This window comes from Roseovarius sp. MMSF_3298 (assembly GCF_030733705.1).
GTDB lineage: Bacteria > Pseudomonadota > Alphaproteobacteria > Rhodobacterales > Rhodobacteraceae > Roseovarius > Roseovarius confluentis.
This window is the reverse complement of record NZ_JASHIN010000006.1, coordinates 1-56,044: the sequence shown is the minus strand read 5'-3', so window position 1 is coordinate 56,044 and position 56,044 is coordinate 1. Positions and strand designations below refer to the sequence as shown.

At 64.1% G+C, this 56,044-nt stretch carries 54 protein-coding genes and 1 tRNA gene (1 of these 55 cut by a window edge); 29 read left to right on the top strand and 26 right to left on the bottom strand.

What is annotated here, in order from left to right; all coding sequences use genetic code 11:
- The 3 genes from RBB18_RS07405 to msrB form a co-directional block, all read right to left on the bottom strand.
- Positions 1-723, bottom strand: partial view of a C4-dicarboxylate TRAP transporter substrate-binding protein gene (locus RBB18_RS07405; RefSeq protein WP_274592905.1) — the 5' portion only. 294 nt of this gene lie to the left of the window's left edge; the window shows 723 of its 1,017 coding nt (coding positions 1-723); the start codon lies at positions 721-723; its stop codon lies beyond the left edge, outside the window.
- A gap of 149 nt (positions 724-872) precedes the next feature.
- Positions 873-1,382, bottom strand: coding sequence for a peptide-methionine (S)-S-oxide reductase MsrA (gene msrA / locus RBB18_RS07400; protein WP_306111792.1), 510 nt, complete (start codon positions 1,380-1,382; stop codon positions 873-875).
- On the bottom strand, positions 1,382-1,825 hold the full coding sequence (msrB, locus tag RBB18_RS07395) for a peptide-methionine (R)-S-oxide reductase MsrB (RefSeq protein WP_103762821.1): 444 nt from the start codon (positions 1,823-1,825) through the stop codon (positions 1,382-1,384). The genes msrA and msrB overlap by 1 nt, the downstream gene beginning before the upstream one ends.
- Before the next feature lie 365 nt (positions 1,826-2,190).
- On the opposite strand from msrB, the gene RBB18_RS07390 reads away from it, so the two are divergent.
- Positions 2,191-2,613, top strand: coding sequence for a response regulator (locus tag RBB18_RS07390; protein WP_170067170.1), 423 nt, complete (start codon positions 2,191-2,193; stop codon positions 2,611-2,613).
- Here RBB18_RS07390 and RBB18_RS07385 read toward each other — a convergent pair.
- The 5 genes from RBB18_RS07385 to RBB18_RS07365 all read right to left on the bottom strand — a co-directional run bounded on the left by RBB18_RS07385 (position 2,593) and on the right by RBB18_RS07365 (position 9,115).
- Positions 2,593-2,937 (bottom strand): hypothetical protein, encoded by a 345-nt coding sequence (locus RBB18_RS07385; protein ID WP_274592903.1) that lies wholly within the window; start codon positions 2,935-2,937, stop codon positions 2,593-2,595. The genes RBB18_RS07390 and RBB18_RS07385 overlap by 21 nt on opposite strands.
- A gap of 22 nt (positions 2,938-2,959) precedes the next feature.
- Positions 2,960-7,321 carry a chemotaxis protein CheB gene (locus tag RBB18_RS07380; protein ID WP_103762818.1) on the bottom strand — a complete coding sequence of 1,454 codons (4,362 nt, stop codon included), beginning with the start codon at positions 7,319-7,321 and terminating at the stop codon, positions 2,960-2,962.
- 98 nt (positions 7,322-7,419) lie between these two features.
- A complete protein-coding gene (locus RBB18_RS07375; protein WP_274592901.1) occupies positions 7,420-7,806 on the bottom strand; it encodes a DUF4112 domain-containing protein in 387 nt (128 codons plus the stop codon).
- A gap of 814 nt (positions 7,807-8,620) precedes the next feature.
- A tRNA-Ala gene (locus RBB18_RS07370) sits at positions 8,621-8,696 on the bottom strand.
- Positions 8,697-8,791: 95 nt separating this feature from the next.
- Positions 8,792-9,115, bottom strand: a complete 324-nt coding sequence (locus RBB18_RS07365) for a TIGR02300 family protein (RefSeq protein ID WP_103762815.1) — start codon at positions 9,113-9,115, stop codon at positions 8,792-8,794.
- Between the two features lie 114 nt (positions 9,116-9,229).
- Here RBB18_RS07365 and RBB18_RS07360 point away from each other — a divergent pair, with 114 nt between their 5' ends.
- From RBB18_RS07360 to RBB18_RS07345, 4 genes are read left to right on the top strand one after another with little or no spacing between them, the layout of a single operon-like run.
- Entirely contained in the window at positions 9,230-9,919 is a 690-nt protein-coding gene (locus tag RBB18_RS07360) for a M48 family metallopeptidase (protein ID WP_103762814.1), read from the top strand.
- 45 nt (positions 9,920-9,964) lie between these two features.
- Positions 9,965-10,642 (top strand): GntR family transcriptional regulator, encoded by a 678-nt coding sequence (locus RBB18_RS07355; RefSeq protein ID WP_103762813.1) that lies wholly within the window; start codon positions 9,965-9,967, stop codon positions 10,640-10,642.
- Positions 10,643-10,685: 43 nt separating this feature from the next.
- Positions 10,686-11,405, top strand: a complete 720-nt coding sequence (ubiG, locus tag RBB18_RS07350; protein ID WP_306111793.1) for a bifunctional 2-polyprenyl-6-hydroxyphenol methylase/3-demethylubiquinol 3-O-methyltransferase UbiG — start codon at positions 10,686-10,688, stop codon at positions 11,403-11,405.
- A complete protein-coding gene (locus RBB18_RS07345) occupies positions 11,402-11,800 on the top strand; it encodes a DUF4149 domain-containing protein (RefSeq protein WP_306111794.1) in 399 nt (132 codons plus the stop codon). Before ubiG ends, RBB18_RS07345 begins: the two co-directional genes overlap by 4 nt.
- On the opposite strand, the gene RBB18_RS07340 is transcribed toward RBB18_RS07345, so the two are convergent.
- Positions 11,797-12,759 (bottom strand): acetyl-CoA carboxylase carboxyltransferase subunit alpha, encoded by a 963-nt coding sequence (locus tag RBB18_RS07340; protein ID WP_306111795.1) that lies wholly within the window; start codon positions 12,757-12,759, stop codon positions 11,797-11,799. The genes RBB18_RS07345 and RBB18_RS07340 overlap by 4 nt on opposite strands.
- Before the next feature lie 111 nt (positions 12,760-12,870).
- Here RBB18_RS07340 and RBB18_RS07335 point away from each other — a divergent pair, with 111 nt between their 5' ends.
- Both RBB18_RS07335 and RBB18_RS07330 read left to right on the top strand, forming a co-directional pair.
- Positions 12,871-13,428, top strand: coding sequence for a helix-turn-helix domain-containing protein (locus tag RBB18_RS07335; protein ID WP_306111796.1), 558 nt, complete (start codon positions 12,871-12,873; stop codon positions 13,426-13,428).
- Positions 13,425-13,952 (top strand): N-acetyltransferase, encoded by a 528-nt coding sequence (locus RBB18_RS07330; RefSeq protein WP_103762809.1) that lies wholly within the window; start codon positions 13,425-13,427, stop codon positions 13,950-13,952. Before RBB18_RS07335 ends, RBB18_RS07330 begins: the two co-directional genes overlap by 4 nt.
- Here the strand turns inward: RBB18_RS07330 and RBB18_RS07325 are convergent.
- Both RBB18_RS07325 and RBB18_RS07320 read right to left on the bottom strand, forming a co-directional pair.
- The gene (locus RBB18_RS07325; RefSeq protein WP_103763001.1) at positions 13,949-14,572 is read right to left on the bottom strand and encodes a hypothetical protein; all 624 of its coding nucleotides are present in this window, start codon (positions 14,570-14,572) and stop codon (positions 13,949-13,951) included. The genes RBB18_RS07330 and RBB18_RS07325 overlap by 4 nt on opposite strands.
- Positions 14,573-14,616: 44 nt before the next feature.
- Positions 14,617-15,222, bottom strand: coding sequence for a LysE family translocator (locus RBB18_RS07320; RefSeq protein WP_306111797.1), 606 nt, complete (start codon positions 15,220-15,222; stop codon positions 14,617-14,619).
- A gap of 81 nt (positions 15,223-15,303) precedes the next feature.
- Between RBB18_RS07320 and RBB18_RS07315 the strand changes: the two genes are divergently transcribed.
- Positions 15,304-15,747: an Lrp/AsnC family transcriptional regulator gene (locus RBB18_RS07315; protein WP_103762807.1), complete on the top strand. Its 444-nt coding sequence runs from the start codon at positions 15,304-15,306 to the stop codon at positions 15,745-15,747.
- On the opposite strand, the gene RBB18_RS07310 is transcribed toward RBB18_RS07315, so the two are convergent.
- The 4 genes from RBB18_RS07310 to RBB18_RS07295 all read right to left on the bottom strand — a co-directional run bounded on the left by RBB18_RS07310 (position 15,744) and on the right by RBB18_RS07295 (position 20,205).
- The gene (locus RBB18_RS07310; protein ID WP_274592895.1) at positions 15,744-16,904 is read right to left on the bottom strand and encodes a cation:proton antiporter; all 1,161 of its coding nucleotides are present in this window, start codon (positions 16,902-16,904) and stop codon (positions 15,744-15,746) included. The two genes, RBB18_RS07315 and RBB18_RS07310, sit on opposite strands and share 4 nt — an antisense overlap.
- Positions 16,905-17,012: 108 nt before the next feature.
- A complete protein-coding gene (locus RBB18_RS07305) occupies positions 17,013-18,323 on the bottom strand; it encodes an ABC transporter permease (RefSeq protein ID WP_306111798.1) in 1,311 nt (436 codons plus the stop codon).
- Complete coding sequence (locus RBB18_RS07300; protein WP_103762804.1) at positions 18,320-19,126, bottom strand: taurine ABC transporter ATP-binding protein; 807 nt, start codon at positions 19,124-19,126, stop codon at positions 18,320-18,322. Before RBB18_RS07300 ends, RBB18_RS07305 begins: the two co-directional genes overlap by 4 nt.
- 86 nt (positions 19,127-19,212) lie before the next feature.
- The gene (locus RBB18_RS07295; RefSeq protein WP_306111799.1) at positions 19,213-20,205 is read right to left on the bottom strand and encodes an ABC transporter substrate-binding protein; all 993 of its coding nucleotides are present in this window, start codon (positions 20,203-20,205) and stop codon (positions 19,213-19,215) included.
- 398 nt (positions 20,206-20,603) lie between these two features.
- Here RBB18_RS07295 and RBB18_RS07290 point away from each other — a divergent pair, with 398 nt between their 5' ends.
- Complete coding sequence (locus RBB18_RS07290; RefSeq protein ID WP_306111800.1) at positions 20,604-21,989, top strand: aspartate aminotransferase family protein; 1,386 nt, start codon at positions 20,604-20,606, stop codon at positions 21,987-21,989.
- Between the two features lie 92 nt (positions 21,990-22,081).
- Here RBB18_RS07290 and RBB18_RS07285 read toward each other — a convergent pair whose 3' ends face one another.
- Both RBB18_RS07285 and RBB18_RS07280 read right to left on the bottom strand, forming a co-directional pair.
- Positions 22,082-22,753: an OmpA family protein gene (locus RBB18_RS07285; protein ID WP_306111801.1), complete on the bottom strand. Its 672-nt coding sequence runs from the start codon at positions 22,751-22,753 to the stop codon at positions 22,082-22,084.
- A 186-nt stretch (positions 22,754-22,939) separates the two neighbouring features.
- Positions 22,940-23,803: a bifunctional helix-turn-helix domain-containing protein/methylated-DNA--[protein]-cysteine S-methyltransferase gene (locus RBB18_RS07280; protein WP_306111802.1), complete on the bottom strand. Its 864-nt coding sequence runs from the start codon at positions 23,801-23,803 to the stop codon at positions 22,940-22,942.
- Positions 23,804-23,900: 97 nt separating this feature from the next.
- On the opposite strand from RBB18_RS07280, the gene nth reads away from it, so the two are divergent.
- Together nth and RBB18_RS07270 are read left to right on the top strand one after the other, a co-directional pair.
- A complete protein-coding gene (gene nth, locus RBB18_RS07275) occupies positions 23,901-24,545 on the top strand; it encodes an endonuclease III (protein WP_306111803.1) in 645 nt (214 codons plus the stop codon).
- The gene (locus tag RBB18_RS07270; RefSeq protein ID WP_103762799.1) at positions 24,542-25,528 is read left to right on the top strand and encodes an adenosine kinase; all 987 of its coding nucleotides are present in this window, start codon (positions 24,542-24,544) and stop codon (positions 25,526-25,528) included. The genes nth and RBB18_RS07270 overlap by 4 nt, the downstream gene beginning before the upstream one ends.
- A gap of 424 nt (positions 25,529-25,952) precedes the next feature.
- Here the strand turns inward: RBB18_RS07270 and RBB18_RS07265 are convergent, their stop codons facing one another.
- Positions 25,953-26,771, bottom strand: coding sequence for a sulfotransferase family protein (locus RBB18_RS07265; protein ID WP_103762798.1), 819 nt, complete (start codon positions 26,769-26,771; stop codon positions 25,953-25,955).
- Between the two features lie 150 nt (positions 26,772-26,921).
- Here RBB18_RS07265 and RBB18_RS07260 point away from each other — a divergent pair, with 150 nt between their 5' ends.
- The 3 genes from RBB18_RS07260 to RBB18_RS07250 are packed head-to-tail and all read left to right on the top strand — an operon-like array spanning position 26,922 to position 29,777.
- Positions 26,922-28,499, top strand: a complete 1,578-nt coding sequence (locus RBB18_RS07260; RefSeq protein WP_103762797.1) for a DUF5928 domain-containing protein — start codon at positions 26,922-26,924, stop codon at positions 28,497-28,499.
- 11 nt (positions 28,500-28,510) lie between these two features.
- Positions 28,511-28,897, top strand: coding sequence for an HIT domain-containing protein (locus tag RBB18_RS07255; protein WP_103762796.1), 387 nt, complete (start codon positions 28,511-28,513; stop codon positions 28,895-28,897).
- Positions 28,898-28,946: 49 nt separating this feature from the next.
- Complete coding sequence (locus RBB18_RS07250; RefSeq protein WP_103762795.1) at positions 28,947-29,777, top strand: ion transporter; 831 nt, start codon at positions 28,947-28,949, stop codon at positions 29,775-29,777.
- A gap of 6 nt (positions 29,778-29,783) precedes the next feature.
- Here RBB18_RS07250 and RBB18_RS07245 read toward each other — a convergent pair whose 3' ends face one another.
- Entirely contained in the window at positions 29,784-30,713 is a 930-nt protein-coding gene (locus RBB18_RS07245; RefSeq protein WP_103762794.1) for an ABC transporter ATP-binding protein, read from the bottom strand.
- 74 nt (positions 30,714-30,787) lie between these two features.
- Between RBB18_RS07245 and RBB18_RS07240 the strand changes: the two genes are divergently transcribed.
- The 3 genes from RBB18_RS07240 (at position 30,788) to RBB18_RS07230 (ending at position 34,444) form a co-directional block, all read left to right on the top strand.
- On the top strand, positions 30,788-30,967 hold the full coding sequence (locus RBB18_RS07240; RefSeq protein WP_306111804.1) for a zinc-finger domain-containing protein: 180 nt from the start codon (positions 30,788-30,790) through the stop codon (positions 30,965-30,967).
- A gap of 251 nt (positions 30,968-31,218) precedes the next feature.
- Positions 31,219-34,017: a DNA polymerase I gene (gene polA / locus RBB18_RS07235; RefSeq protein WP_306111805.1), complete on the top strand. Its 2,799-nt coding sequence runs from the start codon at positions 31,219-31,221 to the stop codon at positions 34,015-34,017.
- Positions 34,018-34,318: 301 nt separating this feature from the next.
- A complete protein-coding gene (locus RBB18_RS07230; RefSeq protein ID WP_268873914.1) occupies positions 34,319-34,444 on the top strand; it encodes a hypothetical protein in 126 nt (41 codons plus the stop codon).
- A 145-nt stretch (positions 34,445-34,589) separates the two neighbouring features.
- Here RBB18_RS07230 and RBB18_RS07225 read toward each other — a convergent pair whose 3' ends face one another.
- Positions 34,590-35,171, bottom strand: a complete 582-nt coding sequence (locus tag RBB18_RS07225) for a DUF1285 domain-containing protein (protein WP_306111806.1) — start codon at positions 35,169-35,171, stop codon at positions 34,590-34,592.
- 69 nt (positions 35,172-35,240) lie between these two features.
- Here RBB18_RS07225 and RBB18_RS07220 point away from each other — a divergent pair, with 69 nt between their 5' ends.
- Genes RBB18_RS07220 through RBB18_RS07205 form a run of 4 tightly spaced genes read left to right on the top strand, consistent with a single transcriptional unit; the run spans position 35,241 to position 41,939 of the window.
- Positions 35,241-36,248: a MoxR family ATPase gene (locus RBB18_RS07220; protein WP_274592889.1), complete on the top strand. Its 1,008-nt coding sequence runs from the start codon at positions 35,241-35,243 to the stop codon at positions 36,246-36,248.
- Positions 36,245-37,123 carry a DUF58 domain-containing protein gene (locus RBB18_RS07215; RefSeq protein ID WP_306111807.1) on the top strand — a complete coding sequence of 293 codons (879 nt, stop codon included), beginning with the start codon at positions 36,245-36,247 and terminating at the stop codon, positions 37,121-37,123. Before RBB18_RS07220 ends, RBB18_RS07215 begins: the two co-directional genes overlap by 4 nt.
- Positions 37,120-39,894, top strand: a complete 2,775-nt coding sequence (locus tag RBB18_RS07210; protein ID WP_306111808.1) for a DUF4159 domain-containing protein — start codon at positions 37,120-37,122, stop codon at positions 39,892-39,894. Before RBB18_RS07215 ends, RBB18_RS07210 begins: the two co-directional genes overlap by 4 nt.
- The gene (locus RBB18_RS07205) at positions 39,891-41,939 is read left to right on the top strand and encodes a hypothetical protein (RefSeq protein ID WP_306111809.1); all 2,049 of its coding nucleotides are present in this window, start codon (positions 39,891-39,893) and stop codon (positions 41,937-41,939) included. Before RBB18_RS07210 ends, RBB18_RS07205 begins: the two co-directional genes overlap by 4 nt.
- A 158-nt stretch (positions 41,940-42,097) precedes the next feature.
- Here RBB18_RS07205 and RBB18_RS07200 read toward each other — a convergent pair whose 3' ends face one another.
- The gene (locus RBB18_RS07200; RefSeq protein ID WP_103762786.1) at positions 42,098-42,457 is read right to left on the bottom strand and encodes a hypothetical protein; all 360 of its coding nucleotides are present in this window, start codon (positions 42,455-42,457) and stop codon (positions 42,098-42,100) included.
- Between the two features lie 143 nt (positions 42,458-42,600).
- Between RBB18_RS07200 and RBB18_RS07195 the strand changes: the two genes are divergently transcribed.
- From RBB18_RS07195 to RBB18_RS07165, 7 genes are all read left to right on the top strand, one after another.
- Positions 42,601-44,040 (top strand): FAD-linked oxidase C-terminal domain-containing protein, encoded by a 1,440-nt coding sequence (locus RBB18_RS07195; protein WP_274592885.1) that lies wholly within the window; start codon positions 42,601-42,603, stop codon positions 44,038-44,040.
- Positions 44,041-44,084: 44 nt separating this feature from the next.
- Complete coding sequence (gene glcE / locus RBB18_RS07190; RefSeq protein ID WP_103762784.1) at positions 44,085-45,221, top strand: glycolate oxidase subunit GlcE; 1,137 nt, start codon at positions 44,085-44,087, stop codon at positions 45,219-45,221.
- Complete coding sequence (locus tag RBB18_RS07185; protein WP_146049994.1) at positions 45,218-45,403, top strand: hypothetical protein; 186 nt, start codon at positions 45,218-45,220, stop codon at positions 45,401-45,403. Before glcE ends, RBB18_RS07185 begins: the two co-directional genes overlap by 4 nt.
- The gene (gene glcF, locus RBB18_RS07180; protein WP_306111810.1) at positions 45,400-46,686 is read left to right on the top strand and encodes a glycolate oxidase subunit GlcF; all 1,287 of its coding nucleotides are present in this window, start codon (positions 45,400-45,402) and stop codon (positions 46,684-46,686) included. Before RBB18_RS07185 ends, glcF begins: the two co-directional genes overlap by 4 nt.
- Positions 46,687-46,766: 80 nt before the next feature.
- Positions 46,767-47,579: a serine protease gene (locus RBB18_RS07175; RefSeq protein ID WP_103762782.1), complete on the top strand. Its 813-nt coding sequence runs from the start codon at positions 46,767-46,769 to the stop codon at positions 47,577-47,579.
- Positions 47,580-47,583: 4 nt separating this feature from the next.
- Positions 47,584-48,435 (top strand): serine protease, encoded by an 852-nt coding sequence (locus RBB18_RS07170; protein ID WP_103762999.1) that lies wholly within the window; start codon positions 47,584-47,586, stop codon positions 48,433-48,435.
- A 144-nt stretch (positions 48,436-48,579) separates the two neighbouring features.
- Positions 48,580-49,047 carry an Hsp20 family protein gene (locus tag RBB18_RS07165; RefSeq protein ID WP_103762781.1) on the top strand — a complete coding sequence of 156 codons (468 nt, stop codon included), beginning with the start codon at positions 48,580-48,582 and terminating at the stop codon, positions 49,045-49,047.
- A 258-nt stretch (positions 49,048-49,305) separates the two neighbouring features.
- Here the strand turns inward: RBB18_RS07165 and RBB18_RS07160 are convergent, their stop codons facing one another.
- The 4 genes from RBB18_RS07160 to RBB18_RS07145 all read right to left on the bottom strand — a co-directional run bounded on the left by RBB18_RS07160 (position 49,306) and on the right by RBB18_RS07145 (position 54,364).
- Positions 49,306-51,324 carry a VWA domain-containing protein gene (locus tag RBB18_RS07160; protein ID WP_306111811.1) on the bottom strand — a complete coding sequence of 673 codons (2,019 nt, stop codon included), beginning with the start codon at positions 51,322-51,324 and terminating at the stop codon, positions 49,306-49,308.
- Positions 51,321-51,857: an RNA polymerase sigma factor gene (locus tag RBB18_RS07155; protein WP_306111812.1), complete on the bottom strand. Its 537-nt coding sequence runs from the start codon at positions 51,855-51,857 to the stop codon at positions 51,321-51,323. The genes RBB18_RS07160 and RBB18_RS07155 overlap by 4 nt, the downstream gene beginning before the upstream one ends.
- A 135-nt stretch (positions 51,858-51,992) precedes the next feature.
- Complete coding sequence (locus tag RBB18_RS07150) at positions 51,993-52,877, bottom strand: dihydrodipicolinate synthase family protein (RefSeq protein WP_306111813.1); 885 nt, start codon at positions 52,875-52,877, stop codon at positions 51,993-51,995.
- 8 nt (positions 52,878-52,885) lie between these two features.
- Entirely contained in the window at positions 52,886-54,364 is a 1,479-nt protein-coding gene (locus RBB18_RS07145; protein ID WP_306111814.1) for an NAD-dependent succinate-semialdehyde dehydrogenase, read from the bottom strand.
- A 53-nt stretch (positions 54,365-54,417) separates the two neighbouring features.
- On the opposite strand from RBB18_RS07145, the gene RBB18_RS07140 reads away from it, so the two are divergent.
- On the top strand, positions 54,418-55,236 hold the full coding sequence (locus RBB18_RS07140; protein WP_371931604.1) for an alpha/beta hydrolase: 819 nt from the start codon (positions 54,418-54,420) through the stop codon (positions 55,234-55,236).
- A gap of 107 nt (positions 55,237-55,343) precedes the next feature.
- Here RBB18_RS07140 and RBB18_RS07135 read toward each other — a convergent pair.
- Positions 55,344-56,044: P1 family peptidase (locus tag RBB18_RS07135; protein ID WP_306121240.1), on the bottom strand; the 701-nt coding region annotated here is incomplete at its 5' end.

The window sequence follows — 56,044 nt, the reverse complement described above, 5'->3', positions numbered from 1 at the left end:
GGCGTCGATATTCACCACCACCGGGCAGTTCACCGTGCCGGGGTTCAGGTTGGCCGTCCACCAGTCCGCCTGGTTGATCGTGCCAAAGCTCAGATGCGCGTGCTGGGCGAACGACACGGTGTCGACGACGCCCGATTCCATCGCCTGATAGGCTTCGGTCGCGGTCACCGAGGTGGGCACCGCCCCCACCGCCTTGAACGCCTCGCCAAGACCGCCGGTGGCGCGCACCCGCATCCCTTCGAAGTCGGCCAGTTCGTTGCGCGGTTCGCCCGTTCCGACAAGGTTGTATTGCGGCATCGGCGAGGTCATCAGCAGCTTGGCGTTCCACTGCGCCATCTCCTCGGCGGCGGCCGGGTGATTATAAACGGCGGTGGACACGGCGACCTCCTCATCGAGGTTGCTGACACCCAGGAACGGCAACTCCAGAACGGTCACGACGCGGTTCTTGTCCGGGTGATAGCCCGCGCAGAACTGCGCCATCTCGAACGCGCCGATCGAGATACCATCAAGGTTCTCGCGGTTCTTCGAAAGGCCGCCATAGCTGACGTTCATGGTGAACTCGCCGTTGGTCTTTTCGGCGACCAGCTCGGCCAGTTTCTCGACGTGCTCGGTAAAGGCGCGGCGCTTGCCCCAGACGGACACATTCCATTCGACGGCCAAGGCTTCTCCGGCAAAAGCGAAGGACAGCGCGGCGGTAACGCCGGCTCCGATCATCTTGTTCATTGGTTCTCTCTCCCTGTTTGTGCGGGGAATACTAAGTGTCTCGACCCACGAAGCAACAGGGTAATTTTGGGTAGATCTTTAGGAAACGAACAGGGCCGCCCGCGGTGGGACGGCCCTGAGAGTCAGATCGAAGCGCGAATTTCTGCGGGTTATTCCGCCGCGTCGCGCCTCGGCAGCACCCAGTCGGGCCGGGGAAAATGGCAGGTATAGCCGGCTGGGAACCGCACCAGGTAATCTTGGTGTTCGGCCTCAGCCTCCCAGAAATCGCCCACCGGCTCCACCTCGGTCACGACCTTGCCAGGCCACAGGCCCGAGGCGTTCACGTCGGCAATCGTGTCTTCGGCCACGGCTTTCTGCTCGTCGTTCACATAGTAGATCGCCGAACGATAGCTCATCCCGACGTCATTGCCCTGCCGGTTAGGCGTGGTCGGATCGTGGATCTGGAAAAAGAACTCCAGGATCTGCCGATAGCTGATCTTGTCGGGATCAAAGCAAATCTCGATCCCCTCGGCATGGGTGCCGTGATTGCGATAGGTGGCGTTGGGCACGTCACCGCCAGTGTAACCCACCCGGGTCTTGCCCACACCCGGCATCTTGCGGATCAGCTCCTGCATGCCCCAGAAACATCCGCCTGCCAGCACTGCGCGTTCTTCAGCCATTACACGTCCTCCACTTGATCCAGGTAGTCACCATAGCCTTCGGCCTCCATCTCGTCACGCGGGATGAACCGCAGCGAAGCAGAGTTGATGCAGTATCGCAGCCCGCCCCTGTCCTGCGGCCCGTCGGGAAAGACGTGGCCCAGATGGCTGTCGCCATGGGCGCTGCGTACTTCTGTGCGAACCATGCCAAGCGAGGCGTCTCGCAACTCGGTCACATGCGCCGGCTCGATCGGCTTGGTGAAGCTGGGCCAGCCACAGCCGCTCTCGAACTTGTCAGACGAGGCGAACAGCGGCTCGCCGGAAACGATGTCCACGTAGATACCAGCTTCCTTGGTGTCGTTGTATTCGCCGGTAAACGGCCGCTCGGTGCCGTTCTCTTGCGTGACGCGGTATTGCTCTGGCGTCAGTCGTGCCACCGCGTCTTCAGTCTTTTGGTAGGTCATGGATACCCCCGTTTGATGCGTTCCTCTGAAAAATGGCCTGTCCCCGGCGCTTTACAAGCCCCGAGCGCAGGACCGTGATTGAACCAAAACACATCTGCGCAAGACCCATGATCACGCAACAATCAGGATAACGATCATGAAATCTCGCAGCAGTCCCGCACGCGCCGCACCGGGCCCCAAACCCGGCGTGAAAATCCACAATCAGTTTCTGCCTGCAGACCGCGCCACGCAGATCCTGCTGCAACAGTTTCTGTGATTCTGCCCAAGGCGGCGCCCCGCTCAACTCGGCTCAACCACATTGCGATTCTTCGGCGACAACGCTACACTAAGGCGCGAACAGAATATCTGAGGATAGTGTCATTTCCTTGCCTTCGGTCCTTGTCGTCGAAGACGATCCGTTCATTTGTGTCGGCCTCGAAGTCGCGCTCAGTGACGCCGGATATCAGTCTTTGAAAAGCGCATGCTCCTACCGGGATGCGCTTGCCGCGATCGATTCCGGCGGTTTCGACTACTGCATCCTCGACCTCGATCTGGGCAATTCCTTTTCAGACGCATTCCTGAACGAGCCCGAGGGCAAACGCCTTCTGGCCGTACTGCAGTCTCGGGGCGTGTCCACCGTGATCTACAGCGGTATCCTTGGCGAACAACGCCGCATCACTGATCTCGACCCATCCGTGATCACCATCGACAAAACCGAACCAGCGGAAATCGTGATCGAAGCTTTGTCGCGCATGGGCCGCAGCACACCGTCCAAGCCGGTAACCCCGTCAGTGACGAGCACCCCCTAGAAACCACTCCAGTTGCGCCTCGGTATACGGCTTTTCTATCACCAGCACCTCTTCAAGATCGGCCGGCAAGTATTGACGTCCATGCGCCGTCAGAAAAGCGAAGTGCACCCCATCCTTGTGAAGGCGCCGCGCAAAGACTGAACTATTGCGGTCCTTGCCAAGATTGAAATCCACGAAAGCCGCATCGGGCAGGGCCGCGTCGCAGGACTGCATGGCGGGCGCCTCTGCGCTGAACGGCCCGACCACTTCGTGCCCCATCATCTCGAGCATTTCCGCCAAGTCGACCTGCAAAAGAGGATCGTCTTCCAGTACCAGTACCTTCATCGCGGTTGCTCCCGACGCGGCATCACGTCAAATCCGACAGTGCAATCCTTACATGAATACCCGTATCGCGATAGTCTATTGTCACGTCAGCGCCTTGGGCCGCAAGGATGCGCGTCAACAGCGTTGTGCCAAACCCTGCCGACGTCGGGGCCTCAACGCCCGAAAGACCGGATTCGATCCAGTTTATTTCCAAGCCGTCCTCATTTTGCCAACTGACATCCAGCCGCCCTTCCTCGGTCGACAGCGCGCCGTACTTGCTGGAATTGGTCGTAAGTTCGTGAAAGCCCAGCGCCAGCGTCTGCACAAGGCCAGGTGGCAATTCCACGTAAGGCCCGTCAAGATGGATCGCATCCACCCGGCTCGCGCGATAAGGGTCGATCTCGGTCTCGATCAGGCTCCTCAACGACATGCCCTGCCACTTGGCATCCGCCAGTTGCCGGTGCGCCGCCGCCATCGCCCTGATCCGCGCCTGAAGCGCGTCGCGATAGCCCTCCAACGTGTTCGACGACCGCCCTGTCATCCGGGTGATGGTCGACACCGTCGCCAGGATATTCTTCACCCGATGATCCAGTTCGGCCGAGATGACCGCCAACCGTGCCGCCTCCGCCTTGCGTTCGGTGATGTCCAGATTCAGCCCAACCCAAGAGGTGATGCGGCCAGTGGCATCGCGGATAGGCCGCCCCAGCGCCAGTGTGTGATAGATCTTGCCGTCCTTGCCGATGATATCCAGCTCTCGCTCCCACGGCGTTCCGGTGCGCAGCGTTTCGGTCCACAGTTCCTTGATCTCGTCGCGCATCTCGGGCGCGACGCAGTCGCTCAGGCCTGCGGTCTGTGCCTCTTCCAGCGTCTTGCCGACCAGTTCCAGGAAAGCGGGGCTGACATAGGTCAGATTGCCCTCCGCATCGTTGATCCACACCCCGAACGGAATCGATTCACCCAGCGTGCGATACTGGTCGAAGCGCTCTGCAAGGTCGCGCTCCAACCGCTTGCGCTCGCTCACGTCCAGCGCGGCGGAATAAAACCCCGTCACCGCACCCGCCGCATTCCGTCTCGGCGCATAACTGACCAATACATCGCGTTGCGCGCCGTTCGTGTCCGACCCGATCGACACCTCGAATGTCTGCTCTTCGCCGCGAAGAGCGCCGGCGACATAAGGGGCAACGACCTCGTAGGCCGCGGGGTTCACCAGGTCCGACATCCGCAGCCCTTCGATCTCGTCCGCGGTCCGGCCCCAGAACTCGTAGGCCTTGTTGACGAACTCGTAACGTTGGTCGCCGTCGATCACGGCAAAGAGGATCGGCAGACTGTCCGCCATGTCGCGCAGTTGTCGGCGCTCTTCCTCGATGCTGTCCAGCGCCCGCCCGCGCGCAATCACCAGCCACAGAACATTCGCCGTCGCCTGTAGGAAATTTATGTCGTCGGCGTCAAAGCCACAGCGTTCGAGGCTGCATTCATGCACGCCCAGAACACCCCATGGCGCTTCATGCGGGCCGATCATCACGCTGGCACCGCACAGGATGTGATGATCCTTCAGCAGTCTCGGCGCTGTAAACCGCTTTTCTTCGCGGAAATCCCTGACCACCACGGCACTGCGCTGTTGCAGCGTATACCCCGCCTGGCTTTCGACGCCTGTGCCGACTGTCGACTCCCCAACCGTCGCCTCGGTCCAACCGACGCCTGCCCGGAGGGTCAATCGGCCGCCGCCAGGATCAAGCTGAAGCACCTTGGTGAACCGCACGTTCATATGCTCCGACAATTCGCGCACGGCCATGTCCAGAACATCCTGAAGTTCCGCCCCCGAAAGCGCCAGGCGGCCCAATTCGGCAACAGCCTCCTGTTGCGCCTCGCGACGTCGGGCGGCAGCACGGGCTCTCTGAAGGTTGGTGACGTCGGTATATGAAACCACCACCCCCCCGATCTTGTTGTCCGACGTCCGGTAAGGGCGCAGGCGGCGGATGCGGTGCCTGCCGTCATCAGTACTGATCTCGGCTTCGATATCGCTCAGTTTATCAAGACAGGTCCGCGCGTCCTCGATCAGGTTCGGGTCCTGCACCCGCATCACGATGTCCTCGACCGGCCGGCCGATATCGCCGTCAAGGATGCGCATCACCTCCTTCATCGCTGGCGTGAACCGGCGAATCAGCAGGTCGGTATCAAGGAAGATCACGCCGATGTCGATCGAGGTCAGCAGGTTGTTGAGATCGTTGTTGGTCTGCTCCAGTTCCTCGATCTTGTCCTCGAGCTGGCTGTTGACCGTAGACAATTCCTCATTGAGCGATTGCAGTTCCTCGCGCGAGGTCTCCAGTTCCTCGTTGGTCGACTGCAACTCCTCGTTCATGCTCATGACCTCTTCATTCGAGGCTTTCAGCTCTTCGTTCGAGGTCTCCATCTCCTCGATGGTCGATTGCAGGTCTTCGCGCGTTGATTGCAGTTCGTATTCCAGCGTTTCGACCGCATCGCGCTCACCCGGTCCGGCCGCTTTGCGGGCCTTGGCCCGCGCGTCTGCCTCTGCATCGGTATCGCGCAAGTCCGAAGCATCTTCGAAGCAGACAAGATAGTTGGGCTCACCGTCGCTCCCGTCGACTTTCTCAGCGAAAATCCGGACACTGATCTGGCCGCCGCCGCGCGGCACGTTCAGCGCAACCGCCTCCGCCTCTTCGCCGCCCGATCGCATCGTGTTCAGGACCATGCGCAGCTTGCCGCGCAACTCGGGCACTACGATTTCAGGCAACCGGCTGGTCGGCTCGCCATCCGGAAACTGCAGATAGTCGCGCATCGTCCCGTGAAAATAAAGCGCCTCGAGGCTCTTGTTGACGACCACGCAGGGCGGCACGAAGCGCTCCAGCAGTTGCCGTCGCGCGGTTTCGGCAACCGGCGCGAAAGAGCGCGGGCGCGACGCCAGTTTCGGACCGTCACCCGTTCCGCTCGGCGGAGCGGGGAACTTCCCCGGCCGAACCCGGCTGTTGACTGCCTTGCGATAGATCCGGCTGCTTTTGTCGACCGCCGTGAACAGGCGACCGGGCCGTTCCGCGTTCTCTGAATTGCCCAGCAGCAGGTGCCCGCCCTCGCCCAGCGCAAAGTGGAACATCTCGATCATCCGCTGCTGCACATCGGTTTCGAGATAGATCATCACGTTGCGACAGCTGATGATGTCCAACCGCGAAAAGGGCGGGTCCGAAATCACGTTTTGAGTGGCAAAAACCACGGTTTCGCGCAGCCGCTTGCTGACCAGGAACGTGTCGTTATGCTCGACGACGAAATTGCGCCGCAACCGCTCGGGTATGTCGGGCAGCGCAGCGGCGGGATACTCGCCGCTACGGGCGACTTCGATGGCCTTCGAGTTGAGATCCGTGGCAAACACCTGAACCGGACAATCCACGCGACGCCTGTCCAGCCGGTCGAAGATCGTCATGGCAAGCGTATAGGCCTCTTCCCCGCTGGCACAACCGGGCACCCAGGCACGGATCGCTTCCCCCTTCTTTTTGCCGTCCAGCATCGGCTCGATCACCTTGTCGGCAAGAGCCTCCCAGACTTCAGGCTCGCGAAAAAACCGCGTCACGCCGATAAGAAGGTCGCGAAAGAGGCAGTGCACTTCCTCGGGAGTCTGGGTCAGGTAAGCGACATAATCGGACAGCTCCCGGAACTGGCCCAGCCCCATGCGCCGCTGGATGCGCCGTTCCACCGTGCCGCGCTTATAGTTGCCAAATTCATACTCGGTCTGCAGCCGCAGCTGCCGCAGGACTTCGTTGTACCCTTCGCCAGCCTGCTGCGACAGGGACTTGTCCGCATCCGCCGGCTTGCGCAGATACGGATGCTCGAAGAACTGCGTCAACCGCTCGGGCATCTCGGCCACCGGCAGGACGAAATCCACAAGTCCGGTGTTGAAAGCGCTGCGCGGCATCCCGTCATGTTCGGCCTCAACAGCGTCCTGCGCCATCGCCATGCCACCCGCCGCCTTGATCTCGCGAAGGCCCAGCGTGCCGTCGCTGCCGGTGCCCGACAAAACGATGCCAATCGCCTTTTCCTCTCGCTCCTCGGCCAGCGACCGGAAGAAATAGTCGATCGCCATGCGCATGCCCTTTTCCTCGACCGGCGCATCAAGGCTCAGTTTGCGGTCGATCAGGCGGATGAACTTGCCCGGCGGGATAACGTAGACGGTGTTCGGCTCCAGCAACATGTCATCCGCGGCCTGCACCACGGTCATCGAGGTCTGCCGCGTCAACAGGTCCGCCATCATGCTGGGATGGTTCGGATCCAGGTGCTGAATCAGGATATAGGCAGCTCCGGTATCCCCCGGCAACGCCTTCAGAAACCGCTTGTAGGCATCCAGCCCTCCGGCGGAAGCACCGATACCGACGATTGGGAAATCCCTGTGGTCTGCCATGCGTCCTCCTGACAAGCAAAGCCTATCGGAAACCGAGTACTTTGAACAACGGCTTCTTGATCTGCCAAGCCTTTTGCAGGTTGCGCCAGAGCACCACTTCAGCTGCGTGCAAATTCGGGCGTCTGCCCTCCTGCTGCCGACGGAACATCCAGATCGCGGCGCAGTAGCGCCACGTTGCGGCGGTGGGATTTGAAGAACAGGTCAAACGCGTCGCCGATCAGGGGAATGCCACCAATTACCGTGTCGACCCCGGTGTTCAGCGCCATGCGCCCCAGCACCCGCTTGCGCGCCCCCATCCGGTGCCCTTCGACGATGATCCAGGCACCGGGCCCAAGGGTGACCAAGTCACCCACCCCCGGTATCAGCCCCAAAATCGAATCCCACCCGACCGGGATGCCGAGCAGTGGAATCCGGAACTTGGAATCCAGAGTGTTGGCCAACCGGTCCAGCCGAGCCAGTCGCGCGGTGTGGTCGCTGTCGGTCATCACGACCTGTCACGCTCTGCACCGACGCTTAGCCGCCAGGGCGCGATGCGAACGGGTTGAGTTGCAACACGGCGAGTCAGGGCCACAACGACCGAATGCAGCAGGAACATCGGGAAAATCCTTTCGCGAACTTCAGCCTGCAGTGTGTGCAAGCCTGCCCGATCAACGTGCGGCCCAGGCGCAAGGTTCCGCCCTGCGTTGCCACGCGGTCGGTGCTGCTCCGGTCAGGGAGGCGGCTGCTGCAACAGGGTCACCGCGGCGATCAGCATGTCCTCGTTGTCGCCCAGAACATCCTGCCGCGTGGGGAAATGGCGTCGTGTGGCGGTCGCGCCCAACCCCTACAGCGGCAGCCCCCGGTTGGGTCCGGCCCGCAATGCCCGGCGCACGGCGACACGGCAGTCCATGGCCGCGGGAAGATGCGGAATGGGTGGCAGCGCTCGAGGGACGGGATTGCCCCGGACATCGTACGCAGTGGGCGGCTGGCGCGAAACACGTTGCGCGTGGGCTCGATCGCGCGGTCGGTTATCATGTGCAGCAGCGCCTCGCCTGCCGGAATGGTGCCGCCGTCAAGGCAATATTCCGGCAACCCGGGGCACTTAACTCTGATTGTAACTTAATAAGCTTACCAAGAAACAATCACCAGAAACCAAGTAACGACTCACACTACTAAGCCTGTCATGTCCGATAAATCCAGTATCATACTCAAGTCCACTCAACTGCTGCTCTGTTGGAGCAAATGAACTATTGAAATTTAGGGGCATGGGCGGGGCACAGTGGTCACGGTGCGAATTTCATCAATAAATTCAACGGGATTTGGTGGAGCCTAGCGGGATCGAACCGCTGACCTCCTGCATGCCATGCAGGCGCTCTCCCAGCTGAGCTAAGGCCCCGAACCGATGGCCCGTCGCCGGGCCGTCATTTGCCGCGTTCTAGGTAAAGCGGCAGGCGGGATCAAGTGGAAAATCCCGCCCTCTCACAACTTGGTTCAGCTTTCGTCGTCGTCCGACGCAACGTCCGCGATATCATCGAGCGAGACGTTATCATCGTCGTCGTCGTCGTCCAGAACATCGTCGCCCAGGTCCACATCGACATCATCATCATCCTCGATGACTTCCTCGTCGACTTCGTTGCCCTTCATCTTCTTGGTCTCGGCATCTTCCGCGTCCGCGGTGATCGACCGGCTCTTGCCGGAATGCAGCTCGACAACCTCGCCCGTGTAGGGGCTGACGATCGGATCTTTGTTCAGGTCGTAAAACCGTTTGCCCGTCGTCGGGCAGACGCGCTTCACACCCCATTCTTCCTTGGGCATCCTTATCCCTTTCGGTGTCTGTGGACTTGCAGGCGTTCGACGTCCCCTGCCATAAGACGTATCAGGTGTCAAAGGCATAAAGCGCGGCGCAGCGCTGCAAGAGGTGAGCGGCATATGGGGCATTACGTTCTGCCCGGCAACCCCCCGGTCGAAGTGACCCTGCGCCGCTCGGCGCGGGCGCGGCGGATTTCGCTTAGGGTGTCGGGTGTTGACGGGCGCGTGACGCTGACCATGCCCCCAGGCGTGGCAGAGCGCACGGCGCTGGACTTCGCCAATGAAAAGGCCGCGTGGCTGAGGGCGCAACTTTCACGTCAACCCGATCTGACCGAGGTACGAATCGGCTCGGACCTGCCTGTCGAGGGCCGCCCGCGCCGTCTCTTGCCCGGTTCGGGCCGGCGGATCGAGCTTGCGGACGACACGCTCACCGTGCCCGGCCCGCCCGAAACCGCGCCCCGGCGGGTCCAGGCTTGGCTGAAGACTCGCGCCCGCGACCAGCTTGCCACCGCCTCGGATCATTATGCGCAGGCGGTTGGCCGCAAGTACGCCCGTCTGACCCTGCGCGACACCCGCTCGCGCTGGGGCTCGTGCACCCAAGACGCAGGGTTGATGTATTCCTGGCGGCTCATCCTCGCGCCCCGCGACGTTCTCGATTACGTCGCCGCGCACGAGGTCGCGCATCTCGTTGAAATGAACCATTCGCGCGCCTTCTGGAGCATCGTCGATCGGATCTGCCCCGGCTATGACACGCCGCGCCGCTGGCTGCGTGAAAACGGTGCGGAACTTCACCGCTATCGCTTCGACTGACGCAACAGGATTGACCGCGCGGCAAACTGTGATCACAAATGCCCCATGAACTTTCCGCCGCGCTCCGAAGCCGGGCTTGCCTCGGCCACCGGCGCCGCCCCCACCGGGTCGGCCCATGACCGCGTCTATCGTGGATTGCGCAGTCGTATCATGCATGGCGAGTTGCGACCCGGACAGGCCCTGACCCTGCGCGGCGTCGGCGCGGAATACAATGTTTCCATGACCCCTGCCCGCGAGGCCGTCCGCCGCTTGTCGGCCGAGGGTGCCCTGACGGTCAGCAGCTCTGGCCGCCTTGCCGCGCCCGAGCTTGGCAACGAACGAATCGAGGAACTGGCCGCGCTGCGCGCCCTGATCGAGGTCGAACTGGCCAGCCGCGCCCTGCCCCGCGCCCACATGGCCCTGATCGACCGCCTGCAATCCATCAACACGCGGATCACCGATCACATCGCCCACCAGGACGCGGTCGGCTATATCCGCTCGAACCTCGAATTTCACCGCACGCTCTACCTGCGCGCCCAGGCGCCCGCGATGCTGGCCATGGCCGAAACCGTCTGGCTGCAACTCGGCCCCACGATGCGCGCGCTTTACGGCAAACTGCAGCAGAAAGAGCCGCCGCGTTACCACCGCCTGATCATCTCGGCGCTCAAGGCCGGGGACGAACCGGGGCTGCGCCTTGCCGTCCGCTCCGACGTGACCCAAGGGCTGAAGATGCTGTTGGCCTGACGCCGCCTCTGGATGCCCGTGGCAAGCGGCCTATCTCCGCCGCATGGCTGAAAAAAACCGCAACAAGCAAGAGATCTACGACAATGCCGCCGCGCAATGGTGGTCGGACGACCTCCGCTGGGTGCGCACGCTGAAAAACCTTGTGCCCGCCCGCCTGAAGTTCTTCGACCGGCACATAGACTGGGCGGGCAAAACGGTGCTCGACCTTGGCTGCGCAGGCGGCTTCATGGCCGAAGCCATCGCCGGGCGCGGCGCGCAGGTCACCGGCATCGACCCCGCGAAGGAGGCCATCGCCGCGGCCCGGTCCCATGCCGCACAATCCGGCCACGAGATCCGCTACGACACCGGCGTGGGCGAGGCGCTACCCTATGAAGATGCGGCCTTCGATGCCCTCGTCTGCGTCGACGTGCTGGAGCATGTCTCGGATCTGAGGCAGGTCCTGCACGAGGTCGCCCGCGTGCTGAAACCTGGCGGACTGTTCCTGTTCGACACCATCAACCGCAACGTCATCGCCCGGCTGGCCACCATCACCATGGCCGAAGATATCCTTGGCCTGCTGCCCAAGGGGACCCATGACCCCGCGATGTTCATCAAGCCAGCCGAACTGACGGATGGGTTGCAGGTTGCCGGGCTGATCCCCGGCAAGATAACGGGGCTTGGCCCGACCGGCCTGACCCGACGGCTGGATTTCAGGTTCGGCGTGCTGCCTTTCAAGCAAGTGATCTATATCGGAACCGCCCTGAAACCGGAGGCCACAACATGACGATCCTCGCCCTGCTTCTGACCGCGCTCCTCTTCGGCGGCATGGCGCTCTATTCCTTCGGCTTCGCGGCCTTCGTGCTGCGCGCCCTGCCGGAAGAGACAGCGCGCACCCTGATCCGCCGCGCCTTTCCACATTTCTACCTGTTCGTGCTGGGCACGTCCGGCCTCGCCGCAGTCTGCGCTGCCTTCGCCGACCTGCTGTCCATGGCGATCCTCGCCGTGATCGCGCTCACCACGCTCTACGCGCGGCAATCTCTCATGCCGAAGATCAACGCCGCCACCGATGCCGGCCACTCCAAACGGTTCAAGCTGCTGCATCTTGGCTCGGTGATGATCACGCTGGCCCACATCGCGGGCGCGGCATGGGCCCTCATCCGGCTCGGCGTAATTCTCTAGGCCGCCAGGCCAGTCGATCCCATCTTCAGGAACTTCTCGCGCCGGTCACGCACCAGTTCCTCGCGCGACAGGTCCTTCAACCCGTCCAACATCGCCCGGATCGCATCACTCACCGACGCCATCGCGCCCCTCGGATCACGATGCGCGCCGCCTTTGGGCTCGTCGATCACGCGATCGATCACGCCCAACTTGATAAGGTCCTGCGCGGTCAGCCGCAGCGCCTCTGCAGCCTCGCGCATCTTCTCGGAATCCTTCCACAGGATGCTGGCACAGCCCTCGGGGCTGATCACCGAATAGACGGAATGCTCCAGCATCGCCACGCGGTTGGCCGAGGCGAACGCCACCGCACCACCCGATCCGCCCTCGCCGATAATGACACTGACCAGCGGCACACCGGCCTTCAGGCACATCTCGGTCGAGCGGGCAATCGCCTCGCTCTGGCCGCGCTCTTCGGCGCCCTTGCCCGGATAGGCGCCGGGCGTGTCCACCAGCGTGATAACCGGCAGGTTGAACCGGTCCGCCATGTCCATCAGCCGGATCGCCTTGCGATAGCCCTCGGGCCGCGCCATGCCGAAATTCCGCTCGATCCGGGACTTGGTATCGTTGCCCTTCTCATGCCCGATCACAACCACCGGCGTGTCGCCGAACCGCGCCAGCCCGCCCATCACGGCCTGATCATCGGCAAAATTCCGGTCGCCCGCCAGCGGCGTGTATTCCTCGAACAGCGCCTCGATGTAATCCTTGCAATGGGGCCGGTTAGGATGCCGCGCCACCTGGCATTTCCGCCATGGCGTCAGGTCCTTGTAAAGGTCGGTCAGCATGGCAGCGGCTTTCTTGTCCAGCGCCCCGGCTTCGTCCTCGACATCCATCCCCTCGGTCGTCCGCGCCATCGCGCGCAGCTCTTCCGCCTTGCCTTCGATTTCCGCCAGGGACTTTTCAAAGTCGAGGTAATTGGTCATGCCCATGCTCCTGTTTGGCCTACGGGATATATGGAAAAGGTCGGAGGGTTCAACAGACTTCGCATCATGCGGGCATTGCGCGAATCTCTTATATGGGATAAATTTCCATTTATGGAATCATTTGCTGCCTTACCGCCCACGTTGGCCCGACACATCCGCGACCTGCGCCAGTCGCGCAACCTCACGCTGGCCGATCTGGCCAAGGCCAGTTCCGTCAGCCGAGCGAGCCTCTCTCGGATCGAGAATGGCGAGGTCAGCCCCACGGCCGACACGCTTGCCAAGCTCTCGACCGCCCTGCGCCTGCCGATCTCGCAATTGATCTCACCGCTGGAAAGCCGGCTCCAGGCCTTCGTGCCCCGCTCTGCCCAGCAAGTCTACCACGACGCCAGCCACGGCTTTCAACGCCGAAACGTCTCGCCCCCCAGTGCCGGCCTGCAACTCGAGATCGTCGAGGCCACGCTCGAACCGGAGGCGACGATCTCCTACGACCATCCCAGCGTGCCCGGGCACGAGCATCATTTCGTATTGCTTGAAGGCGCGTTGTACATCACTGTCGACAGCCAGACCCACAGCCTTTGCCCCGGCGACTGCCTGCGCTACCGCCTGAACGGCGTGTCGGAGTTCCGCGCCGGGCCGGACGGCGCCCGCTACCTGCTGGCGCTGGCATGACCGCGCCGCGCATCATCAACCTGACCGGCCCCGAGCTGGATCGGAATCTCGACGGCCTCACTCGCCTGCTGATCGACACAGTCACCGAGGGCGCTGCCGTCAGCTTCCTGGATCCACTCGCGCCCGAGACGGCCCGTGCCTTCTGGCAAGCCGACGTCTTCCCCGAGGTTACCGCCAACCGCCGCTGCCTGCTCACCGCCCACCTGGGTGATACGCTTGTCGGAACGGTGCAACTGATCACCGCCATGCCGCAGAACCAGCCGCACCGGGCCGAGATCGCCAAGATGATGGTCCACCCCACCGCCCGACGCCGCGGTCTGGGGCACGCGCTGCTGCGGGCCGCGCTGGATCATGCCCGAACCTTGGGCAAGACCAACGTGACCCTCGACACCCGCAGCGGCGATGTCTCGCAATCACTTTACGCCTCGGTGGGGTTCGAAGTGGCGGGCATCATTCCCGATTTCGCGCTCGATCCCGACGGACGGACGCTCCATTCCACGACCTACATGTACAAACGGCTTTAGCCGCGCGCGACGTCAAGCACCGCTCGCAGCGCCAGTTCCGGCGAACTCAGAACCGGCACGTTCAGATCCTCCAGCCGCGCCGCCGCGCCATCCATCGAGGCTTGCGCCAGCACCACCGCTGCCACGTCGCCCTGCGTCTCGACCGCTTGCCGCACCTCGCCAGCGATCACGGCATCAAAGGCCTCTGTCTCGCCTGCCTCGAACAGCGGCCAGTATTGCGGCATCGGCAGGGGATAGACCTTTTGCGGCGTGCCGTCCTCGGCCAGCGCGCGTTCCAGCAGCGCAAGGCTGGGCGCATAGGTACTCTCCAGGCAGAACGCCATCAGCACCGGCCCCTGCGCCTGCGCCGCCGCGCGCATCATCGGCCAGTCCACGCGCATAGCCCCCGCGCTCTCGGCCACTGGCCCCAGCGTCGTGCAGGTACACAGCACCGGCCCCGGCGCACGGGCGATCACGCCTGCGATTTCGTCTTCCAGCGCCGCAGCGCCGTCGTCCTGCGCCTTTTTCAGCCATCGCGGACGCACAACGTGCTTCAACGTCATATCCGGATTGATCCGGTCCCGGATGTTGTCGAACCGAACCCGGTGCGCCTCGGCCGTATGCAGCAAGGTGATTGTCATGCCTGCCGTCATCGCAGCATCCCCGTCATGGCGCAAGTCCCGGCCTATCCCGCGCCCTGCTGTCGCAAGACCAGGACCAGCGTCAGCACCAGCAGTGCCGCCATCATCCGGTTGAACACCCGCAACCGCTTTGGGCTGTTCAGAAAGCGGCGCATCTGCTGGCCCAGCACCGTCCAGCTCGTGGTGCTGACAACCGACGCGACCACGTAAACCCCGGCCACCCACAAGATCGCGTCAAGGTCGCGGCTCGTCGCGTAAAGCGTGATCGCCGACAGCGCCATGCTCCATGCTTTGGGATTTACCCACTGGAAAGCTGCCGATTGCAGGAAGGTCAGCGGCTTGCCTTCCGCCCTGGCCTCCCTCGGCGGGGCGGCATTGGCGATCTTCCACGCAAGGTACAAAAGGTACGCGACACTCAGCACCATCAGGATCGTGTAGGCCGGCGGCCACAGGTCGAACAACTGCATAACCCCCAGCCCCACCAGCACGATCATGCAGGGAAATCCCAGCGTTATTCCCAACATGTGCGGCACGGTCCGGCGAAAGCCGAAGTTCGCGCCCGAGGCCATCAGCATCAGGTTGTTGGGCCCCGGCGTGATCACCGTTGTGAAAGCAAAACCGGTAAGAAGGGTCAGCATCTGGAATGACATGAACGCAACATATGGCGTAAGTAGCGCAGTGAAATTGCGTTCCTTTGCGTATGATTTGGTTTTATGCAATTATTTGCGCCTATGGATCACATAAACGACAAAATATTGCACGAGCTCCAGCGCGACGGTCGGATCAGTAACCTCGATTTGGCGGAGAGAGTCGGCCTTTCGCCCTCCGCCTGCCTGCGCCGGGTGCAGGATCTAGAACGCCGCGGCATCATCACCGGCTTCCGCGCCGTGCTCGACCGCTCCAAGCTGGGCGTCGGGTTCATCGCCTATGCCACGGTTGGACTGAACTCCCACACCAAGGACAGCCAGATCGCCTTCGAACGCGCCATGGCCACAGCACCCGAAGTGGTCGAGTGCCACAACATCACCGGGTCGGTCGAATACCTGCTTCGGATCGAGGTGGCCGACCTGCCCGCCTACAAGGCGTTCCACACCGATGTCATCGGCACGCTGCCGCAGGTCAACGCCATAACATCCTTCGTGGTGATGGGCTCGCCCAAGGACATGCGGGCCTAACCGTCCTGCCGGGTCACCCGCCGGATTGCCAGCAGGGTCAGGGGCGGGCCTATGATCTCGAACACTACAGTGCTGGCAATGGTCAGCGCCATGATCGTTCCCGACCAGTCCGGCAGCGCCTCGCCCGCGACCAGCGCGATGCCGACCGCGACGCCCGCCTGCGGCAAGAGCGCCGGGCCATACCACCGCCGCTCTGCCGCGCTGGCCCCGGCCAGCCAGCCCCCGGCGAACCCGCCCCAGATCCGCGCCAGTATCCGCAAGCCAAGGTAAAGCACCCCGGCCCAACCAAGCCCCAAAAGTGCGTCCAATTCCAGTGTCGCCCCGGCCAGCAGAAAGAACAGGATCATGAAGGGCCACTGAACATGTTCGATCTCGTGAAAGGCGCGCTCGTGGTGCTGCGCGAAATTCACCACCACCGCGCCGGCTGTCATCCCCGCGATCAGGAAGGACACCTCGAGCCACAGCGCAAGGCCCGCGGTCAGGAACACGATCCCGATCGCCTCGGCCTGCTGCGGCTCTCCCGGGGTCAGCCGCCCGGTCAACAGCGCCGCCGGCACGCCCAGCGCCACGCCCAGGGCGACACCACCCAGGATGTCATGCGCCGCGCCACCCAGGATCTCGGCAAGTCCGCTGGACTGGCTGACCACCGCAAGCACAAGACTGAACAGGATCAGGCCCCAGACGTCGTCTATGGCCACGATCCCCTTCAACGTGTCGGCGAATGCGCTCTTCACCCCAGTCTGCCGGATCACATCCGTCATCGCCGCCGGGTCCGTCGCCGTGGCAATCGCGCCCAGCACCAACGCCAACTGCCAATCCAGGCCGATCAGCACCAACCCCGCCACGACGACACCCGCCGTGCCCAGCGCGATCACCAGGGACAGGATCAGGATGGCCCGCCCACGCCGCGCCAATATCTCGCGGGTCAGCGTCCCGCCCAGTAGAAAGGCGACCATGGTCAGCGCGACAATGGACAAGACCTCGAACCACGCGATCAGGTCGCCGGGGATCAGGTCCAGCCCGGCCTGCCCGGCGACCAGGCCCAGCAGCAACAGCATCGTCACCCGTGGCAGACGCGTGAAACGTCCCGCCTGGTCCGCCACCAGCCCGGCCAGGAACAGGACCCCGAGGGCCATCAAAAGTTCGGCAATTTCCATGGCGTCACCCTGCACGGTCGCGCGTGCATTCTTCCTTGATCCGCATCAACTCGCCATAACGAAAAACGCCCGGCACGAGGACCGGGCGTTTCGCAATTCTCGTCGCCGTCAGACGCGCCCTTTCCAGGGCACCAGCCATTTCTCCAGCATCCGGATGCCCACGTCGATCAGGAAACCGATGATCCCGATCAGGATGATCCCGACGATCACGATATCGGTCAGCTGGAATTTCGACGCGACCATGATCATCATGCCAAGGCCCCGCTCGGCCGCCACAAGTTCGGCGGCCACGACGGTGCCCCAGCAGACACCCATGGCAACCCGAGCGCCGGTGAAAATCTCCGGCAGGCTGTTGGGAATGATCACCTTGGTCAACACCTGCGACTTGCTGGCCCCCAGCGAATAGGCCGCGTGCACCTTGGATATCGCCACTCCGGACACCCCGGCCCGTGCCGCGATCGCCATGATCCAAAGTGCGGCCAGGAACAACAGGATCACCTTGGACTGCTCACCGATACCGAACCAGATGATCATCAGCGGGATCAGCGCCAGCGGCGGCACTGGCCGCATGAACTCCACGATCGGGTCGAACCAGCCGCGTGCCCAGTTGGTCAGGCCCATCGCATAGCCCAGCGGTATCCCCACCAGCGCCCCGAAGAAGAAGCCCAGCAAGACCCGTTGCAGCGAGATCCACGTATGCTGCCACAGGGTATAATTGCGATACCCTTCTTCGTTCAGTTCGAAGAACCGCTCGACCGTCACCTCGGGCGCAGGCAGGTACAGCCGCTGCATCCGGTTGCCGGTCGAAGGCGAGAAGGTCGGCGTACCCTTGTCGGTCAACCCAAGGTCGCCTTCCGGCAGCTTGAGCGTTTCCCCCGCCTGCACCTCGGTCCCGTTCAGCGCGGTGATGACGGCGTCCTCGCCCCGGCCCAGATCGTCATTGCCGAACACGTTGATCACCTTGTAGCCGTATCGCGGCACCACAAGGCTGTCGTTCTTGGCGAACCCGTCGCCCGGCTCCACCTCGGGCGCCGCCGGAATGCGGCCCGGGTTGCCCTCTGCGTCCACCGTCTGGCTGATATCCTCGCGGTAGACCAGCACGGTCACCTCGGCATCGTCCGCCCGTCCGTCCGGCAACGTGGACGTATAGGTGAACGTTACCTCGCCCAGATAAGGCGAGGACGCCTGCGGCAATGGCAGGGTAGAGTTCGTGAAGGCCACCCACAGCAGGAAAATCGTGATCACCGACAGAACGCTCGCCGCCCGGTTCGGGCGCACGGCGCTTTCGTCCCCGAAGGTCACGGTTTTCAGTGCGGTATAGTCGATCCGTGCAAAGAAGGCCCGGTACAGTGCCGAAACCGCGAGATAGGCAATGAAAAACGCGCCCACATAGAGCGCGAGAACGATGAACCCGGTCATGCGCTTTCCTCCACGCGGCCCATGATCTCTTCTTCCATGTTCCAGATCATTTCGAGGATTTCCTCACGCCGCTGACTGAACTCGGGATGTTTTTTCACCTCGCGCAGGTCCTTGCCCACACCCAGATCGGCAAAAGGCAGGCGATATTCCTTGTGAATGCGCCCCGGCCGCGGCGCCATCACCAGCAGCCGCTCACCCAAGAGCAGCGCCTCTTCGACCGAGTGGGTGATCAGGATGATCGTCTTGCCCGTTTCCTTCCAGAGCTTCAGTACAAGTCCCTGCATCTTTTCCCGCGTCAGCGCATCGAGCGCCCCCAAGGGTTCGTCCATCAGGATCACGTCGGGATCGTTGGCCAGGCAGCGGGCAAGCGCCACACGCTGCTGCATCCCGCCAGACAATTCGTAAATCGCCTTATCCTTGAAATCCTTCAGGCCCACCACCTCCAGCAGGTGATCGACGGTCGGCGTGTAGGTCTTCTTGCTCTCGCCCTTCATCCGGGGGCCAAAGCTCACGTTGTCGCGCACGCTCATCCATTCGAACAGCGCGCCCTGCTGGAACACCATGCCGCGCTCGGCATCCGGGCCGGTGACCTTGTGATCGTTCAGCACGATCTGCCCTTCGGTCGGCGCCAGAAACCCGGCGACGATGTTCAAAAGCGTGGTCTTGCCACAGCCCGACGGCCCCAGCACGCTCATCAATTCGCCGCTCTGCAGCTCCAGCGAGACGTCCTTGAGCGCCTGCACATGCCCGCCATTCGGCAGATCGAAGCGCATGGAAAGATTGTCGATTTTCAATGTCGACATTCCTGCCCCCTTCCGTTTTCGGATTATTGGTGTTGGTGCGGTCCCGCGGGCCGGGCATGCGGCCCGCGGGCGTCTTGCGAAAAACCTTACTGAACGACGGCTTCGAGCGGGCCGGTGTTCACATTCGTCTCGTAAGAGGCTTTTGACGCGTCGATCGAGCCCGCTTCCACGAAGACGTCTGCGACACCCTTCATGAATTCCTGCGCGCCGCCGCCCAGCCATTTCTCGGTCAGTTGCTCATCCGCTGGCGGGAACACGAAAGTCTCGATGGTGGCCATCGTGTCTTCTTCCGACATGCCAGCGTCCTCGGCGATCACCGGCAGCATCTTGTCGTGGTTGGCTTCGTCCGCCCACATGGCGTTGGCGTCCGCCGTCACCTTGAGGAAGCTCGACACCACGTCCGGGTTCTCGGCGATGAACGACGCCGGGCCCGAGGTCACATCGAACACGAGGATGCCCAGCTCTTCCTTCTCGGCGCCGGTCAGCAGGACGTTGCCGCTTTCCTTCATGCGGCGCAGCGCACCGCCCCAGCCACAGGCCATGTCGACGGCGCCTTGCGCCAGCGCGGCCTGCCCTTCGGCAGGGGCCATGTCCACGACCGTCAGGCTGTCCAGCGACACGCCGAAATGGTCCATCTGCTTCAGAAAGCCGTAATGCGCCGCGGTGCCCAACGGCACGGCGACCTTCTTGCCGGCCAGTTCGCCCGCGCTGTCCTTGTCGATCTCCAACGCCGCCGACACGACGCAGTTGTCGTTGTCCGAATAAGAGACGGCCACGTCGACGATCTGCAAATCCTGGCCCGCGCTGGTGGCCACCACGAAGGGCGGCACGCCCTGGCTGACCACCAGTTGCACGTCACCCGACGCCATCGCGGCGCTCATGGCGGTGCCGGTGTCGAAGCTGACCCAGTTCACCGTCATGCCCATCGCCTCGTCATACATACCTTCGGCCTTGGCGTACTGGAACGGCATCGGCCATTCGAGGAAATAGCCGACCGTGATTTCCTGCGCCGATGCCGAAGCGCCCGCCAAAAGGCCCGCGCCGGTGGTGGCTGCCATGAGTTTTGACTTGAGTGTCATAGGTTCTTGTCTCCCTGGAGTTTCGTTTCTTTTATGTCGCGCCATCCTTGCCGGGGCCTTTGTCTACACGGCAGAAACTTTTCCGCCGCGCTGCCCCCGATGGCAGATGCGGCCTCATCCGAGCCGAATTTACGATTCCGATCAATGATTTTGTCTGGCAAACAGGGCTTCTTCCACCTTTCCGAACCGAAGTTTCGGAAAAACCGTCTCAGAAATCAGCAGAATAGCACCAAATCACCGGATTACCGGGGGCAAACCGGCCATTACTGGACTTAAACAATGAGCCCAGTTGGCCCTATCGACAGAACCGGATTCGAGGCTGATTATACGCCAATGGCACCGCTGTGCACTTCTGCGCCCCCGGCCACCGTGCCGGGCTTGACCTGATGGAGTTTCCGATGGATGGCAACCTGCTGAACGATATCGAAAAAGTCGTGGACGCCGACCGCGCCCATGTCTGGCACCACCTGATTCAACACCAGCCGTTCCAGACCGGCGCCCCCAAGATCATCGTCGAGGGCAAGGGCATGCGCGTCTGGGACCAGCACGGCAAGGAACACATAGACGCCGTATCCGGCGGTGTCTGGACGGTGAACGTGGGCTACGGCCGCGAGCGCATTGCCAACGCCATTCGCGACCAGCTGATCAAGCTGCCTTATTTCGCGGGCTCCGCCGGCTCGATCCCCGGCGCGATGTTCTCGGAAAAGCTGATTTCCAAGATGCCGGGCATGAGCCGCGTCTATTTCACCAATTCCGGCTCCGAGGCGAACGAGAAAGCCTTCAAGATGGTCCGGCAGATCGCGCACAAGCGCTATGGCGGCAAGAAATACAAGATCCTCTACCGCGAGCGCGACTATCACGGCTCGACCATCGGCACGATGTCGGCGGGCGGTCAGGACGAGCGCAACGCGCAGTACGGCCCCTTCGCACCCGGTTTCGTGCGCGTGCCGCACTGCCTTGAATACCGCGCGCAATGGGACCTGACCGGCGAGGAGTACGGCATCGCCGCCGCCAATGCGATCGAGGAAGTCATCCTTGCCGAAGGCCCCGACACGGTCGGCGCGCTCTGCCTTGAGCCCGTGACCGCCGGTGGCGGCGTCATCACTCCGCCCGAGGGCTACTGGCCCCGCGTGCAGGAGATCTGCCGCAAGTACGACATCCTGCTGCATATCGACGAGGTCGTCTGCGGCGTGGGCCGCACCGGGACCCACTGGTTCGGCTACCAGCACTACGGGGTCGAGCCCGATTTCGTGACCATGGCCAAGGGCGTCGCCTCGGGCTATGCCGCCATTGCGTGCTGCGTGACCAACGAGAAAGTCTTCGACATGTTCAAGGACGACATCGAGGACCCGCTCAACTACTTCCGCGACATTTCCACCTTTGGCGGCTGCACCGCCGGCCCCGCCGCGGCGCTGGAAAACGTCGCCATCATCGAAGAGGAAGGCCTGCTGGAAAACACCACGAAGATGGGCGACTACATGATGGACCAACTGAACGCGCTGGCCGACAAGCATGCAGTCATCGGGCAGGTCCGCGGCAAGGGCCTCTTCCTCGGGGCAGAGCTTGTGTCAGACCGCGTCAGCAAGGAACCAGTGCCCGAGAAACAGGCACAGGCCGTCGTCGCCGACTGCATGGCGCAGGGCACGATCATCGGTGTGACCAACCGCTCGATCCCGGGCTTCAACAACACGCTGTGCTTCTCGCCCGCGCTCATTTCGACCAAGGACGACATCGACCAGATCGTCGCCTCGGTCGACGAGGCCCTGGGGCGCGTCTTCGGTTGAACACAACGCTTGCAACGCAAACGCCCGCCGGGTCCTCCGGCGGGGCGTTTCGTTTCAGCGCCAGATTATTCTGCGAATAACCTTCGCCGGCGTCAGGCCGCGTTGGGCAGGATGACGATTTCCACCCGCCGGTTCTGTGCCTTGCCGTCCTCGGTCAGGTTCGACGCTACCGGCGCATCTTCGCCGCGGCCGAACGCGTCGATCCGGCTGAAGGCAACGCCACCGTTCATCAGCACGTCCGCCACGGCATTCGCGCGCCGCTCGGACAGGTCCTGGTTATGCTCGGCACCGCCGGAATTATCCGTATGGCCGACGATCTGTACCCGGCTGTCGGGGTAATTCTGCAGGTTCTGCGCCACCGCGGACAGATCGCTGCGCAGGCCCGGACGCACCGCTGCGCTGTCCACGTCGAACAGGATATCCTGCGGCAGCGTCACGATCAGGCGGTCGCCGGTGTTCTGGATATCGACATTGTCGTTGCCAATGTTGTTGCGCAGTTCGGCTTCCTGCCGGTCCAACATGTTGCCGGCCACGGCACCGCCCGCCGCGCCGACGGCGCCGCCGATCAGCGCCCCCTTGACCTTCTTGTCGGCCACGAGCGCCCCCGCGCCCGCACCCAGCAGCCCGCCCAGCAGTGCGCCTTGCTTGGCCTTCTGGTTCCGGTCAACGGCGGTGTTGTCGAGGTAGGCCGGGCTGGTACAGGCCGTGGCCCCCAACATCGACAGACCTGCAATGATAGTGACTGTTTTGTGTGAAATGCTCATCCTGATGCCTCATGTTCCAAACGCCCGTTTGCCGGGTCTGATCGCGATTCTAAGCAATTTTCGGCCAATGCCCAAGCATATTCTGCGGGGAATTCGGCGAGGATCCGCCCAGAACGGCCTTTCCCCACGCCGCGAAGCCGGCCGGAAATGCGCATTTCCGGCCCATTTTCTGCGCAGAAAATGGGCTCACCCGGCCTCGACCCGCGCACTTTCCCATGCCAGGATCGCCCGTTTCACCGGCAGTCCCCAGTGATAGCCGCCCAGACCGCCCGATTTGCGCAGCGCCCTGTGGCACGGGATCAGGAAACTGACCGGGTTACGCCCCACCGCCGTGCCCACGGCGCGTACGGCCCGCGGATTGCCGATCGATTGCGCGATTTCCGAATAGGTTGTCACATGGCCCGACGGGATCTGCATAAGCGCCTCCCACACCTTGATCTGAAAGGGCGCGCCGATCATGTACAGCGGCACTTTCTCGCCCGCCTGGTCGCCCGCACCGAAGGCTTGCAACACCCACGGGCGCAGCATCATCGGATCTTCCACGAATTCCGCATTGGGCCAGCGGGAAATCATGTCCGCCATCGCCGCCTCTTCGCCGGTTTCGCTGGCGAACCCGATACCGCATATGCCCTTCTCCGTGCCCATGACCAGTGCCAAACCGAACGGGCTGTCGAACCATCCCCAATAGATCTTCAGCCCCGCGCCCCGCCGCGCGAACTCGCCGGGGCTCATCGCCTCCCACCGCAGGAAAAGATCATGTAGCCGCCCCGTCCCCGACAGCCCCAGCTCATGTGCCGTGTCCAGCGTGGTGAACCGCTCGGCCAGCAGATCCTTGGCCTGCCCCAGAGCGAGGTATTGCTGATACCGCTTCGGGCTGACGCCCACCCACTGCGTGAACAACCGCTGAAAATGCGACGGGCTCATATTCATGCCGCGTGCCAGATCCGACAGGCTGACGCCCGCCCCGCCCGCGTCAATCAGGTCGATGGCCCGGCGCATGACGTTGAAATGATACCCATCGCGGATTTCGGTGTTGATCCCGGCGTTCATGTGTCGTCTCCATTCAATGCAATGAATGTACGCGCACGCTCGCCCCTCGGCGACCCGAATGTTGCGCATCCGCCCCAAAGCGGGCACAAGGACAGCCATGGCCAAGCAACTCGACTACAAAACGATCCGCGAGATATTCACCCGGTTTCAGGAAGCCTCCGCAGAGCCAAAGGGCGAACTCGACCACGTGAACGCCTACACGCTTCTCGTCGCCGTCGCCCTTTCGGCGCAGGCCACCGATGCCGGCGTCAACCGCGCCACGCGCGAGCTGTTCAAGATCGCCGACACACCTGAAAAGATGCTGGCTCTGGGTGAGGAAGAGCTGATTGAGCACATCAAGACGATCGGCCTGTACCGCAACAAGGCCAAGAACGTGATGAAGCTGTCGTGCATCCTGATCGACAAGTACGACGGCCAGGTGCCCAATTCGCGCGCCGCGCTGCAATCGCTCCCGGGCGTGGGGCGCAAGACCGCCAACGTGGTGCTGAACATGTGGTGGAGCTATCCCGCGCAAGCGGTCGACACCCATATCTTCCGCGTAGCCAACCGCACCGGCATCGCGCCCGGCAAGGACGTGGACGCCGTCGAGCGCGCCATCGAAGACAACGTGCCGGTGGACTTCCAGCAGCACGCCCACCACTGGCTTATCCTGCACGGACGCTACCACTGCAAGGCCCGCGCCCCGATGTGCCAGACCTGCATCATCCGTGAACTCTGCCAATTCGAGGAAAAAAGACTGTGACCAAGTACCAAGCTGTCGGCATCGGTAACGCCGTCGTCGATGTCATCTCGCAAGCCGATGACGGGTTTCTGTCCCGCATGGGCATCGAAAAAGGCATCATGCAACTGATCGAACAGGATCGAGCCGAACACCTTTACGACAACATGCAGAACCGCACCCAAATGGCCGGCGGCTCGGTCGCCAATACAATCGCCGGACTGGGCGCGCTGGGCCTCGGCGCCGCCTTCATCGGCCGGGTCTCGGATGATGCGCTGGGTCATGATTACGCCCGCGAGATGGCAGATGTCGGCGTCGACTTCGTCAACGCGCCCGCAAGCGACGGCGAACTGCCCACCTCCCGGTCGATGATCTTCGTGTCGCCCGACGGCGAGCGGTCGATGAACACCTACCTTGGCATCTCCACCGAACTCGGCCCCGACGATGTCGACGAGACTGTCGCGGGCGGCGCCGGACTGCTGTTTCTCGAGGGCTACCTGTTCGACAAGGACAAGGGCAAGGCCGCCTTCCTCGCCGCCGCCCGCGCCTGCCGCGAGGCGGGTGGCATGGCCGGCATCACCCTGTCGGACCCTTTCTGCGTCGACCGGCACCGCGCCGATTTCCGCAAGCTGGTGACCGAGCTTGACTACGTCATCGGCAACGAGCACGAATGGTGCGCCCTCTACGAGACCGAAGACCTGGGTGCCGCGTTGGAACAGGCCGCGGCTGAAAGCGGCCTGATCGTCTGCACCCGCTCTGGCCATGACGTGGTGATCGTGCGCGGCGACGAAACCGTGACCGTGCCGGTGGCTTCTATCACGCCCGTCGACACGACCGGCGCGGGCGACCAGTTTGCAGCAGGCTTCCTTTACGGTCTTGCGACCGGCGCCTCGCTGGACGTGGCCGGCCGCATGGGTTGCATCGCCGGGGCCGAAGTGATCAGCCATTACGGCGCTCGCCCGGAAACCGATGTGAAAGCGCTTTTCAAGGCTGAAGGGCTGATCTGACCGGCGACATTTTCTTTCAAAGAAAATGGGTCGGAAAATGGGAATTTCCGCTTAGGTTCCGACGAGCGGCGCGGCTGATCCGCGACGGTGCGAATGGTCCGCGTCGGACCATTTGAGTATTTGAGGCAAGAAAAAGCCGTGGATGCGCGTCCGGGTCGGGCGTCGTTCGGCGCGGCGCCGATGCAGACCCGAAACCCGGACGCGGCTTTTCCTTGCACGGTCATCGGCTCTCCAGCCTGTACCGCACCACGATCATGACGAGGCATCGTTAAGAAAACGTTCGCGGCTTTTTCTTGCCGCAAATACTCAAATCAACGCGCTCTCAGTCTTGCCGATGGCCGGACGAAAGCGTCGCGACTGCCACATGCCCGAGGAGGAGGCACGACGACGAGACAAGCGAGCGTGCGCGGCCCGCGCACTCCGCCTACTCGCCCAGCTTGGCGTGTACCTCGTCCAGGTCGATCTCGCCGATGGGCATCTTGTTCGACGGATCGTCGAAATCGTATTTGAACAGCTCGAAATCCCGGTGATAGATCTCTTTCACCAGGTGCATCGACAGGTCGTCGAAATAATCCTCGACCGGGTGCGCCCGTTTCGGCCCGTGGCCCTCGCTCTCGTTGAAACGCGGGATCTCTTTTAGGTCCACCTTGTTCGGCGTCTTCGTCGCCTTCAGGACATCCGCCATCCCGTCGTTGAACGATTCCGTCCAGAAGATCCTGTCATACGTGCCGCCATTGACGATGAAGGTCGAAACGTGCCCCGCCATCGACGACCAGTGGATGTCCGGCTCCATCGGGCGTTTCCAGCGGATGGTGTCGCGCGTGAACAGCAGGAACCGGCGGAAACTCTTGATCTGGTCGAATTCCTGCTTGCCGTCCTCGCCGCCAACCTCGATGCCGTATTTCTGGATCAACAGCGGTACCAGCTTGCCGCGATAGCGCTTGCCGTTGCGCTGGATGCCGCAGATCTTGTCGAAAAAGGACGACAGGATGCGCGTGTAGGGGTTGCGCACGCAGGTAAAGGCATAGGACGTATGCGTCTTGACGTTCGCCTTGATCAAGGGCTGGCTTTCGTCGCGGGCCCACTTGTGCAAACCTTCGGTCGCATCGTGGATGTCACCGTCAAAGAATTCACCATGGTCCGAGTAGTACATGATCTGCCCAATGGTTGAGCAGGCGCATTTCGGCACCACGCGATAGACCATGCTCTCGCTTTCCGTCATCCATGTACCGGGAAAGCCCATTTGCCTGCCTCCAACCCCGTTGTCCTGGTTCTTCTTGGGTCAATTCGTGTTTAGCCCGTTAAAAAAACCAACGAAAGCCTGTTTATTCAACGGCTGTTCATCTCTATCACTATAAACAATTGACGAAAGAGCAGGTAAATCGTTTCGCCTATGGCCAGGATCGCCTTCATTCTGCTGTGCCACAAGGACCCCGATGCGATCATCGGACAGGCGAACATGCTGACTGCGGCGGGCGACTATATGTCGATCCACTTCGACGCCCGCGCCAAGCCCGAACATTACCGCAAGATCCGCGCGGCGCTGGCCGACAACCCGAACGTCACTTTCGCCCGCAAGCGCATCAAGTGCGGCTGGGGCGAGTGGTCGTTGGTGCAGGCCACGCTCCACGCCATCGAGGCCGCGGTCGACGCGTTCCCCCGCGCCACCCATTTCTACATGCTGTCGGGTGACTGCGCCGCCATCAAGTCGGCGCGCTACGCCCACGATTTTCTCGACGCCCACGATGTCGATTACATCGAAAGCTTCGACTATTTTGCATCCGACTGGATCAAGACCGGCATGAAGGAAGAGCGGCTGATCTACCGCCATTTCTTCAACGAACGGAGTCATAGCCGGCTGTTCTACGCCTCGTTCAACATCCAGAAAAAGCTGCGCCTCACCCGCGAGATCCCCGCCGACCTGCAAATCCAGATCGGCAGCCAGTGGTGGTGCCTGCGCCGCCGCACCATCGAGTGGATTCTCGATTTCACCCGCAAGCGCCGCGACGTGATGCGTTTCTTCCGCACCACCTGGATTCCCGACGAGACCTTCTTTCAGACCCTCGTGCGCCATCTCGTCCCGGAAAGCGAGATCCGGACCCAGACCCTGACCTTCCTGATGTTCACCGATTACGGGATGCCGGTGACCTTCTACAACGACCACTACGACCTGCTGCTCAGCCAGGACGCCCTCTTTGCCCGCAAGATAAGCTCCGAAGCGACCGAGCTCAAAACCCGCCTCGGCGCGCTTTACGCCGATGAAGACGCCCGCTTCAACATTTCCGATGAGGGGCGCAGCCTCTTCAAGTTCCTGACCGGCCGCGGCCGCATAGGACGCCGCTTCGCCCTGCGCTTCTGGGAAACCGAAAGCACGCTGGGGCGCGAACGCGAGCTCATGATCATCATCTGCAAGAAGTGGCACGTCGCCAAGCGGATGATCGACACCATCCGCCAGGTCACGAACGTGCCGGCCATCGAATACCTCTTCAACGAGGAAAACACCCATCTGCCCGACCTGGGCGGCATCCAGGCGACGCTGGGCAAACGCACCCGCCATCGCCGGGCGCTTATGCGGATGCTGTTCGACTATTTCGAGACCGACCGCCTGATCGTCTGCATGGATCCCGGCAATATCGACCTGCTCGAGGATTTTTGCAACGACCGCTCCACCACCAAGCTTCTGGAAATCCAGTGCGAGTTCTCCGACGCCTACTTGGCCGGCCATGCCCGCCGCGTCGGGCTGGCCGGCACCCAGACGCCCAGGGAAACGCTGGAACGCCTGCTGCCCACGATCCGCGGCGACATCAACTTCGAATCCGATCGCATCCGCGACGCCGAGTTCGAGAATCACAGCATCATGAAACAATCCAACGACCCCGAGGATAACGCCGACCTCATCGCCCGCTTCCTTGATATCGCGCCCGACAAGGCGCTAGAGGTTGCGCAAACCGACCACCTGTATGCCGACTGAGGCCACCCAACATGTCTTTTTCCTATGACGACCAGAATATATTCGCCAAGATCCTGCGCGGCGAAATCCCCAACGACACGGTGCTGGAAACCGAGCACACGCTCGCGTTCAACGACATCCAACCACAGGCGCCGGTGCACGTTCTGGTGATCCCCAAGGGACCGTACGTCTGCCACGATCACTTTGCCGCCGAGGCATCCGAGGCGGAACTGGTGGATTTCATGCGCGTCACCGCGCAGGTTTGCGCCATGACCAGCGTCTCGCCGGGCGACGGCTATCCGGGCTACCGCACCATTTCAAACGCGGGCGAGGCCGGCGTGCAGGAAGTGCCGCATTACCACCTTCATATCCTTGGCGGTCGCGGCCTCGGGCGGATGCTGGCCAAGGCCGACACCTGATCCGAACCGTGCCTTGCGCCCCAGCGCAGCTTGCCCCATATCCAGCGCCATGAGCCAGACAACCCAAGCCAGTCCCAAAAGCCTGCGCGCCCGCGTCGAGACGCTCGTCAGCCGGACGAGCTTTCAGAATTTCATCCTCGCGGTGATCCTTTTCAACGCCGTGGTGCTGGGGCTGGAAACGTCGCAGACGGCGATGGCGGCGGCGGGCCCGCTGATCGTCTTGCTCGACAAGATCTGTCTCGCGATCTTCGTGGTCGAAATCGCGCTGAAGCTCTTTGCCCGCGGCACGGCGTTCTTCCGCAACGGCTGGAACGTCTTCGACTTCGTGATCGTCGGAATCTCGCTCATCCCCTCCACTCAGGGCCTGTCGGTGCTGCGCGCCCTGCGCATCCTGCGTCTGTTGCGGGTGCTGTCGGTCACCCCGTCCCTGCGCCGCGTGGTCGAGGGGTTGATGAACGCCCTGCCCGGCATGGGCTCGGTCTTTCTGCTGATGGGGATCATCTTCTACATCGGCTCGGTCATGGCGACCAAGCTGTTCGGCGGCGGATGCCCTGCCTGCACCCCCGAAGAGGCCGTGCTGTTCGACGAATGGTTCGGCACGATCGGTCGCTCCGGCTATTCCCTCTTCCAGATCATGACGCTGGAATCATGGTCGATGGGCATCGTCCGCCCGGTGATGGAGGTCTATCCCTACGCCTGGGCCTTCTTCGTGCCGTTCATCCTTGTAACCACCTTCGCGGTGGTGAACCTTGTCGTGGGCCTGATCGTGAACTCGATGCAGGACGCGCATAACCTCGAAGCCGAGGAACGCACCGACACCTACCGCGACGAGGTGCTGCAACGCCTGAAATCCATCGAGGACACGCTGAAGGACAAGTAAGCGCCCTCAGCGCGAACGGGTCAGCTCCAGGAACACTTCCTCAAGGTCCGCCTGCTCGGTTCGCACGTCCCGGATGCGCATCCCGGAGGCGCGCACCGCCTCCAGCACCGCTTCGGCCGACATCTTGGTCGAGCGATAGCTGATCGCCACCTGCCCACCGGGCCGCGTCTCCACCGTCAACCCCTCGCCCTCGGGCAAGGCCACCGGGTCTGCCTCTGGCTCGATCACCATGGTGCGCCGGTCCATCTGGCTCAGCAGGTGCGCCGTGCTGTCCCGCGCCACGACCGAGCCTTCGTTGATGATGGCGATCTCGTCGCACATCTCCTCGGCTTCCTCCAGGTAATGCGTCGTTAGGATGATCGTCATCCCCTGCTCGTTCAGCTTGCGCACGTTCTGCCACAGCATCTGGCGCAGTTCGATATCCACGCCCGCCGTCGGCTCGTCCAGCACCAGGATATGCGGGTGATGCACCAACGCCTTCGCCAGAAGCAGCCGCCGTCGCATCCCGCCCGACAGGGTCCGCGCATAGGCCTCGGCCTTGTCGCTCAGACCTACCAGTTCCAAAATCTCGTCGCTGCGCCGGTCCTTCTTCGGCACACCGTACAGACCCGCCTGCACCTCCAGGGCCGCGCGCGGCGCAAAGAACGGATCAAGGTTCAATTCCTGCGGCATCACGCCAATGGAGGCCCGGCTTTGCCGCGGGTTCACGTCCTGGTCGAAGCCCCAGATCTTCACCTGTCCCTTGGTCTTGGTCACAAGCCCGGCCAGGATGTTGATCAGCGTCGACTTGCCCGCGCCATTGGGCCCCAAAAGGCCAAAGACCGACCCCTTCGGCACGTCCAGGTCCACCCCCGTCAGCGCAGGTTTTGACATGCCGTGCTTGCCGCCACCATAAACCTTTTCCAGGCCTCTCACTTCGATTGCATTTGTCGGCATGGCGGCTCTTGTCCCCGGGTGTCTCTCGGATATAGTCTGCCCGGACCTACTTGCAGCCAAAAGGAACGCCGTCAATGGTGACCGAAGCCCCCGAGACCCGGATCGTCGACAGCTACCGCGTGGCCTGTGATGGCGGCGAAGGCGCATTGGGCCACCCGCGCGTGTGGCTGACCATCCCGCAAGACATCGGCTTCGTCGAATGCCCCTATTGCGACGCCAAACTGGTGCACCGCAATTTCGAGGGCAAGGTCTGAGGTCCGACAGCCCACCGGCGTGATCCCGTTCCAAATCCGGGTCCGGACGTATCGCGGCAAGACCCTCTGACCCTCCGCATGCTTTCACGGCCAGTCTGACCCAACGGGGCGCCTGCGGCGTACAGGTTTTCCAGGATGAGGGGTTTCACCCCTCAAACTCCCCGAGAGTATTTCCAGCAAGAAAAAGTCAGGCTGGAACTGCCATGACGGGCGTGAGATATGTAATCCGACAGCAAGGAAGGGCGCGGCACATGGCATTCGGCAAGGGACATCACCTGCACCTGATCGACGGGTCGGCCTTCATCTTCCGCGCCTACCACGCCCTGCCGCCGTTGACGCGCAAATCCGACGGTCTGCCCATCGGCGCCGTGTCGGGCTTTTGCAACATGCTGCAGAAATATGTCGAGGACAGCACCGGCGCCGACGCCCCCACCCATGTCGCCGTGATCTTCGACAAGGGCAGCCACACCTTCCGCAACGACATGTACCCCGAGTACAAGGCGAACCGCGACGAGATGCCCGAGGATCTGCGCCCGCAGATCCCGCTGACCCGCCGCGCGACTGAGGCGTTCAACATCGCCTGCAAGGAAATGGAAGGATACGAGGCCGACGACATGATCGCCACCCTCGCCGTGCAGGCCCGTGACGCGGGTGGGCGCGTGACCATCATCAGCTCGGACAAGGACCTGATGCAGCTTGTCGGCGGCGGCGTCGAAATGCTGGACGCCATGAAGAACCGCCGCATCGACCGCGAAGGCGTCGAGGAGAAATTTGGCGTCGGACCCGAGCGCGTCGTGGACGTGCAGGCTCTCGCCGGCGACAGCGTCGACAACGTGCCCGGTGCGCCCGGCATCGGCATCAAGACCGCGGCGCTCCTGATCAACGAATACGGCAGCCTCGAGGAACTTCTCGACCGCGCCGAGGAAATCAAGCAGCCCAAGCGCCGCGAAACCCTGATCGAAAAGCGCGAACAGATCGAGCTGTCGAAAAAGCTCGTGCAACTCGACTGCGAAACGCCACTCGATTTCACCCTCGACGACCTCGAGGTGCGCGACCCCGATCCCGACACCCTGCTGGCCTTCCTGACCGAGATGGAGTTCCGCACCCTCACCAAGCGCATCGCCGACGCGCTGGACGTCGAGGCCCCGGCCATCCCCGAGCCCACCGCACCCGAATCGGCAGAGGACGGCGCACCCGACTGGCCCGCCATCAACCCCGCGAAATACGAACGTGTCTCGGACATGGACGCGCTGCAAAGCTGGATCGACCGCATCACCGCCCGCGGCTACGTCGCCGTCGACACCGAGACCACCTCGCTCAACGAGATGCAGGCCGATCTCGTCGGCATCTGCCTGTCGATCGATCCGGGCGAGGCGTGCTACATCCCGCTCGGCCACAAGGACGGCAACGCGGATGACCTCTTCGGCTCCGACGCCCTGCTCGACGGCCAGATCCCGATGCAGGATGCGCTCGACGCCCTGAAACCCGTGCTCGAGGATCCGTCGATCCTCAAGATCGGGCAAAACATGAAATACGACACAAAGATCATGGCCAATTACGACATTGCCATGGCCCCGATCGACGACACGATGCTGATGTCCTACGCGCTCTATTCCGGGATGCACGGCCACGGCATGGACACGCTCGCCGAACGCTACCTGTCGCACACCCCGATCCCGATCAAGGACCTGTTGGGCACGGGCAAAGCCGCCATCACCTTCGACCGCGTGCCCATCGACGAGGCGGTGAAATACGCCGCCGAGGACGCCGACATCACCCTGCGCCTCTGGCACACCTTCAAGCCGCAACTGCACCGCGCGAAGGTCACCACCGTTTACGAAACGCTCGAACGCCCACTGGTGCCCGTGCTGGCACAGATGGAACGCAACGGCATCAAGGTCGACAAGGACACGCTCTCCCGCATGTCCGCCGCCTTCGCCCAGAAAATGGCCGGGCTCGAGGCCGAGATTCACGAGCTTGCGGGCGAGAAGTTCAACGTCGGCTCCCCGGCGCAGCTGGGCGACATCCTCTTCGACAAGATGGGGCTGGAGGGCGGCAAACGCGGCAAGAACGGCAAGTATTCCACGCCTGCCGACGTGCTCGAAGACTTGGCAACCGAACACGACCTGCCCGCCCGCGTGATGGACTGGCGGCAGGTCAGCAAGCTGAAATCGACCTATACCGATGCCCTGCAGGACCATATCGACCCCGACACGGGCCGCGTTCACACGTCCTATGTCCAGACCGGCGCCAGCACGGGCCGCCTCGCCTCGACCGATCCCAACCTGCAGAACATCCCCATCCGCACCGAGGAAGGCCGCCGCATCCGCGAGGCTTTCGTGGCCGAGGACGGCAACACGCTCGTCGCACTGGACTACAGCCAGATCGAGCTGCGCATCCTCGCCCATATCGCCGACATCCCGGCGCTCAAGGAGGCGTTCCGCGACGGGCAGGACATTCATGCCATGACAGCGTCAGAGATGTTCGACGTCTCGATGGACGACATGACACCCGAGATCCGCCGCCGCGCCAAGGCGATCAACTTCGGCGTGATCTACGGCATCTCGGGCTATGGCCTCGCGCGCAACCTGCGCATCCCCCGCGCCGACGCGCAGGCCTTCATCGACCGCTATTTCGAGCGGTTCCCCGGCATCCGCACCTACATGGACGACACCGTCGCCTTCGCCAAGGAACACGGGTTCGTCCAGACCCTTTTCGGCCGCAAGATCCACACGCCCGAGATCGGCGCCAAGGGCCCTCGCGCCGGCTTTGCCCGCCGGGCGGCGATCAACGCGCCGATCCAGGGCACCGCCGCCGACATCATCCGCCGCGCCATGATTCGCATGCCATCCGCCATCCAGGACCTGCCCTGCAAAATGCTGCTGCAGGTCCACGACGAACTTCTGTTCGAGGTCTCGGGTGGCGCCGAGGAAAAGGTCATCGACACAGCCCGTGACGTTATGGAGCAAGCGGCCCGACCCGCCCTGCATCTCGACGTGCCGCTCGTGGTCGACGCGGGACAAGGCAACAATTGGGCCGAAGCGCACTGAGCGCACACCACAGGCACGGAACCAACCCCGAACGCGCGGAATCGAGCGCCCGCGCGTTAGGCTGATTGACGTATCGGAAAAGCGACTTTTCCCAGACGGGGTGCAAAAGTAGCACAGTTGCAACAGCGCAAAACCCTTTGAAAATCGCGGAATCCCGCTGATAAAGGCATTTACGTGATAAAAATGCTGCCATAGAAGCCATAGCAGCCGGAGATTCGCGTTTTTACGCAAGCTCTTGTGTTGACAACAATTCGCGTTCAAACACAGTATCGGGCGCGTGACATGGAAGGAATTTGTTCACATGAAAAACAAAACTGCAATGATTGCTGCTCTCATCGCAACCGTCGGCCTGGCCGCCTGCGCACAGCAACAACAAGAAGAAGTCGTGGTTCCGGTTGAGCCTGAGCCCGTAACGACGAAGTACTAATCTTCGACGTATCCCCGGGTCGGGGCACGGCACTTTCGGGTGTCAGCCTCGACCCGGGAAACCTATCTTAAGACGATGACTGATCCGCCTGATGCTTCCCGCATCGGGTTTTTTTGTGTCTCGAAGGCTGCAGGGTCAGACTGGGTCAGTCCGCGGGCAAGTCCTCTGACGGGATCATCGGGAAAAACGCGCCGTCCGAGCGGACACCGAACCAGCCATCCTCGTGCTCGCCCAGATCCACCAGCCGGTAGAACGACTTGCGATCGATCAGAGCCTCCAGCCCCGCCCGCACATGCAGGTAGGGCGACGGCTCGCCCGACTCGGGGTCACGCTCGACCCGGATCGCATGGTTCGTCCCCGCCAACACGTGATCGCCCACGTTGGTCACGAAAACCAGCATCTGCGCCTCGCCTTCGCCTTCCGACTCGAAATCCACCGCGACGAAAGGTGCGTCCTCCACCACGATGCCGACCTTTTCCACCGGCGTGACAAGGAAATGGCGGTCACCTTCCTTTTTCAGGATGGTCGAGAACAGCCGCACCAGTCCTTCACGCTCGATGACCGTGCCTTCGTGGTACCACGTGCCATCCCGCGCGATCCGCATGTCGATCTCGCCGGTGAACTCCGGGTTCCACAAATGCACAGGCGGCAGGCCCTTGCCGCTTTCCTTGCGTGCCATTTCGGCAAGGCTTTCCGCTGACGGGGTTGTGACCGATTTATTGCTCATTGCTTTTGCCATTTTGCTTGCGCGCGATACACTCTACCCAAGCGATATAGCCCATACCGGAGTTTTGCCATGACCGACGACGCCGACCTGCTGGCCGGGATCGAAGCCCTCGAAGACAAGCTGGCCCAGGCCCGCGCCTCGATCACCCGCCGCTTCATCGGGCAGGAACGGGTCGTCGACCTGTCGCTCTCGGCGTTGCTCTGTGGCGGCCACGGCCTGCTGGTGGGCCTGCCCGGCCTCGGCAAGACCCGTCTGGTGGAAACGCTGAGCATCGTCATGGGCCTCGATTCGAACCGCGTGCAGTTCACGCCCGACCTGATGCCCGCCGACATTCTGGGCTCCGAGGTGCTGGAAACCGGCGCCGACGGCACCCGCGCGTTCAAGTTCATTCCCGGCCCGATCTTCTGCCAGCTTCTGATGGCCGACGAGATCAACCGCGCCAGCCCCCGCACCCAATCCGCGCTCTTGCAGGCCATGCAGGAACGGCAGGTCTCGGTCGCGGGCGAGGACCGCCCGCTGACCCCGCCCTTCCACGTGCTGGCCACGCAGAACCCCATCGAACAGGAAGGCACCTACCCCCTGCCAGAGGCCCAACTTGACCGCTTCCTCGTGCAGATCGACGTGCCCCACCCCGACCGCGACACCGAACGCGCGATCCTGCTCGCCACCACCGGCGCCACCGAGGAAGAGGCGCACCAGGTCTTCACCGCCGAGGAACTCATCGCCGCGCAGACCCTTCTGCGCCGGATGCCCGTGGGCGAGGCCGTGATGGAACAGATCATCGACCTTGTCCGCGCCTTCCGCCCCGATGACCCCACATCGTCCGAGACGGTGCGCGAAAACGTCGCCTGGGGCCCCGGCCCCCGCGCCGCGCAGGCGCTCATGCTGACCGTCCGCGCCCGTGCCATGATCCAGGGCCGCCTGGCCCCCGATTCGGACGATATCGCCGCCATGGCGCAGCCGGTTCTGACGCACCGCATGGCGCTCAACTTCGCCGCGCGTGCCCGGGGTGAAAACCTCGACGACCTCATCGCCGCCACCGTCGCCCAAGTGACGAGGACCGAGGCCGCCGCTTGACCCAAATCGCCCCTCTCCGCGCCCGGTCCGAGGCCGAGGCCGCCCGCTTTCCCGCGCTTCTGGCCCGGGCAGAGCACTTGGCGGGGACCGTCCTACTGGGCGAGCATGGCCGCCGCCGCGCGGGCATGGGCGACGATTTCTGGCAATACCGCCCGGTGCAGGCCGGGGATGAACTGCGCCACATCGACTGGCGCCGCTCCGCCCGCTCGGACACGCAGTTCCTGCGCCAGCGCGAATGGCAGATCGCCCAAAGCGTCACGCTCTGGGTCGACGGCGCGGCCTCCATGCGTTTCGCCTCCGACGACACCCTGCCGCAAAAAGCCGGCCGCGCCCGGCTCCTGTCGCTGGCCATCGCCATCCTGCTGAACCGTGCAGGCGAGCGCATCGGCCTGTCCGGCGCCGACCTGCCGCCCCGCAGGGGCGACGCCCAAATCGAGCGGCTCGCCATGGCCCTCGGCCAGGACGGCCCCGACGATTACGGCGCCCCTCAGACCACCGGGATGCTCTCGCATGGACGCGCCCTGTTCCTGTCGGACTTCCTTGGCGATCTCGACCCAGTGCGCGAGGCGCTCACGTCCGCCGCCGACCGCGGCGTGCGCGGCGTCCTCTACCAGATTCTCGACCCGGCCGAGGAGAGCTTCCCCTATCGCGGCCGCACGATCTTCGAATCGGTGGGCGGCACGATGGTGCACGAAACGCTCAAGGCCTCGGAACTGCGCGACCGCTACCTGGAACGCCTCGCCGCCCGCAAGGATGACCTGCGCCACCTCTGCGCCACCACCGGCTGGCTCTACGGCACGCATCACACGTCGGACTCCGCGCAATCCGCGCTCCTGTGGCTTTATAACGCGTTCGACGGGGGACACGGACGATGACCATCGGCCCCATCGGTTTCGCCGCGCCCTGGCTTCTGGTGGCGCTTGCCGCTTTGCCCATCCTGTGGCTGATCCTGCGCGCCGTGCCACCCGCGCCCATCCGCCGCCGCTTTCCCGGCGTGGCGCTTCTTCTGGGCCTTCGCGACGACGACAGCGTGTCGGACCGCACGCCCTGGTGGCTGCTGCTGTTGCGGATGCTGGCCGTCGCCGCCGTCATCATCGGGCTCGCCGGCCCCATCCTCAATCCGCAGGACGAGGCGCAGGCCAACCGCACCGGCCCGATGTTGATCGTGCTCGATTCCAGCTGGGCCAGCGCCCGCGACTGGCCCGCACAGGAAGACCTGCTCGATTCCCTATTGGCCGAGGCCGGGCGCAATGCCCGCCCCGTCGGCATCCTGCAACTCTCGGACCCAGAAACCCCGGTCTTCCAGGCCGCCGAGACGTGGCGCACCCGCCTCACCGGCCTCGCCCCCTCGGCCTGGTCTCCGCAACCCGACGCCTTCGAGGACGCCGCCAACTTGCTCGGCGACGAGAATTTTGAAACCCGCTGGTTCTCCGACGGTCTCGCCCGCGAGGGGCGGCAAACCCTGCTCGACGCCCTGCAGGATCGTGGCCCCGTCACCATCCACGAAAGCGCCGTGCCAATCTACGCGCTGACACCGGCTGTAGTAGAGGACGACGCCCTGCGCCTCACCGCCACGCGCGCAAATCCCGGCCCCGCCCGCGATATCACGGTCGAGGCGCATGGCCGCGACCCCTCCGGCGCCCAGCGCCTGCTGGCGACGCAGGACATGACGTTCGAGGCCAGCGCGAAAGAGGCCACGACGCTTCTGTCCTTGCCCGCCGAACTTCGCGCCCGCCTCACCCGGTTCGAGATCGCCGGCCAGTCCCATGCCGGCGCCGTCACCCTGACCGACGACAGCCTCAAGCGCCGCGAGGTCGCGCTCATCGCCGGCCGCGAAGACCGCGAAGGCCTCGAACTTCTGTCGCCGCTCCACTATCTCGAACAGGCGCTCGAACCCACTGCCGACCTGCTCGACGGCAGCCTCAGCGACGTCCTGCCCGCCAACCCCGATGTTGTCGTGCTGGCCGATGTCGCCACGCTCTCGGGTGCCGAACAGGCCGATCTGCTCGACTGGACCGATCGCGGCGGCATGCTCCTGCGATTCGCCGGACCGCGTCTCGCCGCCTCGGACGTTTCGCGCAGCGACGAAGCCCCGCTGATGCCCGTCCGCCTGCGCGCCGGTGGCCGCTCCGTCGGCGGCGCCATGAGCTGGGGCGAACCCAAGGAACTCGCCCCCTTCCCCGAATCGAGCCCTTTCTTCGGCCTCGACGTGCCCTCCGACGTCACCGTCACCGCTCAGGTGATGGCCCAGCCCGACCCCACGCTGGCCGACCGCGTCATCGCGCAACTCAGCGACGGCACGCCGCTTGTCACCCGCAAACGCATCGGACAGGGGCAGGTTGTCCTTTTTCACGTCACCGCCAACGCCGAGTGGTCCACCCTGCCCCTGTCGGGCCTCTTCGTGCAGATGCTCGAACGGCTGGCGATATCCTCCAGCCTCGCCCTGCCCGACCTGGCCGAACTTGAAGGCACTACCTGGCAGCCCGTGCAGGTCCTTTCGGGCTCGGGTATCCTGGAAGATGCCGGCACCCTGCCCGGCGTCGACGGCACCCGCTTTGTCGAGGATGTCCCCGGCCCCGATTTCCGCCCCGGCCTTTACGATGGTCCGGATCGGCGGCTCGCACTCAACGTCCTGCCCTCTGACACCACTCTGACACCTGTCAGCTGGCCCGCCGACCTACCCGTTCTGGGCCTCGACCGCCCGCCAGAGGCCGCGCTCGGCGGCTGGTTCCTCGCCGGGGCGCTCTTGATCCTGATGGCCGACATCCTTGCTTCTCTGGGCCTCTCTGGCCGCCTGCTGCCCGCCCGCGCCACGATGTCCGCCCTCCTTCTGGCGCTCCTGCTCAGCCCGCAAATGGCCGACGCGCAGGACAGCAGCATGTCCGAGGCCGACGAAAAGGCCCTCATGGCCGCGTCCGAGGTCGTGCTGGGCCACGTCATCACCGGCGACCGCAGCCTCGACAACGCCGCCCAGGCGGGCCTGCGCGGCTTGGGCGAAACGCTCTTCTTCCGCACCTCGGTCGAACCGGCAGACCCCGTCAGCGTGAACCTCGAAACCGACGACCTCTCGGTCTATCCGTTTCTCTACTGGCCCATCTCTCCCGATCAGCCGATCCCGTCCGAGGAAGCCTACGTCAAGCTCAACGAATACCTGCGCACAGGCGGCATGATCCTCTTCGACACGCGCGACGCCAATGTCGCGGGCTTCGGCGCCTCCTCTCCGGCGGGTCGCAAGCTGCAACGCCTCGCCCGCCCGCTCGACATTCCCCCGCTGGAACCCATCCCCGAGGACCACGTGCTCACGCGCACCTTCTACCTGCTGCAGGACTTCCCGGGCCGCCACACCGGCCGCTCCGTCTGGGTCGAATCCGCGCCCCCCGACGCCGAACAGGTCGAGGGCATGCCCTTCCGCAACCTCAACGACAACGTCACGCCCGTTGTGATCGGCGGCAATGACTGGGCCGCCGCCTGGGCGATGGACGATCGCGGCAACCCGCTCTTTCCCGTGGGCCGCGGCTTTGCCGGCGAACGCCAGCGCGAGCTGGCCTACCGCTTCGGCGTGAACCTCGTGATGCACGTGCTGACAGGCAACTACAAATCCGACCAGGTGCACGTGCCCGCGCTTCTCGACAGGCTTGGCCAATGACCGGCAGCATCGTCTTCGAGCCCCTCTTCAACCCGTGGCTCATCGCGGCGCTTGCCGGCATGATGATGACGGGAACTGCGCTCGCCATCTGGCGCGGCCTCTCCGGCTGGCCGTTCCGCGCGCTGGCCGGTCTGGTGGTCCTCGCCGCCCTCCTCGGTCCTGTCTACCAGGCCGAAGACCGCGAACCACTCTCCGATATCGTCCTGATGATCGAGGATGAAAGCGCCAGCCAGACTCTCGGCGACCGTGCGTCCCTCACGGAAACCAGCGCCGACGACCTCGCCGCCCGCATCGCCGCGCGCGACAACACCGAACTTCGCCGCATCTCCGTCCCCGACGGCGCCGACAACACCGGCACCCAGCTGATGACCGCCTTGTCAGAGGCCTTGGCCGAAGAACCCCGCGCCCGCATCGCCGGCGCGATCCTCATGTCCGACGGGCGCCTGCACGACCTCGACCGCGCCCCCGACATGCCCGCGCCCATCCACCTGCTGCACACCGGGCGCGAAGACGACTGGGACCGCAAGCTGGTGGTCGAAAACGCCCCGGCCTTCGCCATCCTGGGCGAGGAAATCCAGATGACCCTGCGCGTCACCGATGACGGCGCCGCCTCCGAAGGCACCTCCACCGTGCCCGTAGACGTCTCGGTAGACGGCGAGGAACCACAGCGCTTCAACGTCCCCCTGAACGAGGATATCGACCTGCCACTGCGCCTGCCCCATGGCGGCCGCAACGTGCTGCAATTCTCCACCCCCGCCGTCGACGGCGAACTGACGGACCGCAACAACACCGCGCTTGTCCAGATCAACGGCGTCCGCGACCGGCTCAGAGTGCTCCTGGTGTCGGGCGAGCCGCACGCCGGAGGCCGCACCTGGCGCAACCTGCTGAAATCCGACAGCTCCGTCGACCTCGTCCACTTCACCATCCTGCGCCCCCCGGAAAAGCAGGACGGCGTGCCGGTGCGCGAGCTTTCCCTCATCGCCTTCCCCACCCGCGAGCTCTTCCTCGAAAAGATCGAGGATTTCGACCTCATCATCTTCGACCGCTACAAGCGCCGCGGCATCCTGCCGTCGCTCTACCTCGACAACGTGCGCAGCTACGTCGAAGGCGGTGGCGCGGTCCTCATCGCCGCTGGCCCCGATTATGCCGCCGCCGACAGCCTCTATCGCACCCCGCTCGAGGCGATCCTGCCCGGCCGCCCCACCGCCCGCGTGCTCGAGGAACGCTACAGCCCCTCGATCACCGACCTGGGCCAGCGCCACCCGGTCACCTCCGGGCTGGAACAGGAATTCGGCGGCGAATGGGGCCGCTGGATGCGCCAGATCGAGGTCGAGGAAACCTCCGGCGACACCGTAATGACCGGCGTCGGCGACCGGCCCCTTTTGACCCTCGACCGCGTCGGCGAAGGCCGCGTGGCGCTTCTTGCCTCCGACCACGCCTGGCTCTGGAATCGTGGCTTCGAGGGTGGCGGGCCGCAACTGGAACTGCTGCGCCGCCTCGCCCACTGGATGATGAAGGAACCGGAACTGGAAGAAGAGGCACTCTGGGCCGAGGCGACCGGACAACAGATGCGCATCATCCGCCGCTCGCTCGAAGATACCGTCGGCCCGGTCACGATTACCACGCCCGAGGACGAACAGATCGAGATGGACCTCGAAGAGGTCTCTCCCGGCAGGTTCGAAGCGCTCTTCGACGGCCCCACCATCGGCCTTTACCGGCTGGAAAACGGCGAGCACACCGCCGTCATCGGCCTAGGCCCCGCCTCCCCGGTGGAATTCGAGAACACCATCGCCGACACCGAAACGCTGGAACCTTACGTGTCCCAGACCGGCGGCGGCATCCACCCGCTGGCCGACGGCCCGCCCCGCGTGCGCACCGTACGCGAAGGCCGCGCCATGGCCGGCCGCGGCTGGATCGGCCTCCTGGATCGCAACGCCTACCAGACTCGCTCGGTCACCCAGACGCCGCTCCTGCCCGCCTGGCTGGTCCTTCTGCTCGCCGCATCCCTCATCGTCGGCGGCTGGCTCCGCGAAGGACGTCAGTAGTCCCGCCCCGCGTCCTCTGGCCCAAAATATCCCCGCCGGAGGCTCCTACACCGGCCACGCGCGGATAACCGCGTCACACCGGCACAGGCCGCCGAGGCGTCGGACCCCAGTCCGACTCCGAGACAAACCTGCACGCGCCCAAGGGCGCGTTCCTTTTATCAGGGTTGCAGCGCCACGCGTTTCTGCGATCCGGACCAGCCATCGACCGAACAACGCGGCCGCACGAAGATCTCGCGCGTCCCGTCCGGGATCACCACACCGCTCAACGAGCGGGTGAAAGGCTGCTCGTTCACGTGCGGGTGCATCAGCTCGCGATACCCCAGCCGGCTGCCTGCCGCGTCCAGCACTTCCCAGCCGTCGGCATAATGGTCCCACCCGGTGTCCGGATGGCGAATCGTCACGTGGATATTCCACACCATGCCCGCCTTTTCGACGGTCACGTCCAATACCTGCGGCTCGTCGCCGAAGGCAGGTGCGGCCAGCAGCGCGGCCACGAAAAATGCAGCAAGTCTTTTCATGTCTGACAATATAGGTGAGCGTCACGACTGATGCACTCACAACCGCGTGCTGACAGAATTCTTCTTGTCATTGCGTCGCGCATGCCGCACTTGCGACTGACGCAAATTGGTTATATTATCTTACCAATCTTCGGAGAGCCGCCATGGAAATGCCAAAACCGAACCCGACCATCCTTGCCCGCAAGTCGCAACTGCTCGACCGGCTGGCATCTTTCCTGCCGCGCGAGGCGCTCATTCACGACCCCGCCGAGACCCGCGCCTATGAATGCGACGGGCTGACCGCCTACAAGTGCCCGCCGCTCGCCGTGGTCCTGCCCGCCTCCACCGCCGAGGTCTCCGAGACCCTCAAGATCTGCAACGACATGGGCGTGCCCGTGGTGCCGCGCGGCGCGGGCACCTCGCTCGCCGGCGGCGCGCTCCCGACCGAGGACAGCGTCATCATCGGTGTCGCCCGCATGAACGAAGTGCTGGAAACCGATTACGAAAACCGCTTCATCCGCGTGCAAACCGGGCGCACCAACCTCTCCGTCACCGGCGCGGTCGAGGAAGACGGCTTTTTCTACGCCCCCGACCCCTCCAGCCAACTGGCCTGCGCCATCTCGGGCAATATCGCCATGAACTCGGGCGGCGCGCATTGCCTGAAGTACGGCGTGACCACCAACAACCTGATGGGCGTGACCATGGTTCTGATGGACGGCACCGTGACCGAAATCGGCGGCGCGCATCTCGATGCCGAGGGGCTCGACCTTCTGGGTCTCATCTGCGGCTCCGAAGGTCAGCTTGGCATCGTGACCGAGGCGACCCTTCGCATCCTGCACAAACCCGAAGGCGCGCGCCCCGTCCTGATCGGCTTCGATTCCTCCGAGATCGCGGGCCAGTGCGTGTCGGACATCATCAAGGCCGGCGTCCTGCCCGTGGCGATCGAATTCATGGACCGCCCCTGCATCCGCGCGACCGAGGCCTTCGCCGGCGCCGGCTACCCCGATTGCGAGGCGCTCCTGATCGTCGAGGTCGAAGGCTCCGACGCCGAGATCGACGAGCAGCTCGAAACCATCATGGACATCGCCCGCAAGCACGACCCCGTCGAACTGCGCCAATCTTCGTCCGACGACGAGAGCAAGCGCATCTGGCTCGGCCGCAAATCCGCCTTTGGCGCGATGGGCAAGATCAACGACTACATGTGCCTCGACGGCACGATCCCGGTCAACGAACTGCCCTATGTGCTGAAACGCATCGGCGAGATGTCCAAGGAATACGGCCTCGACGTCGCCAACGTCTTTCACGCGGGCGACGGCAACATGCACCCGCTGATCCTGTTCGATGCCAACAAGGAGGGCGACCTTGAACTCTGCGAGGATCTGGGCGCCGATATCCTGAGGCTCTGCGTCGAAGTCGGCGGCTGCCTCACGGGCGAGCATGGCGTCGGCATCGAAAAGCGCGACCTGATGCTGCACCAATACGACCCGCCCGACCTGGAAATCCAGATGGCCGTCAAGGACGTGTTCGACCCCAAGTGGCTGCTCAACCCGGCCAAGGTGTTCCCGCTCGCGTCCTCCGACACCCGCCGGATCGCCGCTGAATGACCATTCCGGGGCGCTGCCCCGGACCCCGGAGTATTTTTGGAACAATGAAAGCCCTTGCCCCCACCTCCGAGGCCGAACTGGCCGATATGGTCGCCTCCGCGTCCGAGCCTCTGCGCGTCATGGGCGGCGGCACACGCCCCATCGGCGTGCCGGTCAACGGCCAGCCGCTGACAACCTCGGGCCTCTCCGGCGTAAACCTCTATGAGCCCGGCGCACTGACGCTGGTGGTCCAGGCCGGCACCCCGGTGGAAGAAGTGCGCAAGACCCTGGCCAAGGAGGGCCAGCGCCTCGCGTTCGAACCGATGGACCATCGCGGCCTGCTGGGCACGACCGGCGAGCCCACCATCGGCGGCGTCTTCGCCGCCAATGTCTCTGGTCCCCGCCGTATCCAGGCCGGGGCCGCGCGCGACTTCCTGCTGGGCGTGCGCTTCGTCGACGGACAGGGCCAGGTCACCCGCAACGGCGGGCGTGTGATGAAGAACGTCACCGGCTACGACCTCGTCAAGCTGATGGCGGGCAGCTACGGCACCCTTGGAGTACTCACCGAACTGGCGCTCAAGGTTTTGCCCGCGTCCCACCAAACGGCCACGATCACGCTCTCGGGGCTCGACGACACCACCGCCGTCGCCGCCCTCTCGCGCGCGCTCGGCTCGCCATTCGAGATCACCGGCGCGGCGCATCGCCAGACCGAGGACGGCCCGCAGACCTGCCTGCGCATCGAGGGCTTCGAAAAATCCGTGGCCTACCGCGCGGGTCAACTCCAGACCCTTCTGGCCGATCTCGGCGCCGCCGACATCGAAACCGACCCGGACATCAACGCGACCCTCTGGCAGGACATCCGCGACGTCGCCTGTTTCCATGACGGGCCGGGGGATGTCTGGCGGCTGTCCGTGAAGCCTTCCGACGCGCCCGGGATCAAAGCTCAGGTCGACGGGGCCGAGGCGCTTTACGACTGGGGCGGCGGCCTCGTATGGCTGCGCGTGCCGCAGGACACCCAAGCCGACACCATCCGCGCCGCCGTCAACGCCGCCGGCGGCCATGCCACGCTGATCCGCGGCAACCGCGCGGGCGGTGTCTTCCAACCGCTTTCCCCGCCCATCGCAGCACTTCAGGACGGGCTGCGCGCCCGGTTCGATCCGCGCGGCATCCTGAACCCCGGCCTGATGGGCCGCGCTGCATGATCGATGCACTGCTCTTCGCCATCGGGTTTCTGGCCGGGCCGACCGTCTTCCGGGTGATGGCCATACGTACCCGTACACTGTCACCTCACACCCGCCCCGCGGCCTACGGCGCAACCGCCGCCGCCGCCACCCCCTGCCCTGGTTCGGGCTTTACACCGCACAGATGGTTGCCGACTGAATGAAAACAGACTTTACCGAAGACCAGCTCAAATCCCCCGCGATCCAGCGCTCGAACGAGATCCTGCGCTCCTGCGTGCATTGCGGATTCTGCACCGCGACGTGCCCCACCTACCAGGTGCTCGGCGACGAACTCGACAGCCCCCGCGGCCGGATCTACCTGATCAAGGACATGCTGGAGAACGACCGCGACCCGGATCCGGAAACGGTCAAGCATATCGACCGCTGCCTCTCGTGCCTCGCCTGCATGACGACCTGTCCGTCCGACGTGCACTACATGCACCTCGTCGACCACGCCCGCGAATACATCGAGGATCGCTACCAGCGCCCCTTGTTCGAGCGTGTCCTGCGCTGGACGCTGGCGCGCATCCTGCCCTACCCGAACCGTTTCCGCGTTGCCATGCTGGGCGCCAAGATCGCCAAACCGTTCAAATGGGCCCTGCCCGACGCCCGCCTGCGCGCCATGGTCGAGATGGCCCCCAAGACCATCCCCCCGGTCAGCCGCAATGACGACCCGCAAACCTTCCCGGCCAGGGAAAAGCCTGTCAAACGCGTCGCCCTGATGACCGGCTGCGCGCAAAAGGCGCTGAACACCGACATCAACGACGCCACCATCCGCCTGCTCACCCGTTTGGGCTGCGAAGTGGTGGTGGCCAAGGGCGCCGGCTGTTGCGGGGCGCTGACTAACCACATGGGCAAGACGACCGAAAGCCACGCCACGGCGGCCCACAACATCCGCGCCTGGACCGCCGAGATGGATGGCGACGGGCTCGATGCCATCGTCATCAACACCTCCGGCTGCGGCACGACGGTCAAGGATTACGGCCACATGTTCCGCACCGAGGCGCTGGCCGAGGATGCCGCCCGCGTCTCGGATATTGCCATGGATGTCTCGGAACTCCTGATGCAGCTCGACCTGCCCGAGGGCACGCCCAAGGACACCCGCGTCGCATACCATGCCGCCTGCTCACTGCAGCACGGCCAGCAGATCAAGACCCACCCAAAGACCCTGCTGAAAAACGCCGGGTTCGAGGTGGTCGAACCGGCCGACGCACACCTCTGCTGCGGCTCGGCTGGCACCTACAACCTGATGCAGCCCGCGATCTCTAAGCAGTTGAAAACGCGCAAGGTTCAGACGCTCGAAGCCAAGTCGCCCGACATCATCGCCACCGGCAATATCGGCTGCATGATGCAGATCGGCTCGGGCACCGGGGTGCCGGTCGTGCACACTGTCGAACTGCTCGATTGGGCCACCGGCGGACCGAAACCCCCGGCGCTGCGGGAGTAATCCGGCCCGGCCCTATTTTCGACATATTGCGCCGGTACGAGCTTGGGAAATCAAGCGAGGCACCCGGTTTGTTCAAGAGCATGCGATTCACAGGGCTTGTTGCGGCCCTGTTGTGTTGGGTCACGTCGGTATCCGCGCAGGATACGGCGCTTCAACGTCTGGATACCACCGATGACGGCCGCCAGTGGCAGGCCGTGGGGCGTATCGACATCGGCGGAAGCGGCTTTTGCACCGGCGCCCTGATCGCGCCCGACCTCGTACTGACCGCCGCGCACTGCCTGTACGACGCCACCACGGGCAAGGCGGTCGACACCCAGCAGATCGAGTTTCTCGCCGGCTGGCGCAATGGCCGCGCCACCGCCTATCGCTGGGTCCGCCGCGCGGTGGTGCATCCCGAATACGATTATTCCAACAGGATCGACGCCGCCCGCGTGCGCAACGACATCGCACTTCTGGAACTGCACCACCCCATCGCCAAGTCCGGCGTCGTCCCGTTCCACACCGATACCCAGCCGCGCAAACATACACGCATCGGGCTGGTCAGCTATGCCCGCGAACGCTCCGAGGCGCCCTCGCTGCAGGACATGTGCCAGGTTCTGGAACAGCGCAGCGGGCTTCTCGTGATGTCCTGTGACGTCGATTACGGCGCCTCCGGCGCGCCGGTCTTCACCTTCGAGGACGGCGCCCCGCGTATCGTCTCGGTCGTCTCCGCCATGGCCGAGATCAACGGCAAGAAAGTCGCCCTTGGCGCCTCGCTCGACCGTCCCCTCGCCCTGATGCGGGACGCTATGGAAAACGGAGGCAGCCTTCGGGATCAGGCGCGCATCGACCTTTTCTCGACCGGCCAGAATCGTGACACCGGCGCGAAATTCGCCTCACCGGACCTGGACTGACATGATGCGCCGCCTGATGTCGCTCTGCGGGCTTCTCGCGGGCCTCATCCTGCCGACGCTGGCCACCGCCAGCGACCTGATCCGCCTGACCAACCGCGATGACCTTCTGGGGTGGGAGGCCGTGGGCCGCATCGACCTCGGCCAGGACAGCTATTGCACCGGCACGCTGATTGCCGACAACCTCGTGCTGACGGCGGCCCATTGCGTCTTTGACAAGCGAAGCGCACCGCTTCTGCCCGAGCGCATCGTGTTTCGCGCCGGCCTGCGCGACGGGGCCGCCATCGCCGCGCGGAACGTCCGCCGCTTCGTGGTGGCTGACGGCTACGCACCCTCCGACGGAATGTCCGCCGACAATGTCCGCCGCGACGTGGCCTTGCTGGAACTCGACACGCCCATCCCCACCGCCACCGCCAGCCCCTTCGCGCTGCACCACAATCCCACCCGCGGCGATGACGTCAGCGTCGTGTCCTACGGCAGGCAACGCGACGATGCGCTCTCATGGGAGCGTGAATGTGACGTGCTCGGCCGCGGGCAGGGGCTGATCTCCTTCAACTGCAACGTGACCTTCGGCTCGTCCGGCGCGCCGGTCTTCTCCGACGGCGGCTACCGCGCCCGCATCGTCAGCCTCGTCGTCGGCGGCCACAAGACCGAGCACGGCACCACCGTCGCCTATGGCATGGAGTTGCCCGAGGCGGTCGCGGCGCTGAAACGCAAGCTGCGCGCGATGCCCAGCACCTTTCCAAGAACCACAGGCATACGCCGCAACAGTGCGGAGACCGCGCTTTTTCCGCCCAATGGCACCAGTGACCAACCCACCCCGGGCACACATCCCGGTCCGAAATTCGCGAAGCCTTAGCGTTTGAAAGCGTCAAACAGGTCTTGAAACCGGTTTTTCTGCTTCCCAAATAAGCGTTGTCCGACGCCGCATCGCGGGTCGGAAGCACCCGCCTGTCCCGTTTGGGAAGGCATCCACATAGGTATCGCTCAACGGAGGATTCCAATGCGTAACTTTGATCTTGCCCCGCTCTACCGGGCATCCATCGGGTTTGACCAGATTGCCGACATGATGGACCGTGTCCTCGCCGGTGACGTCAATCATCCCACCTACCCCCCTTACAATATCGAAAAGACGGCTGATGATGCCTACCGCATCTCCATCGCCGTCGCAGGGTTCAGCGACGACGAGCTATCCGTCGAACTGCGCGAAGGCGCCCTGATCGTCTCGGCCCGCAAGGCCGAAGAGGAAGGTGACCGCACCTACCTGCACCGTGGCATCGCCACCCGCGCGTTCGAACGCAAGTTCCAGTTGGCCGATCACGTCAAGGTCACCGGTGCGACCCACACCGACGGCATGCTGCATATCGAGCTGGTGCGCGAAGTGCCCGAGCGGCTGAAGCCCCGCCGCATCGAGATCGCCAGCGGCACATCCACCCACAAGGATGTCGTTGACGCCGAGACGGTCAACTAAACGACAAATCCTAGAACGCGAAACGCCCCGTGGTTGCCACGGGGCGTTTTTCGTTTGGAGCCGCGCTGTCGTCGCCCCCCGGGGTGGCGATCCGTCACTCGTTCCACGCACTTTATCGCAGCAAAATCCGCCGGACAGTCGAGCGAAGGGCAAAGCACAGCAAAATCGCCGCCCCCTGGGTGGGGGGTCATGCCGGAGGCATGCTTCCAGCATGACGATAGCGCGGCGGCCTGCGTCCTTGATTCCGCGCAACGTTGATCACCGCGAAAGGCTCTCCGCCAACCGCATCAGCTGCACCGCCTCGGCACGATAGCCGAACGGGTCTTCGCCCTTCGCGCCGTTGGCCAGCGCAATCGCCTCCGCATAGCCCCAATCGCCAAGATACGTCTCATCGCGCAACAACTGCCCGAAACCGGCAATCGCCGCCGCGAACCGCGCTTCGGCCCCGGCCTCGCCACTCTCGACAATAGGTTGCTCGATCAGCTGGCTGTCATCCTGGCCGGGCGCCTTGTACCGCAGCTTGAAATACCCAAGCTCACCAGCGTCCCCGCTCACCGCCTCCGCCGCGCCATAGCGCAGCGGGTCACTCATCTGCGCGGGCGATCCGACCGGCGTGATCTCATAAAGCGCCGTCACCTGGTGACCGGCCCCGATATCGCCCGCATCCACCCGGTCATTGTTGAAATCCTCGCGCCGCAAGGCACGGGTCTCGTAGCCGATCAGCCGGTACTCGACCACGGTCGCCGGGTTGAACTCCACCTGGATCTTCACGTCATCGGCAATCGGGTAAAGCGCCCCGCTCACCTGGTCGACCATCACCTTCTGCGCCTCGGACAGCGTGTCGATATAGGCCGCCTGGCCGTTCCCGTTCTGCGCCAGCGCCTGCATCGTCGCATCATCCAGGTTGCCGCGCCCAAAGCCCATTACAGACAGGTAGGTGCCGCTCTCGCGCTCTTGCGCGATATACTCCTTCAGCGCCTCCGGGTCGCTGATCCCGACATTGAAATCCCCGTCCGTCGCCAGGATCACCCGCGACACGTCCCCCTCGCCGCGCATCTCCCCTGCCAGCGCATAGGCCTGTTGCAGGCCCGCCTGCCCGGCGGTCGAGCCCCCGGCCTCCAACCGGTCCAGCGCGCCCAGGATCGTCTCCCGCTCCGTCGCCGCCGTCGGCGCCAGCGCCTGCCCCGCACTGCCCGCGTAGGTGACAATCGCCACGCTGTCCCGCTCGGTCAACTGCGGCAGCATCAACGCCAGCGATTGCTTCAACAGAGGCAGCTTGTTCGCCGCCTGCATCGACCCGCTCGTGTCGATCAGAAACACGATGTTCAATGGCGGACGATCCTCTACGGGGGGCATCTCTCCCTGGATCGCGATATGCACCAGCTGCGTGTCCGGGTTCCAAGGGGTGTCCGTCACGCTCACCGTGGGCGCGAAAGGCGCATCGCCTTCGGGCGCGGCGTAGTCATAGGGGAAGTAGTTCACCATCTCCTCGATCCGCACCGCTTCCTTCGGCGGCAGGGTTCCCGCTCGCAAGGACGATCGCACCACACCATACGATGCCGTATCTACGTCGATCGAGAATGTCGAAACCGGTTCTTCCGCCGTGATCTTCAGCGCGTTCGGCTCCGCCTCGGGAAACGCTTCGGTATCGCTTTCCGGCAGAGCCGTCGCAGCATCGGCATCCGGCTGCGCGATCCGTCCGACCGTGGTGGTGTTGGCCGCCCCTCCGGCATATCCCTCAAGCTCGCGCGGTGCTATGGACTGCGCCGCAGATGGAGCCGCCTGCCGCCGCGTCTCTGCGCCCAACTCGGGTTTTGCCATCTGGGGCTCCGGCGCAGGCCTCGGTGCTTCGGCGGCCGGTGCAGGCTCCGCCGGGGCGACATCCAACGTCAGTTCCTCTGCGGCATTCGGCACCGGCGCTTCCCTGCGCAGGCCCGCGTCCGCCAAACCGTCATCCGCTTCGGTCACCACAGGCTGCGTTCCCCGCAGCGCCGGCGCGTTCTGCCAATCCGGCACCACCACGACCATCCCCAGCGCCACCAGCGCCGTTGTCGCCGTCAGCGCTCCGCGCGTACTCATCCGCATCAACATGTCCGTCACTCCTCTGAACAGGCCCGCTTTCGGGCGATCAGAAGTTTGACGCGCGCCATCCCGCGCCTCTTGGAGATCGGCAAAGTTTTTCCGCGCCAGAGCGATGTCCGCCGCCTTCTTCTCGGCATCCGGCTTCGGTGTCGCGGCCTGCATCATGGCCTTCAGGTCATCGAGGTCGTCGCTCATGCGTCCTCCTCTCTCGCGCGCATCGCGCGCAACTGTTTCTTGGCCTCCGACACGCGCCACCCCACCGTGCCGCCCGAGATGCCCAGCACCTCGCCCGCCTCGGCATGGCTCATGTCATCCAGCACCAGCGCCAGCGTGTCCCGCAATTCCTCCGGCAGAGCGCGCATCGTTTGCGTCAGCCAATCCACCGCCTCGGCCACCTCCGCGTCCGCGGCCCGCCGGTCCACTTCCCAGTCGCCCCAACCTTCCGCGTATCTCGCCCGCACCGCCGCCCTGCGCCGCCGGTCATGGGCCGCGTTCACCACCACCCGCCACAGCCAAGTGGTAAACCTCGACGCACCACGAAAACCGCCCAGCTTCCCCGGCAGCGCCGCGCACACATCCTGCGTCAGGTCCTCCGCCTCCGCCCTCGCGCCGGTCAGCCGAAAGGCCAGCCGGAACACGGCATCGTAGTGCCGCTCGACCAAAGCCGAGAAGGCCGCCGCATCGCCATCGGCGGCAGCTGTGGCCAGGGTTTCGTCACTGACAGTCATGCGCATCACGATTGTAGGACGCTGCCCGGTCGTCAATCCTTGGCGGCCCGCGAAAAAAATTTCGCACCATCAATGCGCGCGTAGGGTGGGATTTCATCCCACCGTGACGGGATCTCATCCGACGTGTCGCGCCCCCTACAGAGCCCCGACCCGCTCCAGCACCGCCTTCAACTCGGCCCGGCCGGTATCGCTCAGCGCATCCTGCGGCGGCAGCGGTTCGCCCACCTCATACCCCTGCAATTCCAGCCCGCCCTTGACGCAGGCCGCAAGGTTGTACTTCGCGAACGCCTGGTTCAGCGCCCACAAATCGCGCTGCAACTCCATCGCCGCCTGGTACTGTCCGACCTTGCACAATTCATACAGTTTCACGCTCTGCTTCGGCACGATGCAGGCGGGACCGGCCATCCAGCCCTTGCCCCCGATCAGCATCACGCAGGCCGGGATATGCGCCGACGCCGCAAAGATATCGAGCTTGTCCCCCACCCGGTCCATGATCGACAACAGCCGCCCCGTATTGCTCGACGCATCCTTCAGACAGCGGATATTCTCCACCTCCGCCAATTCCGCGATCAATGGAACGCTCAGATCACTGCGCTGGAAATTCGGGTTGGTGTAGATCACGATCGGCAATTCCACCGCCGCGGCGATGGCGGTGAAATAGTCCTTGATGCCCCGATCACTTACCGGAAAATACGCCTCCAGCACCGCGAGGATCCCGTCACAGCCCATGGCCGCGAATTCCCGCGCCTGCCGCTCGGCCTCGTGGGTCGTCGTCGCCGCGACACCCGCCACCACCGGCACCCGGCCCTTGGCGGCCGCCACGACCGTCTCGACGATGTCGCGCTTCTGCTCCCAGCTCAGATAGGCGAACTCCCCTGTCGAGCCCAGCGGCGTCAGACCATGCACGCCCGCGTCGATCAGGTCGTCACACAACCGCGTCAGCACCGCGCGATTGACGCGGCCCTCGCCATCCAGCGGCGACACCAGGTAAGGAAAGACCCCGTGAAACCCGTCCTCCATGCCGCGCCTCACACGCTCATGCAGACATATTTCAACTCCAGGAAATCCTCGATCCCGTGATGGCTGCCTTCCCGGCCAAGGCCCGACTGCTTCACGCCGCCGAAGGGCGCCACCTCGGTCGAGATAATCCCGGTATTCACCCCCACGATCCCGTATTCCAGCGCTTCGGCCACCTTGTAGACGCGGCTCAGGTCCTTGGCGTAGAAATAACTCGCAAGGCCAAAGATCGTGTCGTTCGCCATGGCGATCACGTCATCCTCGTCCTCGAACTTGAAGAGCGGCGCCAGCGGCCCGAACGTCTCTTCCTGGCTCACCTTCATATCCTGCGTCACACCCGTCAGGATCGTCGGCTTGAAGAAATTGCCATCCATCTCGCCATCCGCCCCCCCAAGGATGACAGTGCCCCCCTTGGATTTCGCATCCTCGATATGCTCGACCACCTTCTCGGACGCCTCCGGGTTGATCAGCGGCCCCAGCTCGGTGCCGTCCTCCAGCCCGTCGCCCACCTTCATCTGGCCCACCCTGTTCTTCAGCTTCTCGGCAAAGGCATCATACACCCCTGCCTGCACATAGATCCGGTTGGCACAGACACAGGTCTGTCCGTTGTTGCGGAACTTGCACATGATCGCGCCTTCCACGGCGGCATCCACATCGGCGTCGTCGAACACGATGAACGGCGCGTTCCCGCCTAGCTCCATCGAGCATTTCATCACCTGGTCGGCGGCCTGCCGCAGCAGGATACGCCCCACCTCGGTCGATCCGGTAAAAGTCAGCTTGCGCACGTTCGGGTTCTCGCAGAACTCCTTGCCTATATCGCTCGACCGCGACGAGGTCACGATGTTGAACACCCCCGCCGGAATGCCCGCCCGCTCGGCCAGCACACCCATCGCCGTGGCCGACAACGGCGTCTCGGCGGCCGGACGACCGACGAAGGCGCAGCCCGCCGCCAGCGCAGGCGCCGCCTTGCGCGTGATCATCGCGTTGGGGAAGTTCCAGGGCGTAATGGATGCGGCCACCCCGATCGGCTGTTTCAGCACCATGATCCGCTTGTCGCGCTGGTGGCCGGGGATCATCTCACCATAAACCCGCTTGGCCTCCTCGCCGAAGAACTCGATGAAGGACGCACCATAGGCGATCTCACCCTTCGCCTCGGCCAGCGGCTTGCCCTGCTCTGCGGTCAGGATCGTGCCCAGGTCGTCCTGGTGCTCCATCATCAGGTCGAACCACTTGCGCAGCACCGCGGCCCGCTCCTTGCCCGTCCACTTGGCCCATTCCTTCTGCGCCTTGGCCGCGCCTGCAATGACGTCGGCCACCTGTTTGCGGTCCAGGTCCGCAACATTGGCGATCACGTCGCCCCGCGCCGGGTTCACAACCTCGAACGTGGCGCCGTCCGCACCATCGATCCACTTACCCCCGGCATAGGCCCTCTCGGCCAGCAGATCGGGGTCCTTCAAAAGCGATTTCAGGTTGGTGGCAGTATCGAGCATGGCGCATCCTCCGGCAAAAACGTCTCGTCTTGGCAAAGCATCTGGGGCAGAAAATGTCTAGGGCCAGCCCGAAGGAGCAGATCATGGATTACGACGACGCCTACGCCAACGTCCCCCACATCCCGGACGGCGAAAGCTACCCGCCCCGCTGGGCCGCCGAGGCGGCAGCCTTCCGCGAGGCACGCGCAACAGACCGCAACGATCTCGGCGTTTCCTACGGCGATACCCCGCGCCAGGCCTACGACCTCTTCCGCCCCGAAACGGCGCCGAAAGGCACCCTCGTCTTCGTCCACGGCGGCTACTGGCTCCGCTTCGACCGCAGCTATTGGTCCCACCTCGCCACCGGCGCTCTGGCCCGCGGCTGGTCCGTCGCCATGCCCTCCTACGACCTCTGCCCCGACGTCCGCATCGCCGGCATCACCACCCAGGTCGCCCGCGCCATCCAGAATATCGCCGAAAGTGAGCCCGGTCCCCTCACCCTCGCCGGCCACTCCGCCGGCGGTCACCTCGTCTCGCGCATGATCCAACCCGGCCTACTGCCCATCGATGTCACAGATCGGATCACCACCATCACCCCGATCTCCCCGGTCTCCGACCTGCGCCCGCTCCTGCACACCGCGATGAACGCCCAGTTCCAGCTGACCGAAGACACCGCCACCGCCGAAAGCCCCGCGCTCATGACAGAACGCCTCGATATCCCCACTCACATCTGGGTCGGCGCCGACGAACGCCCCGTTTTCCTCGATCAGGCCCGTTGGCAGGCCGACGCCTGGTCCTGTCCCCTCCGTATCGACAAGGGCCGTCACCACTTCGACATCATCGACGCTCTCAAGGACCCGGTAAGCCCCCTGATGCGCGATATCCTCGGCTGACCAGCCCCGGCTTTTTCTTGCCGAAAATACTCAAAACCCGCCGCGCGCCACGAGCCCCACGCGAGGGCCCTGCGTAGGGTGGGTGAAAACCCACGCGCCCCCGCGTCTCATCCCTGTCCGAACTGCTCCACCCAACACGGCACCCCATCTCCCGCCGCGGGCCGCGCCGCGAAAACCGCCCGTGCAATCGCCCGCGCCACGCAGGTTGCCGCCGCATGCCCCAACGCCAACTGCCCCGCCACGTCCGGCGCCTCGGCCCGTCCCGTGGCCGCGGCAAAGATCAGATCCCCATCCATCGGGGTGTGCGACGGCAGCAGCGCCCGGGCATACCCATCATGCGCCGCCACCGCCATTCGCGTGCACTGCGTCTGCGTCAGGCTCGCATCCGTCGCCACGACTCCAATTGTCGTTGCCGCATGCTGTCCCAGCTTCGTCCTCGGCTCCTGCACATCGCCAAAATCGCGTGCCACGCCCAAGCCGCCAAACTCGCCGCCCATCTCGAACGGCGCCGCCCAGAACTCACCGCGCTCGCCGGCCACGGCCGACCCCAGCGCGTTGACCGCCACCAAGGCCCCCACCGTCACACCCGACGCCAGCACGACCGAGGCCGAGCCCACGCCCCCCTTGAAATCCGCTGTCACCGCACCCGCTCCGGCCCCGAAACTCCCAATCTCGAAAGCCTCTCCCCGGGCCGCCAGCGCCTCCCGCCCCAGTGTCTTATACGGGTTCTCGGCCCAGTCCTTGCTCCCGCCATTCAGCAGATCGAACAGGATCGCCCCCGGCACGATCGGCACGCGCTGGTCCCCCA

Excerpts from the sequence above, each read along its gene's own strand:
- RBB18_RS07335 (WP_306111796.1), top strand. The coding sequence starts at position 12,871 with ATGGAATCATTTGCTGCCTTACCGCCCACGTTGGCCCGACACATCCGC.
- RBB18_RS07205 (WP_306111809.1), top strand. The coding sequence starts at position 39,891 with ATGACCGGCAGCATCGTCTTCGAGCCCCTCTTCAACCCGTGGCTCATC.
- RBB18_RS07280 (WP_306111802.1), bottom strand. The coding sequence starts at position 23,803 with ATGAACGCCGGGATCAACACCGAAATCCGCGATGGGTATCATTTCAAC.
- RBB18_RS07200 (WP_103762786.1), bottom strand. The coding sequence starts at position 42,457 with ATGAAAAGACTTGCTGCATTTTTCGTGGCCGCGCTGCTGGCCGCACCT.
- RBB18_RS07175 (WP_103762782.1), top strand. The coding sequence starts at position 46,767 with ATGCGATTCACAGGGCTTGTTGCGGCCCTGTTGTGTTGGGTCACGTCG.
- RBB18_RS07195 (WP_274592885.1), top strand. The coding sequence starts at position 42,601 with ATGGAAATGCCAAAACCGAACCCGACCATCCTTGCCCGCAAGTCGCAA.
- RBB18_RS07375 (WP_274592901.1), bottom strand. The coding sequence starts at position 7,806 with ATGACCGACAGCGACCACACCGCGCGACTGGCTCGGCTGGACCGGTTG.
- RBB18_RS07340 (WP_306111795.1), bottom strand. The coding sequence starts at position 12,759 with ATGACCAATTACCTCGACTTTGAAAAGTCCCTGGCGGAAATCGAAGGC.
- RBB18_RS07355 (WP_103762813.1), top strand. The coding sequence starts at position 9,965 with ATGAACTTTCCGCCGCGCTCCGAAGCCGGGCTTGCCTCGGCCACCGGC.
- RBB18_RS07305 (WP_306111798.1), bottom strand. The coding sequence starts at position 18,323 with ATGACCGGGTTCATCGTTCTCGCGCTCTATGTGGGCGCGTTTTTCATT.
- RBB18_RS07310 (WP_274592895.1), bottom strand. The coding sequence starts at position 16,904 with ATGGAAATTGCCGAACTTTTGATGGCCCTCGGGGTCCTGTTCCTGGCC.
- RBB18_RS07300 (WP_103762804.1), bottom strand. The coding sequence starts at position 19,126 with ATGTCGACATTGAAAATCGACAATCTTTCCATGCGCTTCGATCTGCCG.
- RBB18_RS07170 (WP_103762999.1), top strand. The coding sequence starts at position 47,584 with ATGCGCCGCCTGATGTCGCTCTGCGGGCTTCTCGCGGGCCTCATCCTG.
- RBB18_RS07290 (WP_306111800.1), top strand. The coding sequence starts at position 20,604 with ATGGATGGCAACCTGCTGAACGATATCGAAAAAGTCGTGGACGCCGAC.
- msrB (WP_103762821.1), bottom strand. The coding sequence starts at position 1,825 with ATGACCTACCAAAAGACTGAAGACGCGGTGGCACGACTGACGCCAGAG.
- RBB18_RS07385 (WP_274592903.1), bottom strand. The coding sequence starts at position 2,937 with ATGAAGGTACTGGTACTGGAAGACGATCCTCTTTTGCAGGTCGACTTG.
- RBB18_RS07265 (WP_103762798.1), bottom strand. The coding sequence starts at position 26,771 with ATGGGCTTTCCCGGTACATGGATGACGGAAAGCGAGAGCATGGTCTAT.
- msrA (WP_306111792.1), bottom strand. The coding sequence starts at position 1,382 with ATGGCTGAAGAACGCGCAGTGCTGGCAGGCGGATGTTTCTGGGGCATG.
- RBB18_RS07240 (WP_306111804.1), top strand. The coding sequence starts at position 30,788 with ATGGTGACCGAAGCCCCCGAGACCCGGATCGTCGACAGCTACCGCGTG.
- glcE (WP_103762784.1), top strand. The coding sequence starts at position 44,085 with ATGAAAGCCCTTGCCCCCACCTCCGAGGCCGAACTGGCCGATATGGTC.
- RBB18_RS07255 (WP_103762796.1), top strand. The coding sequence starts at position 28,511 with ATGTCTTTTTCCTATGACGACCAGAATATATTCGCCAAGATCCTGCGC.
- RBB18_RS07210 (WP_306111808.1), top strand. The coding sequence starts at position 37,120 with ATGACCATCGGCCCCATCGGTTTCGCCGCGCCCTGGCTTCTGGTGGCG.
- RBB18_RS07345 (WP_306111794.1), top strand. The coding sequence starts at position 11,402 with ATGACGATCCTCGCCCTGCTTCTGACCGCGCTCCTCTTCGGCGGCATG.
- RBB18_RS07325 (WP_103763001.1), bottom strand. The coding sequence starts at position 14,572 with ATGACAATCACCTTGCTGCATACGGCCGAGGCGCACCGGGTTCGGTTC.
- polA (WP_306111805.1), top strand. The coding sequence starts at position 31,219 with ATGGCATTCGGCAAGGGACATCACCTGCACCTGATCGACGGGTCGGCC.
- RBB18_RS07145 (WP_306111814.1), bottom strand. The coding sequence starts at position 54,364 with ATGCTCGATACTGCCACCAACCTGAAATCGCTTTTGAAGGACCCCGAT.
- RBB18_RS07140 (WP_371931604.1), top strand. The coding sequence starts at position 54,418 with ATGTCTAGGGCCAGCCCGAAGGAGCAGATCATGGATTACGACGACGCC.
- RBB18_RS07150 (WP_306111813.1), bottom strand. The coding sequence starts at position 52,877 with ATGGAGGACGGGTTTCACGGGGTCTTTCCTTACCTGGTGTCGCCGCTG.
- RBB18_RS07250 (WP_103762795.1), top strand. The coding sequence starts at position 28,947 with ATGAGCCAGACAACCCAAGCCAGTCCCAAAAGCCTGCGCGCCCGCGTC.
- RBB18_RS07230 (WP_268873914.1), top strand. The coding sequence starts at position 34,319 with ATGAAAAACAAAACTGCAATGATTGCTGCTCTCATCGCAACCGTCGGC.
- RBB18_RS07330 (WP_103762809.1), top strand. The coding sequence starts at position 13,425 with ATGACCGCGCCGCGCATCATCAACCTGACCGGCCCCGAGCTGGATCGG.
- RBB18_RS07165 (WP_103762781.1), top strand. The coding sequence starts at position 48,580 with ATGCGTAACTTTGATCTTGCCCCGCTCTACCGGGCATCCATCGGGTTT.
- RBB18_RS07185 (WP_146049994.1), top strand. The coding sequence starts at position 45,218 with ATGATCGATGCACTGCTCTTCGCCATCGGGTTTCTGGCCGGGCCGACC.
- glcF (WP_306111810.1), top strand. The coding sequence starts at position 45,400 with ATGAAAACAGACTTTACCGAAGACCAGCTCAAATCCCCCGCGATCCAG.
- RBB18_RS07220 (WP_274592889.1), top strand. The coding sequence starts at position 35,241 with ATGACCGACGACGCCGACCTGCTGGCCGGGATCGAAGCCCTCGAAGAC.
- RBB18_RS07360 (WP_103762814.1), top strand. The coding sequence starts at position 9,230 with ATGGGGCATTACGTTCTGCCCGGCAACCCCCCGGTCGAAGTGACCCTG.
- RBB18_RS07315 (WP_103762807.1), top strand. The coding sequence starts at position 15,304 with ATGGATCACATAAACGACAAAATATTGCACGAGCTCCAGCGCGACGGT.
- ubiG (WP_306111793.1), top strand. The coding sequence starts at position 10,686 with ATGGCTGAAAAAAACCGCAACAAGCAAGAGATCTACGACAATGCCGCC.
- RBB18_RS07380 (WP_103762818.1), bottom strand. The coding sequence starts at position 7,321 with ATGGCAGACCACAGGGATTTCCCAATCGTCGGTATCGGTGCTTCCGCC.
- RBB18_RS07160 (WP_306111811.1), bottom strand. The coding sequence starts at position 51,324 with ATGAGCGACGACCTCGATGACCTGAAGGCCATGATGCAGGCCGCGACA.
- RBB18_RS07225 (WP_306111806.1), bottom strand. The coding sequence starts at position 35,171 with ATGAGCAATAAATCGGTCACAACCCCGTCAGCGGAAAGCCTTGCCGAA.
- RBB18_RS07245 (WP_103762794.1), bottom strand. The coding sequence starts at position 30,713 with ATGCCGACAAATGCAATCGAAGTGAGAGGCCTGGAAAAGGTTTATGGT.
- RBB18_RS07320 (WP_306111797.1), bottom strand. The coding sequence starts at position 15,222 with ATGTCATTCCAGATGCTGACCCTTCTTACCGGTTTTGCTTTCACAACG.
- nth (WP_306111803.1), top strand. The coding sequence starts at position 23,901 with ATGGCCAAGCAACTCGACTACAAAACGATCCGCGAGATATTCACCCGG.
- RBB18_RS07295 (WP_306111799.1), bottom strand. The coding sequence starts at position 20,205 with ATGACACTCAAGTCAAAACTCATGGCAGCCACCACCGGCGCGGGCCTT.
- RBB18_RS07260 (WP_103762797.1), top strand. The coding sequence starts at position 26,922 with ATGGCCAGGATCGCCTTCATTCTGCTGTGCCACAAGGACCCCGATGCG.
- RBB18_RS07155 (WP_306111812.1), bottom strand. The coding sequence starts at position 51,857 with ATGACTGTCAGTGACGAAACCCTGGCCACAGCTGCCGCCGATGGCGAT.
- RBB18_RS07365 (WP_103762815.1), bottom strand. The coding sequence starts at position 9,115 with ATGCCCAAGGAAGAATGGGGTGTGAAGCGCGTCTGCCCGACGACGGGC.
- RBB18_RS07285 (WP_306111801.1), bottom strand. The coding sequence starts at position 22,753 with ATGAGCATTTCACACAAAACAGTCACTATCATTGCAGGTCTGTCGATG.